Origin of the sequence: Ruminococcus albus AD2013 (assembly GCF_000526775.1) — a bacterium.
Taxonomy (GTDB): domain Bacteria; phylum Bacillota; class Clostridia; order Oscillospirales; family Ruminococcaceae; genus Hominimerdicola; species Hominimerdicola alba_A.
This window is the reverse complement of the sequence record NZ_JAGS01000001.1, coordinates 1960830-2016775: the sequence shown is the minus strand read 5'-3', so window position 1 is coordinate 2016775 and position 55946 is coordinate 1960830. Positions and strand designations below refer to the sequence as shown.

Below are 55946 nucleotides of genomic sequence, written 5' to 3'. Positions count from 1 at the left end.
TCTCCATATCCATGCCCCCTGTCGTTCTCAGCTTATCTTGCGCTGAGGTAGTTCACACCTGTGTTTATCAGCAGTTCAAGTTCCGCTACTGCGTAATCGCTCCTGTCAGATGGAAGAAGCTCGCCCTTGACGAATTTCTTGCACATTTCCAGCAGCGCATGGGCGTAGGTCAGATAATGCATCTTGAAGTTATCCACCCTGCGCACCGTACCGTCTTTAAGCCCCTTTTCGTAAGCCCTTACCAGTACGGGATAAAAGTTTATTATCGAACTCTCATACTTCTGCAAGTCTTCCTTGGCTATCTGCTCGCGTACTATATATGTATCGAACTCTCCCAACAGCCGCATGAAATCGCTGTGAGCCTCATACAGCACCAGATACATACGCATAAGGTCGTTTATCTGCTTGATGCCGGGCTGCTGCATGAATTCTTTGGTATCAAATACCCCTGCAAAAAGCTCATTGACCTCGTCCCAGAGATATGTCATCGCTTCCGTCACCATACGGGGTTTTGTGCCGAAATAACGGTAGAGAGTAGCCACTCCCACGCCGCTTGCGTCAGCGATATCTGTCATCTTTATCTCCTCGATGCCTTGTTTGAGAAAAAGCTGTGCGGCAGTGAGGACTGCACGGTCGGTTCGCTGGACTTTTAAATTTTTTCTTGAAAAATCGGAACAAATCTCATTAACCACTTGACAAACCTCCTCAAATGTGATAGACTTACTATCAACTGATAGATAGTCTATCATATAAACCGACATTTGTCAAGAGATCTATGAAAATATTAAAATTTACGACACAATTTTCTGCAACAGACACAATCGTGAAACGTTTAAGTTCGGTAAATCGGCAATAATATTTATGCCGAGCCGCACACTGCAAAATGGAGGTACAGCTATGGAAAGATCAAAAGTGATATTCGGCAATCAGATGTCAGAGTCAGTTTACAGAAAGGCAGTCAAAGGCAAGGAGAAGTTCATTAAAAAGTACGGCAGTGATATGGACAGGGTTTACCATCTCACCGCCGCACCCGCTCACGCCATAGGTGAGCCCCTCGGCGTGCGGGAGCTTAAAATATCCGGAAAGACAGGAGTTACATTCAATGATAAGAGCCTTGTCATCGGAAATATCCGCATGGGCTTCGGTCACTACCGTATCTCCATGGCGATAGCCTCCGCTGCCCGTTCAATGGGCTATGACCCTTATTGGTTCGACCTCTGTTCTTTCGGCGATACTACCTGCGGCAAGGTCATAGCAGGGCAGAATCAGCTGTATTCTCTGGGCTCACGCATTTCTCAGAAGTCCGTACTGTTCAATAAACTTTTCTGGGAACCCCTGAACAGCGAGGGCTTCCGTCAGCTGACCTACAATTGTTCCGACCAGAAGACGGCTGAACTTATGACACCTGTATTCCGCGACCTGCCCAAGGATATACCCTATGTTGCCACCCACGTATGGCCATCGCAGGCGGCGATACACGCAGGTCTCACCCATGTGGTGAACGCTGTTCCCGATAACTGGCCTATGGCACTGCATCTTTCCGAGGGTGCAGTCCATACAGTCCAGACTCCCTCGGCGTATCTGGGATACCGCGCACTCCGCGGCATGGACAAGCATCGTATACTCAAGCCCATGCCCGAGGATTCCGTAGTATATACAGGTCATTATATCGACCACGAACTCGTCAGCAATATCGAATACGACTGCGCAAAGCGCATCGAAAGGGCGCAGAAAGGCAAAGCTGTACGCTGGCTGATGTCCGTGGGCGGCGCAGGTGCACAAAAGGAGATATTCGTATCCATGATAAGGAGAATGCTTCCCTATATCAAAAAGGCAAAGGCTGCACTTTTCATAAATGTGGGCGACCATAAAAATGTGTGGGAACAGCTGAAGACCGAGATGCCCCATATGATGCCCTATGTTACCGAGCATTTCAACGATTTCACCGAGACTTCCGAGTTTGCAGGACAGGCGATTGACGGAGAGGTGTTCGGCATACACGCTTTCTGCCATGAGGATATCTTCGCGGCGGTCTACTCCACAAATCTGCTTATGCGCTGTTCCGATGTGCTTATCACCAAGCCCAGCGAACTGGCTTTCTATCCCATACCCAAGCTGATGATTAAGCGCGTGGGCGGTCACGAAGCGTGGGGCGCTGTGCGTGCGGCAGAAGTCGGTGACGGCACCTACGAATGTTCCACCCCCGCGGAGACCTGCGGCATGATGAAGCTTATCCAGCATAACGGTGATATCATCGAAAAAATGTGTGAAAATATCATCACTGCAAAAAAAGCAGGCATATATGACGGTGCGTATAAGGTGGTAGAACTGGCAGTATCTGGAAAAATAATATAATTATTAACAGTTTATGTTAATACGATGTGAATAAATCACAAATAAACATCAAAACACCTCGCCATTTACAGCTTTCGACTTGATTTTTTTCGTTCGGTATGTTAAAATAATGAAGTAAAATGAAGTGCATGGAGAATGCTGCCGCGCATGAACTCTTTTGGCAGCTGAAACAGTGAGGAAGATATGATCGAAAATGATAACAGAAACGTTCCCGAGGAGGAGCGTGCTGTTAATGGAGCGGAAACAGCCATAGATTATTATGATCTGTCAAGGTATGAACTTTCTCCCGAGGAAAAAGCCCGTGAGGAGATGATAAGACAGCGCATCAGGGACAGACGCCGCGCGGCCGAGCGCAGACGTATAAAGCGCAACCGCACACTGGTACTGATAGTAGCTGTAGTTCTGGTATTCATACTTTGCAGGGGCTGCTACGCATCCTACCGCAAAAAGCGGGATGAAAAGCAGGCAAAAGCCAAAGCGTCGCAAAGCAAAGTCGTGAAGCCGACAGTTCAGGAGATCGATACCGACAGTTCCGAAGAGGAAAAACCGCAGGCAGGACACAAGATACAGCAGGTCGATGGTCTTACATATGTTGACGGCATACTTATCGTCAACAAGACCTATCCTTTGCCGAAGGATTACGCACCCGGCATAAGTACAGCAGCTCAGGCGGCATTTGATGATATGACGGCGGCGGCTTTCAATGATGGGCTGTACCTCTACGTCAATTCGGGATTCCGCAGTTACGATGAGCAGTATGCGCTGTATTACAGCTATGCTCTTGACAGGGGAATAGCCGAGGCTGACAGAGTATCCTCCCGACCCGGATATTCCGAGCATCAGTCGGGACTGTGCTTCGATGTCAATTCGACGGACTTCTCATTCAGTGATACCGCCGAAGCAAGATGGCTGGCGGCACACTGTGCGGATTACGGTTTCATTATACGTTTTCCAAAGGGGAAAGAGGCTATAACGGGGTATGAGTATGAGTCATGGCACATCAGGTACGTAGGCGTTGATATAGCAAAAGAGATCACATCAAAGGGTCTGTGTCTGGAGGAATACTTAGGTGTAACATCAAGTTATGATGATGCGCCCGACGGTGTTTCACAGCAGCAGCTTGCCGAAGAAATGGGCGTCACAGTCGATGGTCCCGGCGGCAGTACCGATACTGATGCTGAAAGCGAAAACGGCACTTACTACGATGAAGGCTATGAAAGTCAGGTACAATGACAGCTTTTCGCCCCTGCTTTGAAAGCGGGGGCGATTTTTATACAAATGGCAGGGTTACGTTATGAAAAAAAGGTTTACATTCAAAAGTTCATATTATTTGTCCATTGCTGTATTTGGCGCAGCAGCAATGGTGCTTTTGCCTGTCATGACGGCAGTGTTGTTCGATTCAACTACTGTTGGGCTGATAACGCTTATATCTGCAATGCTGATATACATAATATCGCTGCACCTTGCGGCGTGTGTTCCCTGCGTCATAAGTGCTGATGATGACGCTCTGCGGGTGGCTGTATGCTGGAAAAAGTATGTTTTTCCCTATAAGGATATCGAAAAAGCAGAGGTCAGCTACGAGTTTATTGATACTCTCATGCTGATGGAAGTACCTTATTATCTTGAGACCCTTAAGATAACCGCAAGATCAGGGGAATACAGCTTTAAAAGCAAGACCCGCACCGGGAAACAGGAAGACGGCAGACCTTTCCCGTTTGAGAACGGTAAGTTCCATGAGATAAGGAGCTATATCGCACCACGCATAAAGGGCGGAAAATAATTATTATGCCGTTAACAATGATCGGTCACGAAAAATACACATTCCGGGATTATCATATTTTTAGGAAATTGTCCGCACAATGCGGACCTCTGAAAAGGAGCTGACAACTGATGGCAAAGATACTGGCAGTAGACGATGAGGCGAAGATACGTACCATCATCAAGGAGTACGCTGAGTTCGAGGGCTATGAAGTAGCCGAGGCAGCAGACGGCATGGAAGCTGTGGAAATGGTGAAGAACGATGATTTCGATATCATAATAATGGATATCATGATGCCCAGACTTGACGGATATTCCGCCTGCAAGGAGATACAGAAGATCAAGAAGATACCTGTGATAATGCTCTCCGCAAGGGGCGAGGAGTATGATAAGCTCTTCGGATTCGAGATAGGCATAGACGACTATATGGTCAAGCCTTTTTCGCCCAAGGAACTCATGGCGAGAGTCAGAGCGGTACTCAACCGCGCAAAGGCATCCCACACTACCGAGGATATCATCAAGTATCAGGGACTCGAGATAAACTTCACCGCAAGGGAAGTCAAGATAGATGGCGAAAAGGTCTCCATGACCCCCAAGGAGTACGATCTCCTTTTCTATCTAGTGAGAAATATGAATATCGCCCTTTCAAGAGAAAAGCTTCTTGAGGAAGTCTGGGGCTTCGATTTCTACGGCGATGACAGAACCATAGATACTCACATAAAAATGCTGAGAAACTCTCTCGGACCATACCGCAACCTTATCGTTACCCTGAGAGGAATGGGGTATAAGTTTGAAAAGATCCAGTAAAAAGTCCAAAGGTCTCGGGAAAACTGTAAGGGATATCCGCAAGGGCAAGCGCAGTATGCAGACCTTTGTCTGGATATACTTCGTGCTGTTTGCCATAGTGATACTTGTGGTGCTCTGGTTGGGGCAGTACGTTTTTTTGTACAATTATTATAAGTCCGCGAAAGTCAGCAGCATAAGCCGCGAGGCGAACCGTATCATACAGGCATACGGCACTGAGGAACAGGGTCATATCAACAGGACTGTCGCTTATGAGAACAGTATGTGCATTGTCATAACCGACGTGGACGGCAACCCGCTGACCTCCGAGAATAATCTGGGCTCCTATTCAAAGCTCTACGATGATATCGAGAATAATTATTCCATGTATATTTTCGAGCTTAAAAGTGCTCTTGAAAAGGCTTCGGACAACTGTTATACCGTCACCTTTGATAATGATGATCTCAATGTCAAGGAAATGATATACTGTGCCGAGATCTATACCGATGATTCTCCAGATCAGGCTTACTTGTTCATCGAATCCACCATCGAACCGATAGATTCCACGGTGAAGATAATCAGGGAACAGCTTATGTTCATATCCATAATCCTCTTTGAACTGGCGATAATCGTGGGTACATTGGCAGCCATGAGGCTCACCCGACCCATAGTCAGCATCACCAAGACCGCCAAGCGTTTCGGTGAAGGCGATTTTGATGTTGAATTCAAGGGCAAGGGTTACAGAGAAACCGAAAAACTGGCAGAAGTCCTTAATGATGCCAAAAATGAGATTCGCAAGGTAAGTGATCTCAGAAAAGACCTGATAGCCAATATCTCCCACGATCTCCGCACGCCTCTTACCATGGTCAAAGCCTACGCTGAGATGATACGCGACCTTTCGGGTGATAATCCAGTAAAAAGGGCTGAACACATACAGGTAATAATCGATGAAGCCGACAGGCTCTCGAATCTTGTGAATAATCTGCTGGAGCTTTCAAAGCTGGAAAGCGGAAATATGGAGCTCAATCGCCGTAAGTTCTCCATAGTCGATAAAATAAACGACTGCATGACCAGATATCAGCTGGTCATCGAACAGAACGGCTACGATATGAAGTATGAACCCGATGAGGACAGGCAGATAGATGCCGATCCCGATAAACTCGATCAGGTGATATACAACTTCATAAACAACGCTATAAACTATACAGGTGACCATAAGGTCATACGCATCAAGCAGATAAACTCTGAAAAATCTGTCCGCATTGAAGTATCCGATAACGGAAAAGGTATTGCAAAAGACCTTTTGCCAAAGGTATTCGACAGGTATTACCGCGATGCTAAAGTCAAGCGTGATGTGGTAGGCACAGGTCTCGGACTTGCGATATGCAAGGAGATACTGAAATGCCACGATTTCCCCTTCGGTGTCCGCTCGGAAGAGGGCAAGGGCACTACATTCTGGTTTGAGATACCTATATGACCTTTTGTAATATCATAAACCCGAAAGAACAGCTGATCCTGTGTCAGCTGTTCTTTTTTTGCCTGAAAATACAAAAGAAAAGAGCCGCACATTTGTGCAGCCCTTTCCCGGAAGTAAAGAATATGAAAAATGATTAGAAGAATGCTTTGTCAGAACCCTCCGAAAAAACTGAAAGGGTCGTAGTAGTAATTGTCATAGTCGTTGTAATCGTTGTAGTAATCGCTGCTGCGGCGGGTGTCGTTATTTTCGGTGACAGCCGTTTCGCCGGTGGCTTCGTCAAGTACAACGTCTATATTTATCTTTCGGTTGCTGCGGTAAACTGTCAGTGTTACCGTGTCGCCGGGTTTATGCTTGTTCTTGACATCGTTCAGCTGAACAATGCCGTTTATTATAGTATCATCTATTGCGATGATGATGTCATTCTCTTTAAGACCCGCAGCCTGTGCACCGCTGCCCTCGGTTACAGTCTTTACCAGGAATCCCTGAGGTATCCCGTAGTAGGTGGAGTAAGCGGATTTAACATCAGCGCCTGTTATACCGAGGCTGGGTCTGCCTGTTACATAGCCGTAGCTCATAAGGTCGCTGACTATAGGCAGAGCATCATCTATGGGTATCGCAAATCCGAGACCTTCAACTTCCGCCGATGCTACCTTAGCCGAGGTTATCCCGACTACCTGCCCGTAAGCATTTATCAGTGCACCGCCCGAGTTTCCTCCGTTTATCGAAGCATCGGTCTGGAAGACTTTCATGGTGATATCTTCAACGGTTATCGTCCTGTCCTTAGCCGAGATTATTCCCGAAGTAGCAGTGTTCGCCAGATCAAGTCCAAGAGGATTTCCTATAACTATCGCAAGCTCGCCCACCTGCACATCGGCAGATTTTCCTATCTCAGCTTTCACAAGATCGTTCTTTTCGATCTTCAGCACTGCCAGATCGGTCTGTGTATCCTTACCGACATTCTCTGCAGTGTAAGTCAGCTCATCCTGATTCTCATTGCCGTTCCCGTAATAAGGGGGGAGCACTACTGATATGGACTGTGCGTCCTTTATTACGTGTGCATTGGTGATGATATATCCGTCTTCGCTGAGTACTATGCCCGAACCCGTAGCTATGCCCTGATTAGTGATACAGCTTATGCCCACCACCGAGGGAGTCATCTTGCTGATGATGTCGGGTATCTTCATAGCGTCGTCAGGCGCCGCCAGCTGTTCCAGCGTAGGAAGATTGCTCCTGTTGACAGAAGCAGCAGAAGGATCGATATGCTCAGTGTCTGCAACTTCTTTGCCGACAGCGTCATTTCTGTCCGCGGGGAAAATACGGTCTCTGTCCGTGACTATCCTGTAGCCCACTATTGAAGTAACAGCTATCGCGCCAACACCCAGTATCGCCGCAAATGCGGTGAGTATCTTCTTGGCCGTCGAGCTTTTCTTTCCCATGGGTTCATAGGAGTACTCGTGCGCTATACCCTGCGGAACAAAGTTCGGCTTATCGCCTAAGCTTTCACGGTTCACATAGGGCTGCTGTACCGAGGGTGTTCTGTTTTCATCATAAGGCGGATATCCGCCGCCGTTATATCCGTTCAATCAAACGCCCTCCTTGACAAACCGATCGTTCTGTAATATAATGTATTACAGATTCGCTGTACGTCTTCTGACAATATTCATTATACCCGCAAATGTGATAGTTAAATGACAATCATAAAAAACTTTACAAAATAATTTCGTAATGTCAAAACAGCGGAATTACGCAGGCGCTATTCACAAGAAAATTAGAATTTACAATTTTTTTACATAATATCCCGCCTGGCACTTGACAACAGCCCCTCTATATGTTATAATGTTTGTACCTCTTTATGAGGTCTATTTTTTTGCGCCGTAAAAAAACGGAGGCAGAAAATCATAAGTTACCTCAGAATGCCGTAAGGTGCGGCATTTGCGCTTAAATGCGCATGAGGGAGGCAAAGACGTACCCCGACTGTTCTTTGAGGGGTATAAATTTCGTCAGGAGGTGCCGAAATGAGAGTTAAGATCACACTCGCGTGCACAGAGTGCAAGCAGAGAAACTACAACACCAAGAAGAACAAGAAGAATGACCCTGACAGACTTGAGATGAATAAGTACTGCAAGTTCTGCAAGAAGCACACTCTTCACAAAGAGACTAAGTGATTCTGAAAGGAGTTAGCTATGGCTAAGGACACTAAGGACACTAAGTCTAAAAAGAAGGACGCGAAAGAGGAAAAGAGCAAGGGCGGACTCAGAAAGTATTTCAAAGAGCTTCGCGCTGAGCTGAAAAAGGTCGTATGGCCCACAAGACAGCAGGTAGTTAACAATACCGGCGTTGTACTTGTAGTAATGTCAGTAGTAGGTCTGTTCCTTTTCGCAGTCGATACCGGACTGAGCTATGCTATAAGCAAGCTGATCGGTCTGGGTGCAGGCTAAATGCCTGTGACGGTATGAACGACATCAATATGGAGGTTTAAACATGGCAGAAGAAGCAAAGTGGTATGTAGTACACACCTATTCCGGCTATGAGAATAAGGTAGCCCAGAATATTGAAAAGGTCGTTGAAAACCGTAAGCTCCACGATCTTATCCCCGAAGTGAGGATCCCTATGGAGACCGTCACCGAGATAAAGGGCGAAAAGACCGTTGAAGCAGAAAAGAAGCTGTTCCCCAGCTATGTGCTGGTGAAGATGGTCCTTACAGATGACAGCTGGTATATAGTAAGGAATACCAGAGGCGTTACAGGATTTGTAGGTCCCGGAAGCAAGCCTGTGCCCCTTTCCGACAGGGAAGTAGAAGCACTCGGCGTTGATACGGGCACGCAGACAGTCAGAACGGATATCGCAGTCGGTGACGATGTTACCATGGTCGGCGGTTCCTTCGACGGCATGAGCGGTACAGTATCCGCTCTTGACCTTGAAAATGCTGCGGCAGATGTAACAGTGTCTATGTTCGGCAGAGAAACATCCGTAACACTGCCCCTCACTCAGCTGAGGAAAGAGGACTGATACGAACAGTTCGGGGTGAGATGCCCCAAATGTAAGCATGAGGAAGTTAAGCTTCCGGAAACGTGGGAGAGCCGAAAGGCTCGCCTTACCACTTAATTATGGAGGTGCAATATAATGGCACAGAAGGTAGTAGGCTATATCAAGCTTCAGATCCCCGCAGGAAAGGCAACTCCTGCTCCCCCTGTTGGTCCTGCACTGGGTCAGCACGGCGTTAACATTATGGCATTCACAAAGGATTTCAACGAGAGAACCAAGAACGATATCGGTCTGATCATCCCTGTTGTAATCACTGTATATGCTGACAGATCATTCACATTCATCACCAAGACTCCTCCTGCAGCAGTTCTGATCAAGAAGGCTTGCAAGATCGAGTCCGGTTCCGGCGTTCCTAACAAGACCAAGGTTGCAACTATCACCAAGGATCAGGTTAGACAGATCGCTGAGCAGAAGATGCCCGACCTCAACGCAGCTAACATCGACACTGCTATGAGCATGATCGCAGGTACCTGCAGATCTATGGGCGTTGTAGTTGAGGACTGAGGGGAGGAATAAAGAATGAAGCACGGAAAGAAGTATGTTGACGCTGCTAAGGTAGTTGACAGAGCTAAGCAGTACGATGCAGTTGAGGCTCTTGAGCTGGCTGCTAACAATGCAAAGGCTAAGTTCGATGAGACCATCGAGCTCCACATCCGTCTGGGTGTTGACTCCAGACACGCTGATCAGCAGGTTAGAGGCGCTGTTGTTCTCCCTAACGGTACAGGTAAGAAGGTTAGAGTTCTGGTATTCTGCAAGGAAGACAAGATCGAGGCTGCTAAGGCAGCTGGCGCTGAGTATGCAGGCGGCATGGAGTTCGTTGATAAGATCACCAAGGAAAACTGGATGGATTTCGACGTAGTTATCGCTTCTCCCGATATGATGGGCGTTGTTGGTAGACTCGGTAAGGTCCTCGGTCCCCGTGGTCTGATGCCTAACCCCAAGGCTGGTACTGTTACTCCCGATGTTGCAAAGGCTGTAACTGATGCTAAGGCTGGTAAGATCGAGTACAGACTCGACAAGACCAACATCATCCACTGCCCCATCGGCAAGGCTTCCTTCGGCGTAGAGAAGCTGGAGCAGAACTTCAATACTCTCGTTGATGCAGTAGTTAAGGCTAAGCCTGCAGCTGCAAAGGGTCAGTATCTGAAGAGCATCACTGTTGCTTCCACTATGGGCGTTGGTATCAGAGTAAATACCGCTAAGTACGGCAACTAATATTGTTCGTTATGCGTGTATCCGTCACAAGCGGGTACACGCTTTTTTTTTGAAAAAAATTTTTCAAAAAAAGTGAGTGGTTTTTGTTTTACCGCCGTATATGTATATGAAAGATCTTTCAGAACGAAGAAAAGGAGGATACCTAATGAAAAATTTAACAGAACTTCTGAAGGACATCCCCCTTGAAGAAATGACGGGAGGTCTTGATATGAGTACCATAGCAGAAAATAAGACAGAAACAAATGTGAAGAACAGTAAAGCGAAAATAAAAAATAAAGCGTCGGCAGCCGTGGCAATAGCAGCTTGTGCAGTTGTGGCTGTGGCAGGTGCCATCCATTACAGAGGAAACGATATCCAGAAACACGGTGCATCAAATGATAGTGCTGTCACCACCGATGCGCAGGATTCAGCTAATGAGGAGCCTGTTCACGAAGACAGTCCTGAAAAAGAATTGAACTACGAGTTAGCCAAGCTTTTCTTTGATGACATGGAAATGGATATGACCCAGATGGGCGACAATCTGCGCATCATGAGCACCAAGGTCGGTGATGTTACCGAGGGCTTTGAAAATTATGATATCTGGATTCCCGGCGTATTGGTAGAGGGAACCAAATATAACATACTCGTTGCCCTGCAGACCAAGGACGGCAGTAATCTGCCGAAAGATCTGGAGTATATAGATTTTAAAGGTGATTACAATATTGACGGCTACCATGTGTCGGGTGGCTCTGAAGGCACGTCTATGCATATCTTTGGCGATAAAGCAGTAGGTATGTTTACTATTGATCTTAATGCCACTGTTTGTGCTTATGGCGAAGGATTCGATCCCTATGAAGATTATCCCGAAGCATCAGAAGTTCTTAATGCTGATAGCAAAGTACATTATGAAATAAGATATTTATTTATGGATGATTACGATGAGCCGCTTGAAGGTTTTTTCACAGCTGAATTAAAGCTGGGTGATGTATTCGGTTCTCAGCCCGTTAACGAAGAAAAACAGTCAAATGAAGCCAATGCTAAACTTTTCTATGATATCCACGGCTTTGATTACGAACTTGCCAAAAATAATGTTTTTCCAATGGAAAGCAAAGTCGGTGAGATAAAAGAAGGCTTTGAAGGTCTTGATATCAGCCTGTGTGATGTACGTATGTGCAGTTCTACGAACAGTTCCGTGTTTGATATTGTTATCAAAAACAAGGACGGCAGTGATTTTGCAGAAGGTATATCCGATCCCAATAATATTTTGAACGGTTCGTCACTTGAGATGTTTGTAGGAGATGAATCTGTCAAACTTGACACGTCGCATATTGTAAGTGTAAGCAAGGATACAGCTATATATACGATATACGTAGATTGGACAAGCCTTGATGAAGATGCCGTTGATGAAGATTCCAACATTATCATAAGGCTCAGTGATTTGTCCTCGACCAAAGATGATAATACCGAGATAAAATATGATGGTCTGTTTGAAGCAATCCTTAATCCTGAAACCTTTGAAGAACTGGATATAGGATTCCCCGAACTTGGATGTATGCCTGATGAGCCGATAAGCGGCTTATGGGATATCAACGAGAATTTAGGTGCTAAGGAGCCACAATATTTGAAATACAATGTCGGAGAGGTATATTTTTCAAATTGTGAGATAATGGTAGAATTGTTTGGCGGCGAGGATCTTGATAAATTCCTTGACGAGCTGCATACAGCTTGGTCGCTGCAGGCAACTATGATAGATCGCAGGAAGAGGAATGTTGATACTAGCGAGGAGCTTATGTCCGACCGTGATCTTGACTTTATAAAACTTGAATATGAAGACGGTACCATAGAGATACCAAATTACAGAAATGTTGATTTCATGAGAACTGAAGGATCAGATAAAAACGGCAAAACTATAGAAGGCTATATTATGGATTTCGATTGCCTTGACGGTCCCTTCGACGCGCGTAAGGTCAAGGCTATCCGTATAGGTTCGGCTGTTATCCCTGTAAAATAATTGACCTAAAATACTAAAAGAAAGGCGGTGACCCCATGACCGATGAAGAGATACTGGCTCTGATGCAGCAGAATGATACATCAGCACTTGATGCGCTGATGGAAAGATATAAAACACTGGTGAGCTTTATAATCTCACAGTCGGTCAGGGGCAGCGCTGATATCGAGGAAGCTGTGCAGGACACATTCTTCAAGGTGTGGCGCAACAGGTCATCGATAGATACTGAACGCAGAAGCCTGAAAGGCTACATAAGCATGGTGGCAAAAAGCTGTGCCGAGGACAAACGCCGCAGTACAGCTCGTCATGCAAATACCGACGATATCTCCGAAAAGGAGAATGATCTCGGCATAGATATCGACTACGAGGATGAAGCCGCCAAAAAGGAGAATATGCGCATCATCGCCGAAACCATACGCGAGATGCCATCTCCCGACCGTGAGATCTTCATCGACAGATACTACTTTCGTCTCGCCGTCAAGGATATCGCAGATATGCACGGCTTAAAACCCAAAAAAGTTGAAAATATCCTAGCCCGCCGCAAGAAAAAACTGGGCAAGGAACTCCTGAAAAAAGGAATAATTCTCTCTTAAAAATAGTAAAAGACACTTTCGCACCAAACGAAAGTGTCTTTTCATCTCTATGTCTATGATATTTAGCAAGTATCGTTAGCAGGAAGTCTGTCTCCCGCCTAAGAAATCACTTGTGGTATTTTGACCCCTTGGCTATCTGAAAACCTCTGTAGACCTGTTCCAGAAGAAGTATCCTTGCCAGCTGATGGGGAAATGTCATCTTCGACATTGAAAGCTTCATGTCCGCCCTCTGCTTTACCGACGGTGCAATTCCGAAGGACGAACCTATGATGAAATTCAGCGTGGAATAGCCCCGTGTGCCGCAGTCTGTCATAGCCGCGGACAGTTCTTCGCTGGTCAGCTGTTTGCCCTCGATGCACATGGCGATGTTGTAGGCACCATTGGCGCTCAGGTACTTCTCCATCGAAGCAGCTTCGTTTTCAAGGGCAGTCTGTATCTCCTTTGCCGATGGTTCATCGGATAAACGATACTCGTTCAGTTCAACTATCTCTATCTTGCAGAAAGCACCCAGACGTTTCACGTATTCTGCCGCCGCATCACGCCAGTACTTCTCTTTCAGCTTGCCCACAGTTATAAGATTAACTCTCAGCATTAAAAGATCACCGCCCTTCCCGTGCCCTCGGGCTTTGCCGCAGTCAGGAGATAGTCTTCTCCCCGTACATAGCCGCAAAGCGCCTTGACAGCGCTGTTTTCCGCCAACTCAGGTGTGTTGTTGTGCTGACTTATGTGCCCAAGCACAAAGCTGTAAACTCCCGCTTTTACCAGCTTTTCAAGCTCTCTGCCGCAGTCGCCGTTTGAAAGATGTCCGCGCTCGGAAGCTATGCGCTGTTTCAGCTCCTCGGGATATGGACCGTATTTCAGCATTTTCGGGTCGTAGTTGGATTCCAGCAAGACAAGCCTGCACTTTTTCAGCTGTTCGTGAATATCATCGGTCACAACGCCAAGGTCGGTGCATACCGCACATTCAGCCCCGCCGGGGACAGTTATCCGATAACCACAGCTGACGGGAGTATCGTGTGGCGTTTCAAAAGCCGTCACCCCGAAACCGCAGATATCCGCTGTTTCACTGCCAAGTTCTTCCAGTCTGCATTCTTCCCAGACCTTGTCTTTCTCCGCCAGTATCTCAAGATTGCCCGCAAGGGAATAAACAGGCACTTTTAGCTTCTTTGTCAGAACTTTCAGCCCTGCGATATGGTCGGTGTGAGTATGCGTAACAAGCACCGCCCGCACTGCCGAGGTTCCTATCCCCGCATTTTCAAGAGCCGTGCATATCTTCTTGCAGCTGACACCCGCGTCAACGAGTATCCCCGACTTTTCGTCGCCTATGTAAGTGCAGTTTCCACTGCTCGATGAGAACAGGGGATACATCCTAGCCATCAAATTCCTCCTCCAGATACTTTGCCACGCCGTCTTCGGTGTTCGCCCCGATCACCTTGTCGCTTGTCTTCAAAAGTTCCTCCGCCGCGTTGCTGACGGATATACATTCGTCAGATGCCGAAAACATGGGCAGGTCGTTCAGGTTATCTCCGAAAGCGGTTATCTTTTCAAAACCATACTTTTCACGAAGGTACCTGACCCCCGATTCCTTTGAAGCTGATGCGCTGAATACCTCAAGATACCATTCGTCACCGTAAATATCGTGATAAAACGCTGTTTTCAGCGAGGGTATATTTGACAGCGCTTCCTGCATGGGCTGAAGCTTATCGAAACTGTCCAGAAAACAGAAGTATATCACATCACCGTCAAGCTCTGCGGGCTTTTCGGTGTGAATGAACGCCTTGCCGTACTTCCGAACACGCTCCTCGTAAAAATCCACCATAGCCTGATTTGTGAGCTCGCGGTACGCCGTTGACATCACGCTGCCGTTCATCAGGTATATAAAAGGGGAGAGCCCGAGTTTTTCACAAAGCCCGACGATACGCTCCACATCGTCCTGCGGCAGCTTGTTTATCACTTCGTAGTCCTTTGACACGGGGTCGTATATCAGCACCCCATTCATGAGTATCAGCGGCAGTTTTAGGTCAAGCCCTGCAAGTATCCGTCCCGCCGAACTGTAAGTCCGCGCTGTTGCGACAGTGAAGTTCATTCCTTTGGCAATAAGCCTGTTCAGGGCGTTTTTAGTGTACTCTGTGACCTCTGCGTTCCTGTCAAGAAGTGTTCCGTCAAGATCTGAGATAAATAACTGCATGGCTTCTCCTTTCGGCCGAATTGCTTGTAATCAAGATGTTTCTGATACTTTTATTGTTGACGTCTGCCTGTTTAAAATAAATTGATTAAATTTATAAAATATATACAAAATCACTTGCATTTCACACGATAATATGTTATACTTATAAAAATTTTATTAAGGAGGTATTTCTATGAAATACGTATGTGACATTTGCGGCTATATCTACGACCCTGCTGAGGGCGCACCCGATAACGGAGTGCCTGCAGGTACTAAGTGGGAAGATGTTCCCGATGATTTCGTATGTCCTCTCTGCGGAGTGAGCAAGGACAATTTCAGCCCCGAGGGATAATACCGATAACATCAATAAAGCCCCTCTGCCGCATGGCGGAGGGACTTGTTTTTATCAGCTGGTCATTTCAACGTGCTCATTATCAGGCACGATCACGCGGGTGATATCAGCGCCAAGCTCACGAAGCTTTTTGTCGATGTGCTCGTATCCGCGCTCGATGTAATGGATATTGTCGATCTCTGTCAGACCGTCAGCCGCCAGACCTGCGATTACCAATGCGGCACCTGCTCTGAGGTCGGTAGCCTGTACGGGAGCACCCTTCAATGTGGGAACACCCTGTATTATCGCAACTTTTCCGCCCTCAACGGATACATCGGCACCCATCTTGCGAAGTTCGGCAACATATCTGAATCTGTTGTTGAATATCTCCTCGGTCACCTTGCTGGTACCCTGTGCCATAGTCAGCAGTGTTGAGAACTGAGGCTGCATATCGGTAGGGAAACCGGGGTGAGGCTGAGTTTTTACAGTGGTATTCATGATAGGACCGTCCACCCATACGTGAACGCTCTCGTCGTTCTCTTCAACGCAAACGCCGCACTTGCGAAGTTTAGCGGTGATGGATTCAAGATGCTTGGGGATAACGTTAGCGATAACAACATCGCCTTTTGTAGCAGCCGCAGCCACCATATAAGTACCCGCTTCTATCTGGTCTGGGATAGTAGCGTAGGTCGTGCCGTGCAGATACTCAACGCCCCTGATCTTGATGACATCGGTGCCTGCGCCCCTGATATCAGCGCCCATGGAGTTGAGGAAATTAGCCACATCAACGATATGGGGCTCCTTGGCAGCATTCTCGATGATAGTCTGTCCCTTGGCCTTGACAGCCGCAAAGATGGCGTTCATAGTAGCGCCGACGGTAACAAAATCAAAGTAGATCTGGTTTCCGACAAGCTTGTCCGCCTTGACATAGTTAGCTCCTCTTACTACCTCATCGGTAGCGCCCAGAGCCTTGAAAGCCTTTAAATGCTGATCTATCGGTCTGTCGCCCAGATAGCAACCGCCTGGCATGGGAACGAAAGCCTCATGGAATCTTCCCAGTAAAGTGCCCAGAAAATAACTGGACGCTCTCATCGTTTCCGCCAGCTTGTAGGGGACTTTTGTGGTGTTGATGGTGCTTGTGTCGATATAAATGACACCCTCTTTTTCCATCTTCACAACTGCGCCCATGCTTTTGAGGATATCAAGACATTTAGTGATATCGCTTATAGCGGGAACGTTTTCAAGCGTACAGGGTTCATCGCATAAAATAGTAGCGGCAACCAGCGCAACTGCGGCATTTTTAGCACCGCTGATGTACACTGTGCCTTTAAGGGGGTTACCGCCCCTGATAAAGAACTTCTCCAAAATAATACACTCCTTGAGAGCCGGTAGATTGTATCTTTCTTGCCGCCCGCCGACTCCTGCAATTTTTTTAACAGCGCAATAACGCGAATGCCGACATATTGCCGACTAAAAAAATCAATACCAAGTCCTTACCGACAGCACGATACGGAGCGGCGTGCGTCCTTAATAAAAGAAAACGCCCGTGCTCTACTGTGAGAGGTGATGCCGTTCAGACAAAGCTAAAAAGCGCATTAAGCTTTTTAGACTTTCTTATTGTACCACACAATTCTCAAAAAATCAATAGGTGGTGAACCCTTTTTTTGAAAATTCGAGAAAATTTTTGTAAATTACACAAAATATCCCTATAAATATGAATTTTTCAGCTATCTATCAAGATATAAAAACAATTGTTTTGCTTGAAAACCAGTCCCGTTTTATGGACTGCTAACTCTTTATATGTGCGTTTTGTGCGTACTTGAGTACAAATTTACTCCCTGAATATCAGTACAGAAATATGTACAGCAAATTGACATCTTTTTTTGAACGACTCTTTCAGGCAGCGTTGTACGTGAATTTTACTGTATGAGCGAAATAATAAAAAATTCTATTTTGTAATAATAATTACTAAATTAATTTTTCTCCATTCGGTTTTCGGTAATTATTGCCAGAATGATGCATAAGGATATGACAAGTCGGCTTTCAAACGGATGTTCGCGACTTAACAAAATAGTCTCAAATAATTGTACTACCTGCACAATCCTACATACTGCATTTTATGCAAACATATGTTTTATAATTTAATTCAGACATATTTCTGCAAGAGTTGTACAAAAACGTACAACTTTTCGACCAAAATCACTGATAGTGAGAGGGCACTTCACCCCTGAAGTTCCTTCACGAATATCTCTTCCATTGTACGCACGATGGCAGGCAGCCGCCGATTATTACTACGGGATATGAGGCGGCGTGTTATACTGTATGATGGAAGAGAGACCGAACACACACCCAAAACATCAGAATAACCAATAAATCAAGCCGTTTTTACGCATTATTAAGCGCACTCGCACTTGCATTTATTATAAAAGTATGCTATAATTAATTGTTAATATGAAGAATTGTACCCTTTTACGGCGAGGAGGAAGCATTTTGAGGATAATGGGCATCGATCCCGGCTATGGTATAGTCGGCTACGGCGTGGTCGAATACAGCCACGGGCACTTTACTCCTATAAAGGCAGGCACCATAAAGACCCCCTCTGATATGGAGTTTCTCAAACGTTTAAGGGTGATCTATCTGGATATGCAGGGGCTTATCGAACATTACCGCCCCGATGAGATCGCGGTGGAAAAGCTGTTCTTCAACACAAATATCACTACGGGCATAGATGTTGCACAGGCAAGGGGAGTAACCCTGCTTCCTGCAGTTATGCAGAATCTTCCCGTGTATGAGTATACGCCATTGCAGGTCAAAAGCTCCATAGTCGGGTACGGCTATGCCGAGAAAAAACAGGTGCAGGAGATGGTGCGCTCAATGCTCCATTTAGCGCAGATAATCAAGCCCGATGATGCCGCAGATGCTATGGCGATAGCCATAACTCACGGTCTTTCGCTGAATACACGAAGGGTCATGGAAAAGTTTGACAAAGCGGCAAAGTGAGGTGCGCTCATGGAAAAGGATATCGGTATATGCGATGAGTGCGGAAGCAAGTACCTGCTCTCGGCATCAAAAATGAAAGGGCTCTGTCCCGAGTGTTCGCATATCCTGTACGGCTATGAGAACTGTTCCCACGTTTTCAAAGACGGCAGATGCGAAAAATGCCTGTGGGACGGCAGTGAGAGCGCATTTATAAAAAACATCAAGGAGAATGAACGATGATATATTCCGTAAGAGGAAAACTTATACATACCGAAAGCGAACTTGCGGTGGTGGAATGCGGCGGCGTGGGCTACGCCTGCAAAACTACATTCTACACCCTGCAGAAGATAGCAGGGGAGAGCGAGGTAACGCTGTACACCTACCTTGCGGTCAGGGAAAATGACGTTGACCTTTTCGGCTTTTCGTCGCAGGAGGAACTTCGCTGTTTCAAAATGCTGATAACCGTATCGGGAGTAGGTCCGAAAGCGGCGCTTTCGATACTTTCATCGAATACACCCTCGCAGTTTGCGCTTACTGTTGCCACGGGGGATTTCAAGTCCCTTACAAAAAGCAAGGGCATAGGCGCCAAGACAGCCCAGAGGATAGTGCTTGAACTGAAAGACAAGATAGCCAAGGAGAATACGATTTCCGTCCGCGGCGGTGAGACTATCGCATCGGCGGTACCCCAGGGCGGTGCCCTTGACGAAGCTATAACAGCGCTTGTAGTGCTGGGCTACTCCGAGGGTGAAGCCGCACAGGCACTTGCAGGGGCTGAACCTACTGCGACAGTTGAAGAACTGATAAAGACAGCACTTGTAAGATTGGCAAGGTTCTGAGCAATTCATAATTCATAATTGCGCGGCTGAGATGGCGCAGGTCGTTTTTTACTGCCGCAAGGTTTCGGGAGGTGATATCATGGACGAGAATTTTGAGAAATGTCAAAAGGAAGTCATAAAGGAATTTATCAGAAGACACTGGAAATTGATACGTATAATTATGGTGATGCTGTTATTGTTCTTTAGAATTTCTCCCAAATTGGACAAGATCACAAAGCCTAAAGATACCCCTGTTGCGGTGACAGTTGAATTAAGCGGAAAAGAAGACGGCGGGTATCAAGGGTATTCGTTCTATCTTGATGACAAACAGCCAATGATGGGGCTTATCGAAGGCGGGATCACATATAGAACTATCCCGATCGAACAGGAAGATTATGATTCCATGATGAATGTAGGATACGGTAAATATTCGGATCGCGACGTAACTGTCGATGGAACTGCTGTGACATATTATAAGATCACGCTGACCGATGCTTCGGGCAAAGAAAAGTACGTCAACGGAAAGGCTGCGCCGGCTTTATTGAGTTCGCTGTACTACAAGATCGGCGTTCTGAGAGACAGGTATATCAATTAGCCTAAAGTTAAAAAAGAAAGTGAACTGATGATAAAAGACAGCACTTGTAAGATTGGCAAGGTTTTGAGCAATTCATAATTGCGCGGCTGAGATGGCGCAGTTCGTTTTTTACTGCTGCAAGGTTTCGGAAGGTGATATTTATGAGAACTATGAGTAGGCTCACAAAGGAAGATGTAAAAGAAATTATTAAGCGTTTTTTCGCAAGAAATAAGCCGATTATCCTGACGGTGTTTATAATGCTTTCACTGATACTTTTAGGGATGATGCTGAATTATGCAATTACTCTCAGCACACCTGCTGCCGTTACATTGGAATACAAAAAAAGCGGAGACGACGTTTTTAAAGGGTATTCGATATATCTCGATGACGATCAGCCTACGATGGGTATTCTCAAAGACGGCGAGATCTGTAAAACTATCCCCATTGAGCGTGAGGAGTATAATACCATCATGGCTATAGATTACAAAAACGGTCTCAGAACTCAAGTTGATCTATGCGGAGCGCTCGGTAACGCCCCTGTAAAGGTAACGGTGAAAGATCATATGGGCAGAGAAACAGTTACCGATGATTACATACTTTCATTGGAAATGAAACTTAGCGATCTGATCAAAAAGTATGGTAAAAATTGATGACAGAGTTTAAAAGGGAAGTGAACTGATGATAGAAGAATCCGATTTCGATTATGAACGCCTGGTTTCTCCTAAGGAGACCGAGCAGGAAACTACGGACGATTTTGAGATAAGTCTCCGACCTCTCACTCTTGCCGAGTATATCGGTCAGGAAAAGGTCAAGGAGAACATGAAAATATATATAGATGCGGCAAAGCGCCGCGGCGACAGCTTAGACCATGTGCTGTTATACGGCCCTCCCGGTCTTGGCAAGACCACCCTTGCGAATATCATAGCCCACGAGATGGGTGTGAATATCCGCACGACGTCGGGACCTGCCATTGAAAAGCCCGGCGACCTGGCGGCACTTCTCACCAACCTTGAAAAGGGAGATGTGCTTTTCATCGACGAGATACACCGTCTTTCGCGTCAGGTGGAGGAGATACTCTACCCCGCCATGGAGGACTATGCTCTCGATATAATCATGGGCAAGGGACCCGCGGCAAGGTCTATCAGGATAGAGATTGAAAAGTTCACGCTGATAGGCGCCACGACCCGCTCGGGACAGCTTTCGGCGCCGCTGAGAGACCGTTTCGGTATGCTGATGCACATGGAGATGTACTCGGTGGAAGAACTTGCGGATATCGTAAAGCGTTCCGCAACAATACTGGGTGTTGCCTGCGATGATGACGGTGCAACCGAGATAGCCGCCCGCGCAAGGTGTACCCCACGAATAGCAAACCGCTATCTGAAGCGTGTGCGCGATTTTGCTGAAGTAATCGGCAACGGACGTATAACGCAGGATATCGCAAAGATAGCACTGAACCGCATGGAAGTCGATAAGCTGGGGCTTGACAGCCTTGACAGGCGTTTGCTTGAAATGATAATCAAGGGGTACAACGGAGGTCCTGTGGGGCTTTCGACCTTAGCGGCAGCGATAGGCGAAGAAGCAGTCACTCTTGAAGATGTATGCGAGCCTTATCTGATGCAGCTGGGATTTCTGGCAAAGACCCCCCGCGGGCGCTGTGCGACTCAGCTGGCATATGACCATCTGGGGATACTGAAAAACGGGCAGACGCATTTTTAATTCATAATTCACAATTCATAATTCATAATTGTTGGCATGACGGTAAAGTAGCAGGGCTTAGGATAGAATGCCAAGGAGAAGAGCTTTGGGTCAAGCCTTTCGCGAAAGGCTTGCGGGATGTTTGCACAGTCTACTTTGTTGACTGTTGGCAGAGCCCTCATTCACCAAGGCGCAAAACCAAAATGCATAGCAAACAATAAGAGAAAAAAGCGCGGGCAATATCCAATTCCGAGCGTGAGCAATCCTATAACATACGCACAAACTAAGTGCGGATAATATTGCCCGCGCCCGAAATCGGACAGCGAAGCGAATCCGATTTCTCGACCCGAGGGTGCTGCCGACGCAGTCGCAGCTGAGGGGCGTCCTGTCAACCGCAGTTAAAATACTTACGCTGATACCATTGTGTATAGCGGGAGATACTTAATTCGCTGATGTGAGGAGGGTGCGCGGTGGAGATAGTTTCTGTATGTGCGGAAAACGCCGAGGACTTCGGCAGGGTGATATGCGATGCTTGGGGCGAAACTTACCGCGGTTTGATACCAGATGAGATACTCGATGGGCGCAGGGCTGAACGGTGGACAGAAAGAGCAAGGCTCTCTCCCGAAAATAAGTTTATAGCCTATGCAGAAGGCGAAGCCGCAGGCGCGGTAGGCTTTCTGCCGCGGGCAAGGGATTTCTGCACCTGTGAGGAAGGCGGCGAGATAGTTGCACTGTATGTGCTGAAAAAATTTCAGCGCAAAGGTGTCGGCAAGGCGCTTATGGAAAGGGCTTTCAATGAAATGACAGCGCGGAGGGTCACGCTTTTTGTGCTGAAAGGCAATGTGAATGCGATAGATTTCTACAAGCATATGGGCTTTGAGTTCACGGGAAAAGTGCTGGACGAAAACGGCATGACAGAACTTGAAATGCTGAAATCGTTTTGAGATATCTGAAAGGAGCAAAAATGCCTTCCGCTCAACTAAAAAAAACAAAAAAACTTGTGCGCATACCCGTGGCTATTATCATCGGCGGACAGGGAGTGTGAAAGTTTCATTACCATGAGAGGTAAAACATATTATACAGCAAAGAAAGTCACGGGGGCGGCATGGGCTGTACTGCTTTTTCCGCTGATGTGGCATATAGTATCGTCGTACATGATGGCAAACAGTGTGAATGATGTTGATCCTGAAAACTACGGGTGGATACTTCTGGCAGGCAAAGCTGTTGCGCTGAGCGCGGCGGGAGTAAGCTTCATACTGGCGGTCATCGGCGGTGTGCTTTCAGGAATGTCGGTGAAAAGGAAAGACATCGGCGCAGGAAAGCTTTTGGCGGCTGACATCGTACTTGCCTTGATAACAGGTGCGGTGATAGGCGTTATGATATGGTACATAATGTTTTTCAAAACTATCGGCGTACTGTGAAACAGTACACTTAAAATGCAAATAACGGGAGAAATTCCCGATCATATATTTGGAAGAATAAATTATTTATAAGGAGAAAAGAGTAAGATGGGCAGATTATTTGGTACAGACGGCGCAAGAGGTGTAGCTATAACAGAGCTTACAGTGGAGAGGGCTACACAGATAGGTAAAGCGGCGGCTCTGGTACTGGCAAAGGACTGCGGTCACAGACCCAAGATAATAATAGGCAAGGATACCCGTATATCGGGCGATATACTGGAAGCGGCGCTCTGCGCGGGCATATGCTCGGTGGGTGCGGATGCTGTACTGCTGGGGGTAGTTCCTACTCCTGCGGTGGCTATGCTGGTAAAAAAATACAATGCTGATGCGGGAGTGATGATATCCGCTTCACATAACTCAGTGGAATTCAACGGTATAAAGCTGTTCTCGGGCGAGGGCTTCAAGCTTCCCGACGATGTTGAGAACGAGATAGAGGCGCTTATACTCGATACTCCCGAGGAGATGGAGAAAAATCTCAGCGAGGGCGTAAATGTAGGCAGAATGAAAGTCTGCGGTGATGCAGTGAACGATTATATCGCCCATGTTAAGAGCACCGTTGATGTTGACTTCAAGGGCATAAAGGTATGTCTTGACTGTGCAAACGGTTCTTCCAGCGTATGCGCACAGAAGATATTTGAGGGTCTTGGCGCTGAGGTAGTAATGACCAACGACAAGCCCGACGGCACTAACATCAATGAAAAGTGCGGTTCAACACACATGGAGGGTCTGAAAAAGGCTGTTGTGGAGAATGGCTGCGATGTAGGTCTTGCATTTGACGGCGATGCTGACAGATGTCTTGCAGTAGACGAAAACGGAGAGCTTATCGACGGCGACAAGCTGCTGGCTATATTCTCGAAGTTCATGAAAGGCGAGGGCACTCTGAAAAACGACTGCTGTGTTGTTACAGTAATGTCGAATCTGGGATTTTTCAAATTCGCTGAAAAAGAGGGCGTAGTTACTGCTACTACAAAGGTCGGTGACAGATATGTTCTTGAAGAGATGCAGAAGAACGGTCACAACATAGGCGGTGAGCAATCGGGACACATCATACTTCTCGACCATGCCAACACAGGCGACGGCGAGATGACAGGTGCTATGTTCTTACAGATAATGGCAAAAACAGGCAAAAAGGCAAGCGAGCTGGCATCAGTTATGGAATGTTATCCCCAGGTGCTTGTGAATGTCAAGATAACTGCCGACAAGAAAGGCAAGTGGGATACTGTACCCGAGATAACCGACGCAATAAAGATGTACGGAGAAAAACTTGGCGGCGACGGACGCATACTCGTAAGAGAATCGGGTACCGAGCCACTGGTAAGAGTTATGATAGAGGGCAAGGAAGAAGCTGTTATAACCGAGTACGCTAACAGCATTGCTGCGCTTGTAGAGAGAATGTAAAGTTTTTCGCCTTTACGAAGCGGCTTTGTTGTGGGCGGGCGGGTGGGGCTTTCCTTGTGTTAAAGAAAAGATACCCCCGCAGTTCTGCGGCGATCTAAGGAGCGTGGACCTATGGAGCTTACCTATGAAAAATTCCTGCGGATATTTGAGAATGCCGATAAGATAAATGTGGACGAGACCACGTTCTATTTTGACGATGATCCCGAAGAACAGGAGCATTATCTCGGCTGGATAGGCGGTCAGGATAAGCCCTACTGGGTCGGCTACTGCGATATTACCGACGGATGCGAGTATTCTTCTGCCGAGGAAATGTTCACGGCGAAGATCTATGACGGCAGATCACTGAAAGAACGCTGGGAACACGCTGTAATATGCAATATCGGCGGCATAGATGCCGAAACATGGCTGAGTTACTGCGGCGATAAGTTTTAGGGTGATAAGATGAGATTTGATTACTGCCCCTTCTGCGGGGAAAAGACCATACTCAAAAAGATAGGTGACGAGGGCGATATACCCTACTGCGAAAAGTGCAGCCGTCCCCTGTTTGATATGTTTTCCACCTGTGTGCTGAACGTGGTGGTCAATGAATATAACGAGGTACTGCTCATAAGGCAGAGCTACGGCGATACATCGAGGTATGTGGGCGTTGCGGGCTTTATGAAAGTGGGGGAGACCCCCGAAGAAGCAGGCGCAAGAGAAGTTCTTGAAGAAACGGGGCTTGCTCCTGAAAGCGTGACCTACATAGACAGCGCATTTTACGAGGGCAGAGATCAGCTGATGCTGGGATTTCTTGCAAGAGTAAAAAAGGCTGATACCAATATCTCCGGGGAACTGCTTGAAGCTAAGTGGTTCACCTTTGACGAAGCTGTAAATACCGTCCGTGAGGGCAGTATAATACAGAGGTTCATCAAAAGCGCGGGAGAGAAGATGAAGAAATGATTGGATACTTTATTGAATTATCGTCGATGGGCAGCACTATCTGTTATGTAAGCATAAGAATGTGGCTGTTCATCATTCTGCTGATCATCCTGCCTTTATATATTATTGCGCTGATAATGGCGGAATACAAGAAGCGCAGACCATCGGCACCCAAAAACGAAAAACACAAAAATGACAAAGAACTCACATCTCTTGAAGATGTCAGCAAGTATTTCGATATAGATATCACCGAAACGGATACCCACTTTCTTGTGGGAGTAAAGCGCAGGTCTGATGGTGAGGAAATGTGGGATAGTTTTGATTACGGCGGGGATATGTGGTTCCAAAGAGGGATAGGCGGCACTTTTCCTCATTACATGGAACGGCTTTACGGGTTCGAGGTCGGTTTTGAAGATCATAAATATACACTGAAAAAGGACACTTATAAAAAATCAAGCCTCGACGAAAAAGACCCCGACACGAACGATGTACGCTTCTGGATAGAGCTGTTCATTTTCGAGAACAGGCGTTGGTTCAGATATTCCGACTGGAAGCCCCATGAAAGAGGCACAGAAAACTGATATTCACAGACAGCGCTGAAAAGGAGATGGGATAGTATGATAATGTTATATCTGATGCTTGGTATGGCACCTGTGTGTATCATCTATATGATAGTTTCATCGTCAAAGCGGTACTCGGTGACGGAAAGTGCAAAGATGGCAGGGGGTGTGGTGTTCAGACACAAAGACCCTGCACTGTTGAGTAAAGTCTGGTATAGTCTGGTATGGATACTGATAACGGGTGCGAACCTGCTTCTGAACATGAAAAGGCTCGGATACGGCAGAGGGTACGGAAGCTATTCTTCGCAAAGACAGGTCATCTTTTACGGGATAGCACTGGTGATCTATGTAATGATCTTCATATTCTCGATACAGCAGTATCTGAAGTATAACGAGTTCAGACTATGTCCGCACTGTTTCTACCTTGGCGGTACAAAATACGACAGGAAACATTATACCTATTCCCTCGACGGCGAAGAAGTGGTATTCACATCAGGTCGTACTGAAAAGCGTATAACAGTACCCGAAAAGAAGAGAAAAGAAGTACTTAGCATTCTTGGAAAGTATTATACTAAAAGTGAGAATGGATAGATAGTATGAAAATATTGATATATATCATGCCGTTGCTTTTGATCGTTTATCTCATCTGTATTACAGTAGATATATCGAAAAGAAGCAAAGGAATGAAAGATGCTGAAATTGCAGGCGGTGTGTCGTTCAGGCATAAGTATCCCGAATTTGTGAAAGCACTGTGGATATCAATTTTAGGAATACCGCTAACAGGAACTGTTGTTTTTATGGAATTATATGGACGTGATGTTGCTGACTTGACACTTAAAAATATAGGGATGATATCATCCTTAGGTACATTGACGGGATTCTATGTTATTGGTTTGATAGACTGGCTGATAGTTTATTTCAAGTATAACGAGTTCAGGCTTTGCAATGACTGTTTCTATCTTGGCGGACAGAAATACGATCGTAAAAAGTACAGCTATGCCCTTGAAGATGATAATGTGATATTCAGTGCAAAGCGCGGGCAGGATTTAAAAATAGCAGTTCCCGAAGACAAGAGAAAAGAAGTACTTAGCATTCTGGAAAAGTACTATACCAAAAGTTAGATCGGCTGACACAAACATCTTTTTGTAAAGCCGAAAAAGGAGCAAGTTTATGATAGTGCTGGTATTGCTGTTTATATTTATAGCAGGTGTCGAGTTCATCGGACTGGTAGTTTCATCACTCAGGCGGACATCGGTAACCAAGGCAAGCAGTAATTTGGGAATCGTGGTCTTCTTTCACAAGGATCCTGAACTATATAAAGCTGCTAAGCTGAATTTCGGCATAACAATGTTTACCTGTGCTGTATTTTTTATGAACAGTATGTTCAGATGGGACGATTTCGTAGTTGAAAATGCAGGAATGCTGTATATTCCTGTGCTGATACTGGAGATAGCAGATCTGTTTTATACGCTGGATCAGTATAACAAGTTTGATGAGTTCAGGCTGTGTGAAGATAAGTTCTACCTTGGCGGTGTGAAGTACGATCTGAGAAAGTACATCTATGCTATTATCGATGATACATTGATATTCAGAAATGATCGCCACAATGACATCAGGATAAAGATACCCCCTGCCAGGATCCCCGAAGCAGAGGCTATACTGGAAAGGTATTACCACAGAATGTTGACGCGGAGGTAATGAATGATATGGAAGAAGTAGTAAGTTTGTTATTTGATCTGCTGTACATACTGCTTATTCTGCCGATGCTGATACAGCCAATCGTGCTGTTTGTATCATCGTCAAAGCGGTTCAGGGGAATGAAAGCTACAATGAATGAAGATGGCGTGGCTTTTGATTGTAAAGACCCCGATCTTGTAAAGGGAGTGAAGCAGAATCTCGCTTTTTTACTGATAACGATCGTCATATTTGTGATGAACAGTATCTTTAGATGGGAGGATTTTTTAGCAAGATACGGAGCATTATTTTATACTGTCGTGCTGGTGCCGACAGTCGTGAATTTCCTGTTCGCAAGGGAACTGAATAACAGGTATGAGGGATTCATGCTTTGTGAAGACTGCTTCTATCTTGGCGGTATGAAATACGATCTGAAGAAGTTCATCTATACTGTTGACGGTGATACATTGATATTCAGAGGCAATCGCACAAATAAAAAGATAAAGGTGCCCGAAGACAAGCTTCCGGAGATCGTGGATATACTGGAAAGGTACTACCACGGAGATACATTGTCGCTCCCACAGTCTGTACTTCCTGTCGACACGCAGAATGACGATAAGCAGGTACTTATCGAGGTCGAAGATGATTTCGTCATAGATATCACCGAACGTGAAACTGTCTATGTGATAAAAGTCACCAGAAGATCAGACGGCAAAGACATGGCGCTGACCATGGCGATATGCGAATTTGCGAAGTACATGGAATGGTGGTATGACACCAAGGCAGAATACGCCGAGGGCGGTGCTGCGGTGGAGAAAAAATGTGATATAGACGAGATGCGGCTGCGCATGAGAATGTATCTGTTCGAGCACAGGAATGTCTTTTTAAATTGAACGGAGGAAAGCAAATGATCTACACTGACATGACGAGAAAAGCCATGGGCATAATGTTTGAAGCCCACAAGGATCAGATGGACAAGAGCGGTGTGCCCTACGTCTTCCACCCGTGGCACGTTGCCGAACAGATGGTGACGGAGGAAAGCTGCTGCGCGGCACTTCTTCATGACGTTATCGAAGATACCGATGTCACAGCCGCTGACCTGCTGAAAGCGGGTATAAGTGAGGAAGTCATCAAAGCGGTGGAGATGCTTACCCACGATGATGATGAACCCTATCTCGAATATGTAGCGAGGATAAAGAATGATCCCATAGCGCGGGCTGTAAAGCTTGCAGACCTCACACATAACAGCGATACCACAAGATTTAACAGACCCATGACTGATAAGGACAGGGCAAGGCTTGAAAAGTATAAAAAGGCTGTATCTATATTAAATAATTAGAAAAAATAGAGAACGGAAGATAACATATGTATATGTACATTTTTATAGCTCTGGTCATCTTTATGATAATAGCCATGATAAGAGCATGGTCAAAGAATATGAAAACTGTCCGCTCGGCGGAAAACAAGGCAAGGCTGAGGATCTTCTCTAAGAAGTCGCTTATAATGTCTACCATCTGGCTGGCGATAACATTATTCAGCATTATCGTGAATACAGTAAAGCTTTTTAACGCTATCGCTCAGCAGGATAATTATATTGCAGATCATACTTATATGAGAAAAACTGCATGGGGCAGTGAGATAAAGGAAACCGTAACATCGACTCCTTTTGATGACGTAGTAAAAGATCTCAGGCTCAGTTTGGTATTTTTCGCTTTGATGCTGTTGTTATATATTCTGTACAACCTCAGTACAAACAGCTCCTATATCACCGAAAAGGGTATTTTTCACGGTGTACGCAATTACAGACCCGATGAAATAAAATATATCATGGAGGATGATATGGAAAAACCTGTACTTATATACAGGAGGACCAATAAAGAGTTTATTGTCAGGAAAGTATCTGATACCAAGCGCTGTCGTGAGATAATTACGGAATATTATAAAAACGCAAAGTATTATTCAGAGCATCAAGGGCTTAAATACGGCAGCGAAGAATGATAAGACGATAACTGACGAATGACAGACTTCGGTCACGGAGGTGTTTATGGGACTTAAATTGTTCGTGGACGACACAAGAGATTTTCCGAAAGGCTATGAGTGTGTGCGAAGTTATGATGACTGCATAATGTATTTCAGGCTGTTCGGGGATTTTGACCATGTGAGCCTTGACTATCATCTCGGTGAAGAACACACAGGGCTTGACATACTGAAATGGATGAAAGAAAACGGCAAAGAACCTAAGCATATCAATATCCACAGCAACCATATCGTCGGTATGAGAGAGATGAAAAAGTACGCCGAGGAGAATTTCAAAAACTCGGTTATAACTATGAATACGCTTTACAAATAATAGTATCGCTTGCGGCGATACCGTGAACTCTGCCGAAAACGGCGATAATATAAAGGAAGAATTCAAATGAGGATTGCAGAAAACTGGAAAGATTACAGGATACTGGATACAACAGACGGTGACAAGCTGGAGAGCTGGGGCGGCAAGGTGCTTGTAAGACCCGACCCACAGATAATCTGGAAAAGCCCGAAGCGCACCGATATGTGGGATAAGGCAGACGCAGTATATCACCGTTCTTCAAAGGGCGGCGGCGAGTGGGAGTACCGCAGAAAACTCCCAGAAAGCTGGAACATAAAGTACAGAGACCTGACCTTTGTCATAAGACCCACAGGCTTCAAGCACACGGGACTTTTCCCCGAGCAGGCTGTTAACTGGGATTTTATGGCAGATAAGATAAAGAACGCAGGACGTCCCGTAAAGGTGCTGAACCTGTTTGCATACACAGGTGGTGCGACCCTTGCCTGTGCGGCGGCGGGAGCAAGTGTATCCCACGTTGATGCTTCAAAGGGCATGGTACAGTGGGCAAGAGATAATGCGGCGGCATCAGGACTTTCGGACAAGCCGATACGCTGGCTTGTGGACGATTGCGAGAAGTTCGTAAAGCGTGAGATAAGGCGTGGGAACTTCTATGACGGTATCGTTATGGACCCGCCCAGCTACGGCAGAGGTCCCGGGGGCGAGGTATGGAAGCTTGAAGACTGCATATACGACCTTGTAAAGACCTGTGCGGGAGTACTGAGCGACAAGCCGCTGTTCTTCCTGCTGAACAGCTATACCACGGGACTTTCACCCTCGGTTATGGCGTACATACTTAACGATGTGCTGACCACCCAGCGGGGCGGAAGTGTGACCGCGGACGAGATAGGGCTTCCTGTTGAGGCTACCAAAGGTGTACTGCCCTGCGGTTCAACAGCGATATGGGCAATCTAATTCATAATTCATAATTGTTGGCAGGACAACAAGGTAGCTGTACTTAGGATAGAATGCCAAGGAAACAAAGCGCGCGGTCAAGCCTCGCGCTAGCAGGCTTGCGGGAGTTTGAGGGCAGAGCCCTCAATCACCAAGGCGCAAAACCAAAATGCAAAGCGAACTATAAGAGCAAAGCAAACGTCCGCCCAAACGGCGCGGGCAATATCAAATTTTTGAGCGTGAGCAAAACTTGGACATACGCACAAACTAAGTCCGTATAATATTGCCCGCGCCCGTCGTCAAACAGCGACAGCGTCTTTGACGACTCGACCCGTAAGGGGCGAAAAGTTACCGCAGTACGTAAAAAAACCAAGGAGAACAGAAATGGACAGAATTATCGGTATAAAAGCTGACAAATTCACAGCGGCGGTCGCCAAGGTGATACGGGCTTATGAAGACGTTTCGATGTCCGAGATAAAGCGGCGCATAGCTGATGGTGATTATATCTATTCGGGTGATCTTTACAGGGCGGCTGAGATAAAGAAAGTTCTTAAAATAAATGATGAGCTGACAAAGGCGGGCATAAACTGCGTGATGTATGAGCGCGGAAACGAAACGGATGTGGAATATCTCAATAACAGGCTTGCCTCTTACAAGCAGACCGAGGAATGGACAGAGTACGTCATGGATATGGAAGCACAGGCGGAAGAAAATTCATAATTCATAATTCACAATTCATAATTGTTGACAGGGCAACAGGTGCGCTGGGTTTGAGGATAGAATGTCAAGGTGCGAAAAGTCAACCTCAGTACATTTGCAGGAAGAAAAAGATAATGATAAAGCGTTTATCGCTTTTTCAAATAAATTTCAGGAGGTCACAAAAATGGACGTAAAGGACATAACAAAGGCAGTAAGCGGAGACAGTATCGCTAAGGCGGTAGACAAGGCAGTTGACGCTGTGGCAGACAAGATACCTGTTTCCAAGTCAGTCAAGGACGATGTTAAGAAAGAGGTCAAGAAGGTAGCTACAAAAGAGAATATCGAGAAAGTAGCAACCAAGGAGAACATCGAAAAGGTAAAGGACGTTGCCGGCAAAGTCATCGATAAGGTGAAGGGCGACAAGTAAATAATGTCCGAGGGCGGCGGGACGGTATAATTTATATCCGCCCCGCGGGTGTGCCCGATAATATGAGTAAGGATAATATCTATGAGCGAAAATTTCATCGAGATCAAAGATCTTCGGTTTTCATATATAAATGACCTTGAAGAACCTCCCGTAAAGACAGAGGTGCTCAAAGGTGTCACACTGAATATAAAAAAAGGCGAATTTCTGGCGGTGCTGGGTCATAACGGTTCCGGCAAATCGACCCTTGCAAAGTGCATAAACGCCATAAACCTCCCCGAGGCGGGCGGAGTATTTGTTGACGGTATGGATACACTGGACGAGGACAATCTTCTGCCCATAAGACAGCGTGTTGGAATGGTTTTCCAGAATCCCGATAACCAGATAGTCGCCACCATAGTTGAGGAAGACGTAGCTTTCGCACTGGAGAATATGGGTGTTGAACCCTCTGAGATAAGGCGTAGAGTTGACGAAGCCCTGAAAACGGTGGGTATGTATGAGTACCGTCTGCACGCCCCACACAAGCTTTCAGGCGGACAGAAGCAGAGAGTGGCTATCGCAGGCATAATCGCCATGCGCCCCGACTGCATACTACTTGACGAACCCACAGCTATGCTTGACCCTAAAGGACGCGAGGAAGTCATGAAGACGATAAAGCTTCTGAATTCACAAGGCGTGACGATAGTTCTCATAACCCACTACATGGAAGAAGCCGCACAGGCTGACCGCGTTGTGGTCATCGACGGCGGCGAGGTCGTTATGGACGATGTGCCGCGCAAGATATTCTCGCAGGTGGAGAAGATGAAAGAACTCGGTCTTGATGTTCCGCAGGTGACTGAACTTGCATGGGAACTGCAGAAAGCAGGGTTCGATATATCCACCGAGATAATAGATGAAGATGAATGTGTTAAGAAACTGGCAGAGCTGTTTGGAAAGTGACGGACGGTATGACATTAAGAGAAAAACTTCTTGAAGAAAAACGTGTTGGTCACAAGGGCGGTATCTATCACAAGATGCAGGTGGACTTTGCTTACAATTCCAACCACATCGAGGGAAGCAGGCTCACTCACGACCAGACGCGGTATATCTACGAAACAAAAACGGTGGGTACAGACGGGGCGAAAGATGCGGTCAGGGTCAATGATATCATCGAAACAGTGAATCATTTCAGGTGCTTTGACCATATACTTGATACCCTTGATGAACCCTTGACAGAGGGATATATCAAAGACCTGCATCGCAGGCTGAAAAGCGGAGTTATGGACAGGTACGCCGTGATAGGCGAGTACAAGCAGGAAGCAAACGATGTCGGCGGAATGCTGACAGCTTCACCCGATGAGGTGGGGGGGAAAATGCATGAACTTCTTGCAGGATACGGCACTGAGATGACTTTATACGATGTGGCGCGGTTTCACATGATGTATGAGAAGATACACCCGTTTTGTGATGGAAACGGTAGGACGGGCAGGCTGATAATATTCAAGCAGTGTCTTGAAAATGACATAATACCCTTCTTTATAAATGACGACGATAAGATGTTCTATTACATGGGGCTGAAAGAGTGGCAGACAAGCGGCAGTGATGAAAGGCTGATAAACGTTTTTCTGGCGGCGCAGGATTACACCAAGGCTGTAATGGAGCACTTCGGGATAGAGTATGACAGAACTTTTATAGAATACAAGGATATCATAAATAAGGCAAAATGATGTTAGGAGGTTCCAAAAATGAATGATGAGATATTTGGCAGCCTTGAATATAACGATATGCAGAACTTCTGCGGCAAAGTAAAAACTTCCGTCCTCGGCAGTGAGGAAGAAGTGGATATAATGATACAGGCAGAGGAAGAATCCGACGAAATCGCCGAAAGTCAGCGTGAAGCATTCAGGCTGTTTTCGGAGAATGAGGATAAACTCAAAGATGAGATCATGGAGGGGCTGTTATCCTACTACAATGACGAGCTGAAATATTCCTACGGCGATGATGAGATGTGGCAGGATATCGATACCACCGAGGATATGAAAGCTCAGCTTGAATGGAACTGGATACAGATACCCGGCGATTATATCACAGATGATGCACCTGTGCTTTATCTGATATTTCACTGTAAATGGGAAGATGATGACCCCGACCCGCAGGGAATGGCTGTGGAGATAACCGAGGGCAGCATAACAAACATCGGGACGGCTGAGATAGCTTTTTAAGAGGTAAGAAAAATGTATGTAGTAGGTTCGGCGGTATTGGCAGTATTGCTGGTATTTCTTGAAAAAACAAAAGTACTTAAACTGCATAAGACTTCGGCGGCGATCATAGCTATGCTACTGACAGCGGCGGTAGCAGGACTGTATTTTACAGAGGGCGCAAGACTGCTGGGTGCTATGGGCGTTAAGATAATCGGCGCGGGCAGTGAACTGACAGGGGCTGCAAAGGCGTATGGCAACACATCAAAAGCGGCGATAGTGATAAAGATAATTCTGATGATAGTCTGCGCATTCCCATCGGCGACAGGTCTGATATATATGACGAAGGTGTTGGTCAGCAGGGCGGCAGTGCGTGATGAATTTGAAGAGGAAAATGCTTACGAGGTAAGGCGTGCCAAGGCTTTCGCAAACCGCGGCATAGCGGCATCACTCCTTATGATAGTCATGACAGTCCTGATGGTGATACTTGCTTTTCCGCATCTTGACGAACTTATGGGTACGATGATACTTCTGAACCCCGTGATACTGCTGATATTCTCGCTTTTGACCTTCGGTATCGCGCTGATAGCACTGGTAGGATATTTCCTGGCGATAAACGGAGTTCTGTTCATGATAGTCAGCGGACTTGGTGCGGCGGCTATATTGCTGTATTTCTTTTCGATTGTAATGGGATTTTTTGCATCGGGGTCCGCTTCCAGAAGCAATTCTCTGCCAAGAGGACGCTGGATATTATACGTTCTGCTGAGTCTTATGGCAGGCTGGAACATCTTAGCGTTTATCAGCCTTAAAAAAGAGATGGCAGAGAAAGCAGGATAAAAGAGTCAGGTTTGGAGAAAGTAAAATGGCAGTGATTAAAACCGAAAAACTCACCTATGTTTACGGTGAGGGCACGCCCTTCCGCAAGGTGGCAGTCGATAACGTCGATCTTGAGATAGAAAAGGGCGACTTTGCAGGGATAATAGGCCACACAGGCTCGGGAAAGTCCACGCTGATACAGCATTTCAACGGACTTCTCAAACCCACGAGCGGTGCGGTATATATAGATGGCGAAAAACTCTGGGACGACAAGGCTAAGCTTCGTCCTGTGAGATTCAAGGTGGGGCTGGTGTTCCAGTACCCCGAGTATCAGCTGTTTGAGGAAACAGTGGCTAAGGATATAGCTTTCGGTCCCAAGAACATGGGTCTTGATAAGGACGAGATAGCCCGCCGCGTGAAAGAGAGCGCGGAGATGGTAGGTCTTTCGGCAAAAGCTTTGGAAAAATCCCCCTTTGAGCTATCGGGAGGACAGCGCAGGCGTGCGGCGATAGCGGGCGTTATGGCAATGGAACCCGAGGTGCTGATACTGGACGAGCCCGCATCGGGACTTGACCCCAAGGGCAGAGAACAGATACTGGGCATGATAAAGGATTATCACAGGCAGAAAGGCAACACCGTACTGCTTGTATCCCATTCCATGGAGGATATAGCCAAGAATGTGGATAAGATACTTGTTATGAACGACGCGAAGCTGTTCTGCTATGATGAAACGGTTAAGGTATTCCACCGTGCGGAGGAACTTGAAGCCATGGGGCTTGCAGTACCCCAGATAACAAGGGTGTTCAACAGGCTCAAAGCCATGGGGATAGACCTTGGAGAAGATGTATACACAGTCGGGTTCGGCAGAGACCTTCTGCTGAACAGGCTTGGGAAGAGGGTTTAGGATTGATAAAGGATATTACGATAGGACAGTACTTCCCGGGTAAGTCGGTGCTGCACCGCATGGACTCCAGGGTGAAGATACTGCTGACGGCGGTGTTCATAGTCATGCTGTTTATGGCGAAAAGCATACAGGCGCTTTCGGTGGGGATACTGTTCACGGTGGTCACGTTCATAATATCGCGGATACCGCTTAAAATGATGGGCAAGAGCCTGAAGCCCATAGTCCCCATAGTTATATTCACGGCGGTGCTGAATTTATTTTTCATACGCACAGGGGATGTCCTATGGGAATGGAAAATAATCAAGCTTACACAGGACGGCGTTGACACTTCACTGTTCATGGTGATAAGGATAATCTGCCTGATATGCGGAAGTTCACTGCTTACCTATACGACTTCACCGATAGAGCTTACAGACGCTATCGAGAAGCTTCTGGGACCTCTTAAAAAGATAAAAGTCCCCGTGCATGAACTGGCTATGATGATGACGATAGCTTTGCGTTTCATACCCACCCTTATCGAAGAAACGGACAAGATAATCAATGCCCAGAAAGCCCGCGGTGCGGATATGGAAACAGGGGGTCTGATGCAGAAGACCAAGGCTTTGATACCCATACTTATACCGCTGTTCGTGGCAAGTTTCAGGCACGCCGAGGAACTGGCACTGGCTATGGAATGCAGATGCTATCACGGCGGCGAGGGCAGGACAAGAATGAAACAGCTGAAAATGACCATAACAGACCTCTGGGGCAGTCTGTACTGCATGGTATTTTTAGCAGGGGTCATTGCGGTGAATATTCTTACGAAATAGAAGTTTTCAGCATATCATCATATGCTGTGGATATGGTTTACAGAAAAATGTGCAAAAATTCTGGAAGACAATAGTATGTTTGAGGAGAGTTTATAATGGAAGATATCTATTTCCCCGAACTGGGAATGAGCGAGAAGGAACTTATGAAGAAACTTCCGTTCACGAAAGCTACTAACGGCGCTACAGGCAAGACACTGGATTTTTCATGGTACGGAAAGATACCAAAGGGCTGGAGAATTGCATTCGGCAGAGATATGCTGAATGAGATGGCGGCCGAATATAAGAACTTCACAAGGCACGACAGAAAGGAATGGCGTGTCACGGGAGTTATGGAAAAGTACGGCGAGCTTCGCATATACACGGGCATGACTACTCCGCGTATGGATGATATACTGGAGAAGTATACATCACTCAGCCATAAAAGGTGTCTTGAGTGCGGCAAACCCTGTGTACAGCGCGGCGACGGCTGGATTTACACCATGTGCGAGGACTGCTACGAGGAGATGGTGGAAAGACTTGGTCACGGCGCAGGTATAAGAACGCCTTTTGACTGATAACAGAATAGAAGGGAGATGTCTGTATGGGCGGATTCATATCCGATATGGATCAGGATCACAAGATAATGATACTGGAGAAAAGAGTAAGCAGACTTGAAAACAAACTGAACGGAGGAAACGGTATGTCAAAAATACTTGAAACACTGATAGGACAGGACGTTACACTGAATTTTGCATATGAAGAACTCAAATGCAGGGTGCTTGACTGCGATGAGGACTGGATAAAACTGCTGGTATACGGCAAGAAGAAAGATATGACGATGATACGCCCTGTATACGAGATAACAAAAGTAACACTTGACAAAGACGGGATATAAGTTTATAATATGAGATACTTTAAAATGACGCTGGCTTATGACGGCAGCAGCTATCACGGCTGGCAGAGACAGTCAAATGCGCTGGCTGTGCAGGAGGTAGTGGAGGACGCTATCTTTAAGCTGACAGGCGAAAGGGTAGTCGTGCAGGGCTGTTCGCGTACCGATGCGGGAGTCCATGCAAGGGAATATGTCCTTTCTTTTGGACTCGAACTGCCGATAAACTGCCACGGCATACAGCTGGGGCTGAATTCATGGCTGCCCGATGATATAAGCGTCATAGGGTGCGAGGAAGCCGATGAGGGCTTTCACGCAAGATATATGTGCAAAGGCAAGGAGTACGAGTATATCGTACATAACAGCAGGATAAAAGACCCTTTCATGCGCAATACTGCTTTCAGGAACACTTATCCCATAGATGAGGTGCTTCTTGACAGGGCGGCAAAGGATTTTGTCGGCGAGCATGATTTCAAGGCATTCTGTTCTACAGCCTGCGACAAAGAGATAACTGTAAGGAAGATATATCGGTTCGATGTCAGGCGTGAGGGTGACAAGGTCATATTCACCGTGGCAGGAAACGGATTTTTATACAATATGGTCAGGATAATGGTGGGAACTCTGCTTTTCATAAACGAGGGCAAGATAGCCGCTGACGCTATCCCGCGTATACTGGAGTCAAAAGACAGGAAAAAAGCAGGCAAGACAGTACCGCCACAGGGATTGTACCTGAACAAAGTTTATTATGATGAGGTATCGGTAGATTGAGCAATAGGAATAAAAACAGAAAAGGCAGAAGAAGGATCCGTCGCCCCGAGGACATCATCAGGGAAATAGATGAGATGGCTGAACTCGCCGACTTCGAGGAAAAGCCCGCGGAGAAGGAAGCGGAAGAAATCGCAGAAGCCGTGGAAACTGCTGAGGATATAACAGCGGACGAGGTCGAAGATATCGGGGAAACTGCGGAAGATACTGCGGAGGAAGACGCGGAAGAAACGGTCGAAGAAACAGCCGAAGGAACAGCGGAGGACGCAGAAGAAACAGCCGAAGAAATATCAGAGGACGCAGAAGAAACTGATGAAGCATCTGCTGAGGAAATTTCGGAAGGATCCGAAGATGATCCTTTTGCAGCACCAGTGCAGGAATTCTTAGAGAAAGCAGTCGAAGAACCTGCCGAGGAACCTGAGGAAGAAGATATCCCCGAGAGAAGACCCGTGAGGGAGAAGCCGCGCAAGAAGAAGCACAAGCAGTCCTCGCAGAAGAAGCGTTCCTCACCGCCGAGAGATGAAGCGGAGCTTGCAAGAAAAAGCATAAAGCATACCCGCACAGGGGGCATACCCGATGAGGAACCCCGCAGACGCAGGAGAAAGCCCGGACACGTGGCACCCTCTCCCGAAGAGATACGCGATGCAAGACACCGTGAAAAGAAAAAGCGTCAGATAAGGACCATTGCGGCTGTGCTGATAGTAGCTGTATTCGCAGGCGGGGCATACCTTATGAGAGGCAGGTGGGTGCCTAAGCTTGAAAGCGTTCTGTACCGCCCTAAAGAGACGATAGTCAACGACGGCGAAGTAAAGAAGGGAAATTTCCCCCTCAGCTTTGACGACGGTGCGGTCAGCAGTATAAGCAATACAGGAAGCTACCTGCTATGTCTTGATAAGAATCAGCTGAAATTCTATGATTCTGACGGCGAGGAGAGCAATTCATTCAGCCATAACTATGCAGACCCTGTTATGAGAACATCTGACAAGAGGGTACTGCTTTACGATAAGGGCGGAAGCTCACTGATGGTAGTGGGCAGAAAGAGCGAAATGTTCACGAAGTCCGTTAAGAACAGGCTTATAATGGCTGAGCTCGCTCCAAACGATAATGTTGCTGTGGTGACTTCCGATGAGAAGTACGCGGGAATACTGACAGTATATGACGGCAACGGCAGAGAGATATACAAGTGGTCAAGCAGTTCGGCAGTGCTTAGCGTTACATTTGACGAGAGCGGCAGCGGCTGTTTTGTCACTACCTATTCAAGCAAGGGCGGTATGCTGAATTCTGTGGTCAGGTATCTGGTATTCGATTCGGAAGACCCCGAGATGGTCAGCGAACCTCTGCCTGTGCTGGCTTTGCAGGCAATGAAAAACGAGAGCGGTGACATCTGGGTAGCAGGTGACACGGCATTCTACAGGCTTGACAGCAGGGGAAAGATACTTACCACATACAAATACGAGGGCATGATATCGGATTTTGCTATGAGCAGCAGCTGTGCCGCGGTGGTTCTTGACGGTATCAGGCGAAGTTCTTCCGAACTGCTGATATTTGACAGCAGTACCGAGAACGATCAGCCCGACAAAAGGGTGAAGGAATCCGACGGAACGCCCGAAAGGCTGAAAATAAGCGGCAGCAAGATAGTTCTGCTTAAAGAGAACAGCATAGACTGTTATGACAGATTCGGAAATCTTGATGCGACAGCTGAATGCAGTTCGGATTACAGTGATTTTGTTTACTTCGATGACAGCGTATACTTCTGCGATTACCGCGAGGTGAACAAGATATCCTTTGCCACATAACAGGAGGATCATCATGGCTTTTATACTTGATGCATCTGTGTTCCTGATACTTGTGGTGACCTGCATAGTGGGTTATGCCAGAGGTTTTCGCAGGAGCATCATAGGCATGATAGCTGCCGTTATCGCCACGGTATCGGCTGCGGCTTTTTCCAATGCGCTGGCTGAGCCTGTGTATAACAGGTATATGCGGGATAACGTAAAGGCTCATGTGATGAAGGCGATAGAAGATGCCGACCCGAAGCAGTTCGTCATGGATAAACTGAACGAGCGCGGTTACGGAAAATATTTCACTGAAAGTGAGATAGGCGAAGTAATGGAAAAGGGCGGCGACCTCAATGATAATGTCAGCGAGCTGATGACCGATAAAGGCTTCGGGCATGATGATATCGATGGACTTAATGAGGAGATCGACACTTATCTTGACAGCGAGCTTCAAACAAAGATCAGCAGGCAGATGGATAAAGCAGGGCTTTCGCGTTTCAGCGAGAGCATCAGGATATCCTCCGAGGATATGCGCGAATGTGTCAAAAGGATATCTACCCAAAGCAAGGAAGACGCGGCGGATTATATCGTTGAAAAGGCGGTAAGCCCCATAATGACAGGTGTGATACGCTGTCTGATATTTGTTTTAAGCTATCTGGTGATGATACTTCTGATAAAGCTGATAGTAGCGGTATCGGGCTTGCTTGATAATATCAAGGATATCAAGGCGGCTGACCGTTTTGCAGGTCTGGCGCTGGGTACTATACTGGGACTGCTTTACTGTTCCGTTATAGCCTGGGGTCTGAACTTATTCTGTCGGGCAACAAAGGACAGCCTGACAGTTATCAATGCGGGAATAGCTGAGGAGACTTATCTGTTCAGATATTTCTTTGACTTTTTCCACGGCTGATATGTAGTCGGTATTATGAATAGGATATTTACAGCCTTGCATTATGCGGGGCGGAAAGGAGATAAGTATGATAAAGTGTTCAAGGTGCGGCAAAAGGCCTGCGGTGGTGTTCGTATCATCTGCGAACCCCAATGACCCTACCAAGGCAATGAAGAATGAGGGTCTGTGCCTTAGCTGTGCGAGAGAACTGAAGATACCTCAGGTGGAGGACTACATCAAGAAGATGGGTATTTCCGATGAGGAGATCGAGGCAATGAACAACACATTTGATGAGCTGGACGACGGCGTGGATTTCGAGCCCGGCGGAAGCGGCACTATGCCGGATATACTGTCGAACCTCTTCGGCGGCATAAAGAATATGGCTGACAGTCTTGAAAAGAACCTGACAGGCGGCGAGGGCTTCGGCAGTATGATGTCCGAAGCACCCAAGAAAAAATCTCCCGAGCAGGCAGAAAAAGAGCCCAGAGGGAAGAACGGCAAGAAGCTGAAATTCTTAAATAACTACTGCACCAACCTTACCAAGAAAGCCCGTGACGGCGAGCTTGATAATATCATCGGCAGGGACAGGGAGATATCGAGAGTCGAGCATATACTTTCAAGACGTCAGAAGAACAATCCCTGCCTGATAGGTGAACCCGGTGTAGGTAAGACAGCCATCGCCGAGGGTATCGCCCAGAAGATAGTTTCGGGTGATGTGCCTTTCCATCTGCGTGACAAGGAGATATATCTTCTCGACCTGACTTCACTGGTCGCAGGCACACAGTTCCGCGGACAGTTCGAGAGCCGCTGCAAGGGTCTTGTTGAGGAAGTCAAGGCAGAGGGCAACATCATACTGTTCATCGACGAAGTGCATACTCTTGTAGGCACAGGCGATTCCGAGGGCAGCATGAATGCGGCTAATATACTCAAACCCAGCCTTTCAAGAGGTGAGATACAGGTCATCGGTGCAACTACTTTTTCGGAGTACCGCAAGTACATCGAAAAGGATTCCGCACTTGAAAGACGTTTCCAGCCCGTTACAGTAGGCGAGCCTACCGTTGAGGACACCGTAAGTGTTCTCGAGGGCATAAGCAAGTACTACGAGGAGTATCACAGGGTACACGTTTCAAAGGAGACCCTGAGAAAGTGCGCAATACTTTCCGAGAGATATATCAACGACAGATTTCTCCCCGACAAGGCTATCGACCTGCTGGACGAAGCCTGCGCCTGCACAAGCATACGCACTCCCGAGATAGCTGAATATATAAATGCCAAGGAAGAGCTTGAAAAGCACACTTCGCTTATCGATGCCTACGAGCAGAAAGACGAGCCCGACTTTGAGATAATCGCAAAGGAGAAGAGCGAGATAAGCCGTCTGCAAAAGCAGATAGAAGACCTTGATCAGAAACTGGGCGAGGTATATGTTACCGACGAGGATATCTCCAAAGTCATCGAACTGTGGACGGGTATACCCGCCAATAAGATAGCCGAGAGCGAATTCGAGAAGATACGCAATCTCAAAGACGAGATGTCCAAGAGGGTCATCGGTCAGGACGAAGCTGTTGACAAGGTGGCTAAGGCTATCAAGAGGACCAGAGTACAGCTCGATAAGCGCCGCAGACCTGCATCTTTCATCTTCGTAGGTCCCACAGGCGTAGGAAAGACCGAGCTTGTAAAGGTGCTTGGCGAATCTCTCTTTGATGCCACAGAACCCCTTATCAGGATAGATATGTCGGAGTATATGGAGAAGTACAGCGTATCCAAGCTCATCGGCTCGCCTCCCGGATATGTTGGCTATGACGAGGCAGGTCAGCTGACGGAGAAGGTAAGGCGCAGACCTTACAGCGTGGTGCTTTTCGATGAGATCGAAAAGGCTCACCCCGATGTTATGAATATACTCCTCCAGATACTTGACGAGGGCAAGATAAACGATTCACAGGGCAGGAGCGTTTCCTTTGAGAATACTGTCATCGTTATGACCTCCAACGCAGGTGCCGCTGACAAGGATACAGGTGTGGGCTTCAACAAGACCGACACCGAGATAGCCGAAAACAAGGCTATGAAGGCTCTGAGAGAGTTCCTGAAACCCGAGTTCCTCGGTCGTGTTGACGAGATAGTTATGTTCAATTCACTGACAAAGGAGAACTACGAGAAGATAGCTGCGCTTATGCTGGACGAGATGAGAGCACCGCTTTCGGAAAAGGCTATAAAGCTGGAGTATACCGACGATGCGCTTAAACTTATCGCGGAGAAGAGCCACGGCAAAAAGCTGGGTGCGAGAGATATCCGCCGCGTGATAAGGGCAGAAGTCGAGGACAAGATAGCAGAAGTCATCGTTGAGAACGGCGAGGGCTGTATAGGTCTTGTAAAGGTCGGCGCAGACGGCGACAAGCTTGTTGTTACTACCGATAAGAACAGCGTTGATCTGGCTAAGGCTTAAATTAGACTGAAATAGAAATCACCCCGCGGGAGAGAGATCTTCTGCGGGATTTTTTTTGCGCGGAACGAAGCTGTAAATAGATTCTGTGAGCGGAGAAAAAATTATGAAAAATAAGATGGGTTTAAGGTTAAATTTAGTTGGGAGTGTTATGATATAGACAAGATAAAGAAATAGTACAAAAGCTTATGATATTTTCACCCTCTCCTATAAATAGATTTACCGCAGAACAGTCCACGATATGAGTCGTGGACTGTTTTGTTTATGTGGATATATACAGTTGAGTAGCTGTGTATATACAGTCAGAGGTTTTGCAGTACAGTTGGATGATGGAAAATAGTGCATATTGCTGATAAGCGTGTTGAAAAATCCACAGTGTTTTGTGCCTTCTTACAAAGAAAGTCCCGACCTGTTGACAAATCTGTGCAAACTGTGTATACTGTATACATACAGTTCAAACTTAGTGAACAGTGAATACAGTTTTACACGAAAAAATATATAGACCCATGTGTAAAACTGTGAACGAAAGACAGGACACAGCAAAACAGAATGAAAAACAGGAAAGGAGCGGACACTATGACAAAGATAAGAAAGATATTCGAGAGCAGCCCGAAAAACAGAGAAGCAGAGGGCGCAGAATTTGTAGCACTGGGGCTTATTTGGATGCTGATGGACGGCATGATGCCCATTGGGATCGTATTTATGGCGATAGGCATCGGTGATATGGCAAGGGGCAGGAAAGAGAAAAAGAACAGAGGATAGTCTTCGGTAAAATCAAAAAACAGAACGATACAGGGAGAGAGAAAAATGAAAAGTACAGATAAGATACTGGATTCCATATGGAGCGTAATACTTGTAGATGTTATGATTGCTTTGGCGCTGTTTTCGCAGGGTCGGACAGCGGGAGGCGTGATATTCACGGTGGGTGCGGCTATGATAACGCTTATAGCGGCGGTGCTTGGCAGAAAAAGACAGAATAACGGCTGAGTGCTGAAAAGTATACCAAACGAAAGATAGGAAACAGCAAAACGGAAAAGAGGACAACATGGATATAGAGATAGATGCGCAGAGCCGTCTGACGATAACAGAACAGATAGTCGGGCAGATAGAAAGGCTTATTTCAGAGGGGGAACTTAAAGAGGACGATGTGCTCCCCGCAGTAAAGGATATGGCTGACAGATTACAGATAAGCCGTATGACTACTGCAAAAGCATATGCTCTGCTTTGTGAGAAAGGTCTTGCAGAACAGAGTGACGGACGATTTTCGATCAGGGTAAAAAAGTGATGCGGGTATACCCGAGTATGACAGGGGTGGACTGATGAACATATTTATTGATAACAAAAGCGGTGCGCCGATCTATGACCAGATATTCAATCAGATAAAAAGTCAGATAATCAGCGGGGCGCTGAAAGAGGACGAGGCTTTGCCCTCGATACGAAATCTTGCGAAGGACTTGAAGATAAGCGTGGTAACGACAAAACGCGCTTACGACGAGCTGGAGCGAGAGGGATTTATTTACACGATAGCCGCCAAGGGCTGTTTCGTTGCGCCCAAAAATGTTGAACTTATAAGAGAAGCCAATCTCAGAAAAATAGAAGAACTGATGGCTGAGATAGGAAAGCTCGGGGCAAGCTGCGGGCTTTCAAAGAAAGAACTTATTGAGATGTTTGAGTACATCACTGAGGAGGAGTAACAAATGGAGAATGCTATAGAGATCAGGGGTCTTGTTAAGGAATACAAGGATTTTAAGCTGGATAATGTTGACCTTACTCTTCCCGGGGGATGCATACTGGGTCTGATAGGTGAGAACGGTGCGGGCAAATCCACGTTGATAAAATGTCTGCTGGGTATAATACACAAAAACGAGGGAAGTATCACTATCCTCGGCAGAGATGCCGATAAGGAACTGGCAGATATCAAGGAAGATGTGGGCGTAGTTCTTGATGATGTGGGCATACCCGATACTTTCAAGTACAAGCAGATAAATTCGGTGATGAAATGTACTTACAGAAACTGGGACGAAGCTGTGTTCGAGGGATATATGGAAAAGTTCGGACTGCCGAAGGACAAGAAGTTCAAAGATTTCTCCCGCGGCATGAAGATGAAGATGGGCATAGCCATAGCACTTTCGCACAATGCAAAACTTCTGGTGCTGGACGAAGCTACAAACGGTCTTGACCCTGTTATAAGGGACGAGGTAACGGATATCTTCTACGAGTTCACGAGAGATGAAGATCATTCGATACTGATATCCTCGCACATCGTAAGCGACCTTGAAAAGCTTTGTGATTACATATCCTTCATACACAAGGGCAGGGTACTGCTTAACGAGGAAAAGGACATACTCCTTGAGGAGTATGGTATACTCAGCTGTACCGAGGAAACCCTGAGAGAACTTGACCCCCATGCGATAAGGGGCAAGAAATCGGGAAAATACGGTGTTCAGGCACTGGTAAAGCGTGACGGAGTACCTGCGGGAATGGATATCAGCCCTGTGACTATCGAAGAACTGTTCGTGTTCATGATCAAGGAGATAGCCTGATGAAAGGTCTGCTGGTAAAGGATATGCTGTATATCCGACAAAACTCGGGAATATTTGCATTATCTTTATTCCTGACGGTAATTTGTGCTGTTACTACGGCGATCACGGGAAAGGTACCTGTGGGGATAGGTGTTGAGGCAACGGTATTTATAGGCAGTCTTCCTATGATGTTCATAGCGGACGACCGCCGCACGGGATATGAAAAAATACTGGCATATTCCCCAATATCAAAGGATGATATTGTTAAGGCGAGATATCTGCTGATGTTGGCATTGAGTCTGGCTGGCGGCTTGATATTATCGCTTGTACTGGGTATAGGTGCTTTTATAGGTTCTGCACCTATGGGGAAAGTTTTGGTTGCGGCATTGTTGTTTATGACAACTATGCTGCTATTCTCGGCGTTATTCCTGCCGCTGGTATATTACTTCAAAAAATCAAACGCTGTAATGCTGATAGCGATGACAGTGAGCGGCAGCATAGGTATGGGTTCGGTGATACTGTTCAAAAAGCAGTTTGATGTATCAGCAGGTGCGGCGGCTGTGATGTTCGTGACAGCTTTGGTGATAACGGCAGTATCCTGTGTGATATCGGTAAGGATATTCAGAAAAACAGATATATGACAGAAATAAAAAGATGGTGATGATAAGATGAAAGGTCTGCTTGTAAAGGAAAGGTACAGTTTATTTAACACCTGCAAAGTGTTTTTGCTGATACCATTAGTTTTAAATATTGTACTGATGATAGCTGTCATGGTGAAAAGGCAGGAGATATCGGGTTTCCCTGTGGGACTTATATTTGTGATGATGGGAATAATGCCTGCATCGGTAATAAATCAGGAGATGCGGAGCAACTGGCACGTCGGTGTGCTGACTATGCCCTACACCCGCACACAGATAGTCAGCGCGAAGTATGTAATAACACTGATAATAGTACTGCTGACACTGCTGATGAATGCGGCTTTCCTGGGAGTATGTCTTGCATTCAGCAGCGGTCTCAGTGCTCATAGCATTACGGAGATAGCAAAGATACTTTTCAGTGGTATCGGCATGGGGCTTTTGCCTACGATAATAATAATGCCCCTGACCTTTAAGTTTTACGGCAACGGCAATGGTGTAAGACTTATTATGAGTGCGTTGTTCGGCGGATTCATAGGCGGCTCGAATGTGATGATAATGGAAAATGCACAGCACGGCGGGTTATTCGGGAACGGCTTTATCTTCATGTGTGTTACGATAGTTCTGTTCTTTATATCATGGGGGGTATCCATACTCCTTTTCAGGAAGAGGGATGTGTGATATGACAGGTAATAATAAGATAAAGGGACTGCTTCTCAACGAATGGTACACTATGGGAAAGATGTTCATAGCTGTATGTGTTATGGTGATAGCAAGCCTGTTCGGCAGTTTATGTATGGCAGCCGCTACGGGTGAAGCGGTTATCGGTTTTTCAACGGTCACAGGCGGTATAGGTGTTATGCTTTTATCCTCGGCTTTCTCCTATGACAACTGGAAGAGTATAGGTTCATTCAAGAAGTCGATGCCCTATTCTGACAGTGAGGTCGTACTTGTGAGGTTCCTGCCGCCTGTTATGCTAATAGCTGTGGAAGCTTTCTGTACTCCGATACTGCTTACTATAGGCGGTCTGATACATGGTGATCTCAGCGAGGGCTTTGCAGGTCAGGCGGCATTTGTGACTGTTGTAAATGTACTTTATACGGCAATACCCGTGATGATATTCTACCCGCTGTTTTTTAAGTATGGCTATCAGAAAGTGCAGATGATCTATGGCCTTTTTGGCGGTCTGGCAGTCACAGGTTCGATCCCGCTATCGATGATGGGGATGGTCAGAAGTTCGGATGATGAAAATATGGCGGATAAGTCTATGCTTATCAATATGCCTGTGCCTGTATGCGTTATCATTATCGCGGTAGTTGCGGCTCTGATAGTTGTGGCTTACAAAGTATCCGTGGCAGGATATTCAAAGAGAGATGACTGATGGAGTTTACCGTAAAACGAAATATGGTCAACACTTTATTTGCTTGTATAACGAGTGATTAAGTATTCTTCCGGCGGTTGTTACAGCCAGACAAAAAGACTGTTGCGTGTGTGCAGCAGTCTTTTTGCTTTGGAAAAAATATATGGTTGGTGCATTAAGGAAACACCGCGCAACCACCGGCTAACGCCATTGCACGCCATCTGATGCGCTATGGTTGTGCGGTGTTTCCTTAAATAAGCTTTGTACGCATATAGGTAAGAAGTTTTTTCTCGCGGCGGGATACCTGCACCTGTGTCATGCCGAGTATGCCTGCGGCTTTGGTCTGGGTAAGACCTTTGAAGTAGCGCAGGTCTATCAGCTTTCGGTCTTCGTCGGAGAGTTCGGCGAGGACTTGTCTGAGGGCGAGTTTATCGGTGATATCCTCATCGGGCGGGTCAACGGGGAGGTCTGTCTGGGAATCGCCGTCCTCATCGCCCATGGTAAGGCTTAGGGCGGGCTGAGAGGAATTAAGGGCGGCGATGATATCCTCGGGGTCGGCGGTAAGGAGTTCGGAAAGCTCGGTGACGGTGGGTTCTCTGCCTTTTTCGTTGGTGAAGTTCCTTGTGGTGCGGGTTATCTTCAGGGAGAGTTCTTTCAGGCTTCGGGAGACTTTCACTGTGCCGCCGTCACGGAAAAGCCGCTTTATCTCTCCGAGGATAACGGGTACGGCATAGGTGGAGAACTTTACTCCGCGGCTGTCGTCGAAGGCTTTGGACGCTTTTACCAGTCCCACACATCCTGCGCTGTATAAGTCGTCGTATTCGATACCTCTGGCGCGGAAACGGTTGGCGCAGAGGTGTACAAGCCCCAGGTTGTCCTCGGGGAGGTAGCTGTCTTCACGGCTCATAGGCGCTTTTTACCCTGCACGGTGCGTTCGAGGATAACTGTGGTGCCTTTGCCCGGCTTGCTTTTGACTTTGACCTTTTCCATGAAAGTTTCCATGATGGTAAAGCCGAGACCAGCGCGGTCTTCCTCGGGGGAGGTGGTATACAGGGGCGTCATTGCCTGTGCAACATCGGGTATGCCGCAGCCTTTGTCCTGAATTTTTATGCTTATGCGGGAATCCTTGAAGATGCGCACCTGCATCATGACTTCGCCCGCTGTATCGCGGTAGCCGTGTACTATGGCATTTGTGACAGCTTCGGAAACTGCTGTTTTTATATCCGAAAGCTCTGCGATATTCGGGTCAAGGACGGAGAGAAATCCGCTGACTGCAAGGCGGGCAAAGCGCTCGTTTTCAGAGAGTGCGGGGAATGTGAGGTTCATTTCGTTAAGTGGTCTGAGGGGCGGTCTGCTCAATTATCTCAGCCTCCTTTTCTTTGTATATATCTTTTGGGATAATGCCGCGGGGGTCATCGGTGATGGGGGCAAGTTTGTCCACCCCTGCAAGGCGAAGGACTTTTTTTATGTAGGCAGGGGGGCGGGCTACTATGACATCGCCCCCCTGTTCGTTCATTATCCTGTATCTGCCCATAATGAGCCCTATGCCCGAGCTGTCCATGAATGTGACGGACGAAAAGTCAATGACAAGGCGGCGGGGGCGTTTTTCGGCTAATTCGCGGTCGATATCGGTGCGCATGAGCCTTGCGGTATGGTGGTCGAGGTCGCCTGAAAGCTTGGCAAGGGTCACACCGTCTGTGGTCGAAATATTTATCAATTTAACTGTCCTCCTTTATTTTTCAGCCGCGGTGGGGGCTGTCGGTATCATCATGATAGCACGGCGGGGGCGGGAAATTTGTCAAAATGGGGGAGTGTCACAGAAAAGGCATTCGGCATAATATGACATCGGAGGGGCTGAGAAGTTCCCCCATGAGAAAGTGAGGAGATATAAATGGAGAATAACGAGAAGGATATCCTGGAGAGGATATTTGAAGACGGCGGTGTTCCTGAGGGGGCGAGCTGTGCCGTAAACGGAGGCGCTTTGCCGAAGACACTGGCATTCGCCATGGCGTATGTGCCTTTTCAGCCGTGGGAGAAGCCTTATGAAGATGATACCTCCCTTAGCCGCGGGACGGTATTTCCCTGTCTTGACAAACCATTTATCGGAGAGGAGGCTGTGAAGAATGCCCGTACTGAATGACAAGCAGAAGCTGATGCGACGTATACAGCAGAGCTGTTTTGCGCTGGCAGAGGCAAATCTCTACCTTGACAGCCACCCCACCTGCAAGATGGGGCTGGAATATTTCAGGAAGCACAAGGCTGAAAAAGAGAAGCTGGAAAAAGAATACAACGAGAGATACGGTCCTTTGACAGCGGTGCAGTCCGATGGGACAAAGAAGTGGGAATGGGTCATGATGCCTTTTCCATGGGAGAGAGGTGAGAACTGATGTGGATGTATGAAAAGAAATTGCAGTACCCCGTAAATATAAAAAATCCCGACCCTGCGCTGGCTAAGGTGATCTTGAGCCAGTTGGGTGGCGCCGATGGAGAACTCGGTGCATCGCTGAGGTATCTGAATCAGAGATATTCGGCACCCAGCAGGGAAGTTCAGGCAATGCTGACGGATATCGGCACGGAAGAACTGGCTCATATGGAGATGATAAGTGCAATACTCTATCAGCTGACCAGAGGGCTTTCGATGAAGGAGATAAAGGAGAGCGGGTTTGACACTTATTTTGTGGATCACACCACAGGCATATACCCTGTTGCGGCATCGGGAGTGCCTTTCTCGGCGGATTATTTCCAGAGCAAGGGCGATCCGATAACCGATCTTAATGAAGATATGGCGGCTGAACAGAAAGCGAGAACGACCTATGACAATATCCTGCGGCTGACAGATGACCCCGATGTGCGAGATCCTATAAAGTTCCTGAGAGAGAGGGAGATAGTACACTATCAGAGGTTTGGAGAATGTCTGAGGATAGTTACGGATATGCTGGACAGCAAGAATTTCTATGCATTCAATCCTGCGTTTGATAAGTGATAGATAAAGTAGTACAGAGGATAGAATGCCAAGGAAACAAAGCGCGCGGTCAAGCCTCGCGCTAGCAGGCTTGCGGAGAGCTCGAGAGGCAGAGCCTCTCGGTCAAGGCGCAAAAGCGACGTGAAAATAGTGCTGTAAATAGCACAGCAAACTCCCGACCAAAAAGGCGCGGCAATAAAAGCATCGAGCGTGGACAAAACAAACGTCCACGCTCTTTCTATGTGCGGAGATATTGCCGCGCCCGAAATCAACGGCGATAGCTCGTTGATTTCTCGACCCGCAAGGGGCGACCTGATACCGCAGTAACCGGGACAAGAGTGCCGCACTGTTGAAGTCCATATAACAGATAATTGGATTTTAATTTGTGGGCGGAGGTTTGTAGGGCTGGTCAATGGTTTGATTTGGGAACATTGGTTTATGAGTTTTCGCCCCTCTCTTCGTTCGGGTCGAGCCGTCAAAGACGCTGTCGCTGTTTGACGGCGGGCGCGGCAATAATATACGGACATAGTTTGAGCGTGTGCATTAGTTTTGCACACGCTCGATTTTTTGATTATTGCCGCGCCTTTTGGGGCGGTAGATAGTCTGCTATTACTTTTTGAGTTGCCGCGTCGCTTTTGTGCATTGACCGAGAGGCTCTGCCTCTCGTGCTCTCCGCAAGCCTTTCGCGAAAAGCTTGAGCCAAAGCTCTCCTCCTTGGCATTCTTATCCTCTGTACTGCTTTATCCTTTGCTGTTTACGCTCGTGATTGAAATCTCGAAACATATTAAACAAATTTTATTAATAACTATTGCATATTTTGTTGTGATGTGCTATAATGGATTAAAGGTACTTAATAAGGACAGCGTTAACCCACCTGTCCGCTGTGCCTGATGATAAAAACGTAAAGACTAAAGAAATATGAGGTGACAAAAATGTCTGTTAATCCCGACCTTTTTATACACGAATCCGACCGTACAGCACTCAATGCCCTTAAAGCTATACCCGGTTTTACTCCGCTGCTCAAAGGGTTCATGAAAATATGGAACGAAAAACAGTTCAAGCTGATGAATATGTCTACACTGGTGAGGATAAGCGAAAAGCAGATGCCCGAGTATTATGATATGCTCAAACCCATTTGCAAACGTCTGGGGATAAAAGTACCCGAGCTTTTCATGACCACCGACCCTTATCCTAATGCCTATACTTCGGGCGAAAATGACCCTTTCATAGTAATGACCACAGGTCTGGTGGCTTCTCTGCCCCATGAACTTATACCCTCGGTGCTTGCGCATGAGTGCGGACACATAGCTTGTCATCATGTGCTGTATTCCACCATGGGCAGAATGATACTCGGCGGGTCGGCAGGACTGCTGGGGCTTTCGCCGATGATAACCGCACCTTTGCAGATGGCTTTCTATTACTGGATGAGATGCAGTGAATTCTCGGCGGACAGGGCAGCTGCGGTCTGCGGAGGTTCAAGCAAAAGTGTTGTTGAAGTCTGCATGAGGCTTGCAGGCTGTGAAAAGGATTCGCCTGTACAGGCAAACCCCGAAGCTTTTCTTGAACAGGCAAGGGAGTACCGCGATCTTGTCAGCGGTTCGGCTTTCAACAAGACGCTTGAATTCATGATGTTCTCCACAAGGCGGCACCCTCTTAACGCTGTGCGTGCTTACGAGTGCAACGAGTGGTGCAAGTCCAATGAATTCAAGAGTATCGTGCAGTATCTCGATGAGGAAGAAAATGGCAATTCCGTCCACGGAAGTGTACCGATAAACGAAAATATAAATACTTACATAAAAAAGGACGCAGTGGAGACCGCCAATGCCCTTAAAGCATCGGGATTTACCAATGTTGCGATAGTGCGCTCCACCGAGCAGAGATCGGGTATGCCTGTCAACGGCATAATCTCCATAACTGCCAACGGCAAAACGGATATCAAGAAAGGCGAATGGCTGCCTGCTGACACTGCATGGCTGATAACGGCTTATATGCCCCTTTCAGCCGATGAAGAAAAAGCCGCCCACCCCGGTGAAGCTTGCGTGCCTTATTCAAGCGTGGGTTACAGCGGTAGAGATTACCGCGTGGTTATAGATGAACTCAGGGCGCTGGGATTTACGAATATATCTGTCAGCGAACAGCCCGATATCAAGGTGAAATTCCTTATCAGGGAATACAGCATAGCGCATATCTCCATCGACCATGTTGACAGGTTCGACAAGAACACATGGTTCAAACTGAGTGCGCCTGTTTCCATAAGGTATCACGTAATGGCACAGGGCTGATAGAGGGAGGTTTACAGAATGGGACTTTTTGACAATATCGGTTCGCCCGCACCGCAGAACGTACAGCAGAGTTCGGGCAATAAAACGGTAGATGTGGTATTCACAAAACTGCCCGATAATTTTGCGGAGTTCACCGCACTGCCACAGGCGGCGATGGACGACCCTTTCAAGACAGCGGCACTGACTGTGCTTGCTTTGTGTTTCTACCCGCAGGATAAGGACACTTGCATACAGATGCTGAATTTTCTGAAAGGACCTCAGCCCCTTTCGAACTATGAACAGCAGTTCCTTGCAGACAGATTCAGAGATGCTGATTATGTTCCGCGGAGTTATTTTGTGGGGGCTGTACCTGCTAACGACTACAAACCCGCACAGCCTTACACTGTAAAGGTCAGCGAGAATCCCTATTCCTATCAGGACAGCGGATACGCTAAGCTTTACCTGCAGTCGGGCGGGGCTGACAGCCCTCGTCCCATACAGCTCAGACTGGCAAAGGACGGCAATTGGTATCTGTGGGAACAGTTTCTGCTGGCGGGCATACGTCCGCCCGAATCAACGAACCCCTGGGCGTGATGTTTTAAAGCGGGATACGGGCACTTCCATTGGGGGAGGTGCCTGTTTTGCGGAAAATGATATCAAGGGGGAACGTCCTTGTTCGCGGGGGAGCGGGGACGGAAAATATTTCGGTAAGGGGGACGTCGGATGTATTATTTTGTGCTGGCTTTGCAGTATATCAGTATATTTGGTCTGCTGTTTGAGAGCGCATATATATTTAGGAACTGGAAAAGCAGGATACACGGATATCTGCTTCTGAACTGTGCGGCTACGATGGTCAACAATGCGGGAATGCTTCAGGTAATGCTTTCTGACAATTATGATGAGGCGATGACCGCACAGAAGCTTTCGTATGTGGGTACGGTATGGATACCCTTTTCACTGCTGATATTTCTGGTGGAATTATGCGGAGTGAGGACGAAGAAAAACACGATGCTGTTTCTGGGGGCATTCCATGCCCTGACCTATGTGGCGGTAATGACCAATGACTGGCATCATCTGTACTACCGCAATCTTGGATTTACAAAGGAAGGAGTACATCCGCACCTGACCTATGACCAGGGACCGTGGCATCATGTGTACACCATGTTTCTGATAAGCTATATAGTTTACGGTCTGCTGATACTTTTCATGACGATATATAAGGAGAAGAACAAGAAAAATCTGAAAAGGCTATGGTATATAGCGGCATCGATAGTGGTGGAGGTCATCTGCTACATAATTTATCTGACGGGAATGACCAATGGCTACAATATAACCGTGCTGGGATATTCACTGAGTACGGTGATAATGTACATAGCGATATTCAAGTACGATCTGCTGGACACTTTGGAACTGACAAGGGAGTACGTTGTGGACAAACTGTCCGAGGGACTTATCGCGGTGGATACCGAGGGCAGGGTCAGGTATTTCAACGAACCTGCGAAAACGCTGTATCCTCAGCTGGTGGAAAAGCCCGATGAAACTCTGGATATCATCGAACAGGCGATAGAGGACGAAGATGTTATAACCATTGACGACCGTATATACACCCCCTGCATTGAAGAACTGGAATATGAGGGCGAGAATTTCGGAAGCCTTTACAGGCTGATAGATGATACTGAGCATTACAACTATATGGAGCATCTGCGGGAGCAGAGCCAGCTGGCTGATAAGGCAAACCGCGCAAAATCAGCGTTTCTTGCAAATATGTCCCATGAGATAAGAACGCCTATAAATGCTGTGCTCGGTATGGACGAGATGATACTGCGCGAAAGCAAGGAACGTCAGATAATAGGGTATGCGGAGGATATCAGGAATGCGGGCAGGACACTGCTTTCGCTGATAAACGACATACTGGATTTCTCAAAGGTCGAGCAGGGCAAGATGGAGCTGATACCGACACAGTACGAGCTTGGTTCGGCTATAAACGACCTTGTGAATATGGTGCGTCCCAGAGCGGATAAAAAGGGTCTGCGGTTCGATGTGAGCGTGGACAGCGGGATACCGCATCTGCTGGTGGGTGATGAGATAAGAGTCAAACAGTGCGCACTTAATCTGCTGACCAATGCGGTGAAGTACACCGAAAAGGGCAGTGTGCATTTTGAAGTAGGATATGAGAAAGCAGGCAAGGACAGCATAAAGCTGAGATTCACGGTAAGCGACACGGGAATGGGCATAAAGCAGGAGGACATGGACAGGCTGTTTTCGCCCTTTTCGCGAATCGAAGAGGGCAGGAACCGTTCCATTGAGGGAACGGGGCTGGGTATGAGCATAACAAGACAGCTTCTCGACTTGATGGACAGCAGGCTGGAAGTCAGCAGTGTTTACGGCGAGGGCTCGGTGTTCTCATTTGAGATAGTGCAGAAAGTCACGAAATGGCAGGCTATCGGGGATTTCTCAAAGAGATTCTCAAGTGTCGGCAAGGGAGTGCATATTTACAGAGAGCTTTTCCATGCGCCTACGGCGAGAGTGCTCGTGGTTGATGACAATGCCATGAACCTGACGGTGTTCAAGGGTCTGCTCAAAAAGACTATGGTGGG

At 46.9% G+C, this 55946-nt stretch carries 71 protein-coding genes (2 of these 71 cut by a window edge); 61 read left to right on the top strand and 10 right to left on the bottom strand.

Annotated elements, in window-relative coordinates; translation table 11 throughout:
* On the bottom strand, positions 1-7 hold the start of the coding sequence (locus N773_RS0109005) for an MFS transporter (RefSeq protein WP_024857490.1). Its footprint begins 1382 nt before the window's first position; the window shows 7 of its 1389 coding nt (coding positions 1-7); it begins with the start codon at positions 5-7; its stop codon lies beyond the left edge, outside the window.
* Between the two features lie 25 nt (positions 8-32).
* Positions 33-692, bottom strand: a complete 660-nt coding sequence (locus N773_RS0109000) for a TetR/AcrR family transcriptional regulator (protein ID WP_024857489.1) — start codon at positions 690-692, stop codon at positions 33-35.
* 205 nt (positions 693-897) lie between these two features.
* Here N773_RS0109000 and N773_RS0108995 point away from each other — a divergent pair, with 205 nt between their 5' ends.
* The 5 genes from N773_RS0108995 to N773_RS0108975 all read left to right on the top strand — a co-directional run bounded on the left by N773_RS0108995 (position 898) and on the right by N773_RS0108975 (position 6373).
* Complete coding sequence (locus tag N773_RS0108995; protein WP_024857488.1) at positions 898-2355, top strand: DUF6937 domain-containing protein; 1458 nt, start codon at positions 898-900, stop codon at positions 2353-2355.
* Between the two features lie 183 nt (positions 2356-2538).
* Complete coding sequence (locus N773_RS0108990) at positions 2539-3588, top strand: M15 family metallopeptidase (protein ID WP_024857487.1); 1050 nt, start codon at positions 2539-2541, stop codon at positions 3586-3588.
* Positions 3589-3649: 61 nt separating this feature from the next.
* On the top strand, positions 3650-4135 hold the full coding sequence (locus N773_RS0108985; protein ID WP_024857486.1) for a hypothetical protein: 486 nt from the start codon (positions 3650-3652) through the stop codon (positions 4133-4135).
* A gap of 110 nt (positions 4136-4245) precedes the next feature.
* Positions 4246-4920, top strand: coding sequence for a response regulator (locus N773_RS0108980; RefSeq protein ID WP_024857485.1), 675 nt, complete (start codon positions 4246-4248; stop codon positions 4918-4920).
* Entirely contained in the window at positions 4904-6373 is a 1470-nt protein-coding gene (locus N773_RS0108975) for a sensor histidine kinase (protein WP_024857484.1), read from the top strand. The genes N773_RS0108980 and N773_RS0108975 overlap by 17 nt, the downstream gene beginning before the upstream one ends.
* 149 nt (positions 6374-6522) lie before the next feature.
* On the opposite strand, the gene N773_RS0108965 is transcribed toward N773_RS0108975, so the two are convergent.
* Positions 6523-7956 (bottom strand): S1C family serine protease, encoded by a 1434-nt coding sequence (locus N773_RS0108965; RefSeq protein ID WP_024857483.1) that lies wholly within the window; start codon positions 7954-7956, stop codon positions 6523-6525.
* 432 nt (positions 7957-8388) lie between these two features.
* Between N773_RS0108965 and rpmG the strand changes: the two genes are divergently transcribed.
* The 7 genes from rpmG (at position 8389) to N773_RS0108930 (ending at position 13213) form a co-directional block, all read left to right on the top strand.
* The gene (rpmG, locus tag N773_RS0108960; RefSeq protein WP_002848320.1) at positions 8389-8538 is read left to right on the top strand and encodes a 50S ribosomal protein L33; all 150 of its coding nucleotides are present in this window, start codon (positions 8389-8391) and stop codon (positions 8536-8538) included.
* 18 nt (positions 8539-8556) lie between these two features.
* The gene (gene secE, locus N773_RS0108955) at positions 8557-8811 is read left to right on the top strand and encodes a preprotein translocase subunit SecE (RefSeq protein ID WP_024857482.1); all 255 of its coding nucleotides are present in this window, start codon (positions 8557-8559) and stop codon (positions 8809-8811) included.
* Between the two features lie 43 nt (positions 8812-8854).
* Entirely contained in the window at positions 8855-9382 is a 528-nt protein-coding gene (gene nusG / locus N773_RS0108950; RefSeq protein WP_024857481.1) for a transcription termination/antitermination protein NusG, read from the top strand.
* Between the two features lie 114 nt (positions 9383-9496).
* Positions 9497-9922 carry a 50S ribosomal protein L11 gene (gene rplK / locus N773_RS0108945; protein WP_024857480.1) on the top strand — a complete coding sequence of 142 codons (426 nt, stop codon included), beginning with the start codon at positions 9497-9499 and terminating at the stop codon, positions 9920-9922.
* Between the two features lie 15 nt (positions 9923-9937).
* On the top strand, positions 9938-10633 hold the full coding sequence (gene rplA / locus N773_RS0108940; RefSeq protein ID WP_024857479.1) for a 50S ribosomal protein L1: 696 nt from the start codon (positions 9938-9940) through the stop codon (positions 10631-10633).
* Between the two features lie 145 nt (positions 10634-10778).
* Positions 10779-12623, top strand: a complete 1845-nt coding sequence (locus tag N773_RS0108935; protein ID WP_024857478.1) for a hypothetical protein — start codon at positions 10779-10781, stop codon at positions 12621-12623.
* A gap of 35 nt (positions 12624-12658) precedes the next feature.
* The gene (locus tag N773_RS0108930; RefSeq protein ID WP_024857477.1) at positions 12659-13213 is read left to right on the top strand and encodes an RNA polymerase sigma factor; all 555 of its coding nucleotides are present in this window, start codon (positions 12659-12661) and stop codon (positions 13211-13213) included.
* A gap of 106 nt (positions 13214-13319) precedes the next feature.
* On the opposite strand, the gene rlmH is transcribed toward N773_RS0108930, so the two are convergent.
* Genes rlmH through N773_RS0108915 form a run of 3 tightly spaced genes read right to left on the bottom strand, consistent with a single transcriptional unit; the run spans position 13320 to position 15401 of the window.
* Positions 13320-13805 (bottom strand): 23S rRNA (pseudouridine(1915)-N(3))-methyltransferase RlmH, encoded by a 486-nt coding sequence (gene rlmH / locus N773_RS0108925; protein ID WP_024857476.1) that lies wholly within the window; start codon positions 13803-13805, stop codon positions 13320-13322.
* Positions 13805-14590, bottom strand: coding sequence for an MBL fold metallo-hydrolase (locus tag N773_RS0108920; RefSeq protein ID WP_024857475.1), 786 nt, complete (start codon positions 14588-14590; stop codon positions 13805-13807). Before N773_RS0108920 ends, rlmH begins: the two co-directional genes overlap by 1 nt.
* Positions 14583-15401 carry an HAD family hydrolase gene (locus tag N773_RS0108915; RefSeq protein WP_024857474.1) on the bottom strand — a complete coding sequence of 273 codons (819 nt, stop codon included), beginning with the start codon at positions 15399-15401 and terminating at the stop codon, positions 14583-14585. The genes N773_RS0108920 and N773_RS0108915 overlap by 8 nt, the downstream gene beginning before the upstream one ends.
* A gap of 172 nt (positions 15402-15573) precedes the next feature.
* Here N773_RS0108915 and rd point away from each other — a divergent pair, with 172 nt between their 5' ends.
* On the top strand, positions 15574-15732 hold the full coding sequence (gene rd, locus N773_RS21830; RefSeq protein ID WP_024857473.1) for a rubredoxin: 159 nt from the start codon (positions 15574-15576) through the stop codon (positions 15730-15732).
* Positions 15733-15786: 54 nt separating this feature from the next.
* On the opposite strand, the gene N773_RS0108905 is transcribed toward rd, so the two are convergent.
* On the bottom strand, positions 15787-17076 hold the full coding sequence (locus tag N773_RS0108905) for a UDP-N-acetylglucosamine 1-carboxyvinyltransferase (RefSeq protein WP_024857472.1): 1290 nt from the start codon (positions 17074-17076) through the stop codon (positions 15787-15789).
* Positions 17077-18210: 1134 nt separating this feature from the next.
* On the opposite strand from N773_RS0108905, the gene ruvC reads away from it, so the two are divergent.
* The 42 genes from ruvC to N773_RS0108695 all read left to right on the top strand — a co-directional run bounded on the left by ruvC (position 18211) and on the right by N773_RS0108695 (position 48147).
* Positions 18211-18711: a crossover junction endodeoxyribonuclease RuvC gene (gene ruvC, locus N773_RS0108900; RefSeq protein WP_431602479.1), complete on the top strand. Its 501-nt coding sequence runs from the start codon at positions 18211-18213 to the stop codon at positions 18709-18711.
* Positions 18712-18720: 9 nt separating this feature from the next.
* On the top strand, positions 18721-18930 hold the full coding sequence (locus N773_RS0108895) for a hypothetical protein (RefSeq protein WP_024857470.1): 210 nt from the start codon (positions 18721-18723) through the stop codon (positions 18928-18930).
* On the top strand, positions 18927-19526 hold the full coding sequence (gene ruvA, locus N773_RS0108890) for a Holliday junction branch migration protein RuvA (RefSeq protein WP_024857469.1): 600 nt from the start codon (positions 18927-18929) through the stop codon (positions 19524-19526). Before N773_RS0108895 ends, ruvA begins: the two co-directional genes overlap by 4 nt.
* Before the next feature lie 79 nt (positions 19527-19605).
* Positions 19606-20100: a hypothetical protein gene (locus N773_RS0108885; protein ID WP_024857468.1), complete on the top strand. Its 495-nt coding sequence runs from the start codon at positions 19606-19608 to the stop codon at positions 20098-20100.
* 140 nt (positions 20101-20240) lie between these two features.
* Positions 20241-20729 (top strand): hypothetical protein, encoded by a 489-nt coding sequence (locus tag N773_RS0108880; protein ID WP_024857467.1) that lies wholly within the window; start codon positions 20241-20243, stop codon positions 20727-20729.
* Positions 20730-20757: 28 nt separating this feature from the next.
* Positions 20758-21795 carry a Holliday junction branch migration DNA helicase RuvB gene (ruvB, locus tag N773_RS0108875; protein WP_024857466.1) on the top strand — a complete coding sequence of 346 codons (1038 nt, stop codon included), beginning with the start codon at positions 20758-20760 and terminating at the stop codon, positions 21793-21795.
* A gap of 449 nt (positions 21796-22244) precedes the next feature.
* Positions 22245-22718 (top strand): GNAT family N-acetyltransferase, encoded by a 474-nt coding sequence (locus tag N773_RS0108870; protein WP_024857465.1) that lies wholly within the window; start codon positions 22245-22247, stop codon positions 22716-22718.
* A 114-nt stretch (positions 22719-22832) separates the two neighbouring features.
* Positions 22833-23195, top strand: coding sequence for a hypothetical protein (locus N773_RS0108865; protein WP_024857464.1), 363 nt, complete (start codon positions 22833-22835; stop codon positions 23193-23195).
* A gap of 87 nt (positions 23196-23282) precedes the next feature.
* Positions 23283-24632, top strand: coding sequence for a phosphoglucosamine mutase (gene glmM / locus N773_RS0108860; RefSeq protein ID WP_024857463.1), 1350 nt, complete (start codon positions 23283-23285; stop codon positions 24630-24632).
* A gap of 111 nt (positions 24633-24743) precedes the next feature.
* Entirely contained in the window at positions 24744-25064 is a 321-nt protein-coding gene (locus N773_RS0108855) for a hypothetical protein (protein WP_024857462.1), read from the top strand.
* A gap of 9 nt (positions 25065-25073) precedes the next feature.
* Positions 25074-25571, top strand: coding sequence for an NAD(+) diphosphatase (locus tag N773_RS0108850; RefSeq protein ID WP_024857461.1), 498 nt, complete (start codon positions 25074-25076; stop codon positions 25569-25571).
* A gap of 26 nt (positions 25572-25597) precedes the next feature.
* Positions 25598-26131: a hypothetical protein gene (locus N773_RS0108845; RefSeq protein ID WP_196231623.1), complete on the top strand. Its 534-nt coding sequence runs from the start codon at positions 25598-25600 to the stop codon at positions 26129-26131.
* 36 nt (positions 26132-26167) lie between these two features.
* Positions 26168-26701: a hypothetical protein gene (locus N773_RS0108840; protein ID WP_024857459.1), complete on the top strand. Its 534-nt coding sequence runs from the start codon at positions 26168-26170 to the stop codon at positions 26699-26701.
* A gap of 92 nt (positions 26702-26793) precedes the next feature.
* Positions 26794-27231, top strand: coding sequence for a hypothetical protein (locus N773_RS0108835; RefSeq protein WP_196231622.1), 438 nt, complete (start codon positions 26794-26796; stop codon positions 27229-27231).
* A gap of 49 nt (positions 27232-27280) precedes the next feature.
* Positions 27281-27808 carry a hypothetical protein gene (locus tag N773_RS0108830; RefSeq protein WP_024857457.1) on the top strand — a complete coding sequence of 176 codons (528 nt, stop codon included), beginning with the start codon at positions 27281-27283 and terminating at the stop codon, positions 27806-27808.
* An 8-nt stretch (positions 27809-27816) separates the two neighbouring features.
* Positions 27817-28677: a hypothetical protein gene (locus tag N773_RS22895; RefSeq protein ID WP_242840371.1), complete on the top strand. Its 861-nt coding sequence runs from the start codon at positions 27817-27819 to the stop codon at positions 28675-28677.
* Between the two features lie 14 nt (positions 28678-28691).
* A complete protein-coding gene (locus N773_RS0108820; protein ID WP_024857455.1) occupies positions 28692-29123 on the top strand; it encodes an HD domain-containing protein in 432 nt (143 codons plus the stop codon).
* 32 nt (positions 29124-29155) lie between these two features.
* Entirely contained in the window at positions 29156-29782 is a 627-nt protein-coding gene (locus N773_RS0108815) for a hypothetical protein (RefSeq protein ID WP_196231621.1), read from the top strand.
* Between the two features lie 46 nt (positions 29783-29828).
* Positions 29829-30134, top strand: coding sequence for a cyclic-phosphate processing receiver domain-containing protein (locus N773_RS0108810; protein WP_024857453.1), 306 nt, complete (start codon positions 29829-29831; stop codon positions 30132-30134).
* 66 nt (positions 30135-30200) lie between these two features.
* Positions 30201-31064, top strand: a complete 864-nt coding sequence (locus tag N773_RS0108805; RefSeq protein WP_024857452.1) for a class I SAM-dependent methyltransferase — start codon at positions 30201-30203, stop codon at positions 31062-31064.
* Between the two features lie 363 nt (positions 31065-31427).
* Positions 31428-31763, top strand: a complete 336-nt coding sequence (locus tag N773_RS0108800; protein WP_024857451.1) for a hypothetical protein — start codon at positions 31428-31430, stop codon at positions 31761-31763.
* 163 nt (positions 31764-31926) lie between these two features.
* The gene (locus tag N773_RS0108795; protein ID WP_024857450.1) at positions 31927-32169 is read left to right on the top strand and encodes a hypothetical protein; all 243 of its coding nucleotides are present in this window, start codon (positions 31927-31929) and stop codon (positions 32167-32169) included.
* A gap of 81 nt (positions 32170-32250) precedes the next feature.
* Positions 32251-33105 (top strand): energy-coupling factor transporter ATPase, encoded by an 855-nt coding sequence (locus N773_RS0108790; RefSeq protein ID WP_024857449.1) that lies wholly within the window; start codon positions 32251-32253, stop codon positions 33103-33105.
* Between the two features lie 8 nt (positions 33106-33113).
* Positions 33114-33872, top strand: a complete 759-nt coding sequence (locus tag N773_RS0108785; RefSeq protein ID WP_024857448.1) for a Fic family protein — start codon at positions 33114-33116, stop codon at positions 33870-33872.
* 18 nt (positions 33873-33890) lie between these two features.
* Positions 33891-34367: a DUF6985 domain-containing protein gene (locus tag N773_RS0108780; RefSeq protein WP_024857447.1), complete on the top strand. Its 477-nt coding sequence runs from the start codon at positions 33891-33893 to the stop codon at positions 34365-34367.
* A 12-nt stretch (positions 34368-34379) separates the two neighbouring features.
* Positions 34380-35180, top strand: a complete 801-nt coding sequence (locus N773_RS0108775; RefSeq protein ID WP_024857446.1) for a hypothetical protein — start codon at positions 34380-34382, stop codon at positions 35178-35180.
* Positions 35181-35205: 25 nt separating this feature from the next.
* On the top strand, positions 35206-36063 hold the full coding sequence (locus tag N773_RS0108770) for an energy-coupling factor transporter ATPase (RefSeq protein ID WP_024857445.1): 858 nt from the start codon (positions 35206-35208) through the stop codon (positions 36061-36063).
* A gap of 2 nt (positions 36064-36065) precedes the next feature.
* On the top strand, positions 36066-36872 hold the full coding sequence (locus tag N773_RS0108765; protein WP_024857444.1) for an energy-coupling factor transporter transmembrane component T family protein: 807 nt from the start codon (positions 36066-36068) through the stop codon (positions 36870-36872).
* Between the two features lie 95 nt (positions 36873-36967).
* Positions 36968-37426: a hypothetical protein gene (locus N773_RS0108760; RefSeq protein ID WP_024857443.1), complete on the top strand. Its 459-nt coding sequence runs from the start codon at positions 36968-36970 to the stop codon at positions 37424-37426.
* Between the two features lie 26 nt (positions 37427-37452).
* Positions 37453-37746, top strand: a complete 294-nt coding sequence (locus N773_RS20035; RefSeq protein ID WP_024857442.1) for a hypothetical protein — start codon at positions 37453-37455, stop codon at positions 37744-37746.
* A 9-nt stretch (positions 37747-37755) separates the two neighbouring features.
* Positions 37756-38508, top strand: a complete 753-nt coding sequence (gene truA, locus N773_RS0108750) for a tRNA pseudouridine(38-40) synthase TruA (protein ID WP_024857441.1) — start codon at positions 37756-37758, stop codon at positions 38506-38508.
* Positions 38505-40301 carry a DUF5711 family protein gene (locus N773_RS0108745; RefSeq protein WP_024857440.1) on the top strand — a complete coding sequence of 599 codons (1797 nt, stop codon included), beginning with the start codon at positions 38505-38507 and terminating at the stop codon, positions 40299-40301. Before truA ends, N773_RS0108745 begins: the two co-directional genes overlap by 4 nt.
* Positions 40302-40314: 13 nt before the next feature.
* Entirely contained in the window at positions 40315-41193 is an 879-nt protein-coding gene (locus N773_RS0108740) for a CvpA family protein (RefSeq protein ID WP_024857439.1), read from the top strand.
* Positions 41194-41260: 67 nt separating this feature from the next.
* On the top strand, positions 41261-43612 hold the full coding sequence (locus tag N773_RS0108735) for an ATP-dependent Clp protease ATP-binding subunit (protein WP_196231620.1): 2352 nt from the start codon (positions 41261-41263) through the stop codon (positions 43610-43612).
* Positions 43613-44185: 573 nt separating this feature from the next.
* Positions 44186-44371 carry a hypothetical protein gene (locus tag N773_RS0108730; protein WP_024857437.1) on the top strand — a complete coding sequence of 62 codons (186 nt, stop codon included), beginning with the start codon at positions 44186-44188 and terminating at the stop codon, positions 44369-44371.
* 45 nt (positions 44372-44416) lie between these two features.
* Entirely contained in the window at positions 44417-44596 is a 180-nt protein-coding gene (locus N773_RS0108725) for a hypothetical protein (protein WP_024857436.1), read from the top strand.
* 58 nt (positions 44597-44654) lie between these two features.
* On the top strand, positions 44655-44894 hold the full coding sequence (locus N773_RS0108720; protein ID WP_024857435.1) for a GntR family transcriptional regulator: 240 nt from the start codon (positions 44655-44657) through the stop codon (positions 44892-44894).
* Between the two features lie 34 nt (positions 44895-44928).
* A complete protein-coding gene (locus N773_RS0108715) occupies positions 44929-45303 on the top strand; it encodes a GntR family transcriptional regulator (protein WP_013497635.1) in 375 nt (124 codons plus the stop codon).
* Between the two features lie 3 nt (positions 45304-45306).
* Positions 45307-46152 (top strand): ABC transporter ATP-binding protein, encoded by an 846-nt coding sequence (locus N773_RS0108710; RefSeq protein ID WP_024857434.1) that lies wholly within the window; start codon positions 45307-45309, stop codon positions 46150-46152.
* Positions 46152-46772 (top strand): ABC-2 transporter permease, encoded by a 621-nt coding sequence (locus N773_RS0108705; RefSeq protein WP_024857433.1) that lies wholly within the window; start codon positions 46152-46154, stop codon positions 46770-46772. Before N773_RS0108710 ends, N773_RS0108705 begins: the two co-directional genes overlap by 1 nt.
* Positions 46773-46799: 27 nt before the next feature.
* On the top strand, positions 46800-47447 hold the full coding sequence (locus N773_RS0108700) for an ABC-2 transporter permease (RefSeq protein ID WP_024857432.1): 648 nt from the start codon (positions 46800-46802) through the stop codon (positions 47445-47447).
* A gap of 1 nt (position 47448) precedes the next feature.
* On the top strand, positions 47449-48147 hold the full coding sequence (locus N773_RS0108695) for an ABC-2 transporter permease (RefSeq protein ID WP_196231619.1): 699 nt from the start codon (positions 47449-47451) through the stop codon (positions 48145-48147).
* 229 nt (positions 48148-48376) lie between these two features.
* Here the strand turns inward: N773_RS0108695 and N773_RS0108690 are convergent, their stop codons facing one another.
* From N773_RS0108690 to N773_RS0108680, 3 genes are read right to left on the bottom strand one after another with little or no spacing between them, the layout of a single operon-like run.
* Complete coding sequence (locus N773_RS0108690; RefSeq protein ID WP_024857430.1) at positions 48377-49033, bottom strand: sigma-70 family RNA polymerase sigma factor; 657 nt, start codon at positions 49031-49033, stop codon at positions 48377-48379.
* Complete coding sequence (gene spoIIAB, locus N773_RS0108685) at positions 49030-49452, bottom strand: anti-sigma F factor (protein WP_037285388.1); 423 nt, start codon at positions 49450-49452, stop codon at positions 49030-49032. Before spoIIAB ends, N773_RS0108690 begins: the two co-directional genes overlap by 4 nt.
* Positions 49453-49456: 4 nt before the next feature.
* Positions 49457-49843 carry an STAS domain-containing protein gene (locus N773_RS0108680; RefSeq protein WP_024857428.1) on the bottom strand — a complete coding sequence of 129 codons (387 nt, stop codon included), beginning with the start codon at positions 49841-49843 and terminating at the stop codon, positions 49457-49459.
* A gap of 174 nt (positions 49844-50017) precedes the next feature.
* Here N773_RS0108680 and N773_RS0108675 point away from each other — a divergent pair, with 174 nt between their 5' ends.
* The 6 genes from N773_RS0108675 to N773_RS0108645 all read left to right on the top strand — a co-directional run.
* On the top strand, positions 50018-50266 hold the full coding sequence (locus tag N773_RS0108675) for a spore coat associated protein CotJA (protein ID WP_024857427.1): 249 nt from the start codon (positions 50018-50020) through the stop codon (positions 50264-50266).
* A complete protein-coding gene (locus N773_RS0108670) occupies positions 50250-50513 on the top strand; it encodes a spore coat protein CotJB (protein ID WP_024857426.1) in 264 nt (87 codons plus the stop codon). The genes N773_RS0108675 and N773_RS0108670 overlap by 17 nt, the downstream gene beginning before the upstream one ends.
* On the top strand, positions 50513-51109 hold the full coding sequence (locus N773_RS0108665; protein ID WP_024857425.1) for a manganese catalase family protein: 597 nt from the start codon (positions 50513-50515) through the stop codon (positions 51107-51109). Before N773_RS0108670 ends, N773_RS0108665 begins: the two co-directional genes overlap by 1 nt.
* A 911-nt stretch (positions 51110-52020) precedes the next feature.
* The gene (locus N773_RS0108655) at positions 52021-53370 is read left to right on the top strand and encodes a M48 family metallopeptidase (protein ID WP_024857424.1); all 1350 of its coding nucleotides are present in this window, start codon (positions 52021-52023) and stop codon (positions 53368-53370) included.
* Positions 53371-53388: 18 nt separating this feature from the next.
* Entirely contained in the window at positions 53389-53943 is a 555-nt protein-coding gene (locus N773_RS0108650; protein WP_024857423.1) for a DUF6935 domain-containing protein, read from the top strand.
* A gap of 129 nt (positions 53944-54072) precedes the next feature.
* On the top strand, positions 54073-55946 hold the 5' portion of the coding sequence (locus N773_RS0108645) for a response regulator (protein WP_024857422.1). 1744 nt of this gene lie beyond the right edge of the window; 1874 of the gene's 3618 nt are visible here — the first part of the coding sequence; the start codon lies at positions 54073-54075; its stop codon lies beyond the right edge, outside the window.

Coding starts and splice junctions, on each gene's coding strand:
- N773_RS0108800 (WP_024857451.1), top strand. CDS start 31,428: ATGGACAGAATTATCGGTATAAAAGCTGACAAATTCACAGCGGCGGTC.
- N773_RS0108775 (WP_024857446.1), top strand. CDS start 34,380: ATGTATGTAGTAGGTTCGGCGGTATTGGCAGTATTGCTGGTATTTCTT.
- N773_RS0108675 (WP_024857427.1), top strand. CDS start 50,018: ATGGAGAATAACGAGAAGGATATCCTGGAGAGGATATTTGAAGACGGC.
- rplK (WP_024857480.1), top strand. CDS start 9,497: ATGGCACAGAAGGTAGTAGGCTATATCAAGCTTCAGATCCCCGCAGGA.
- N773_RS0108805 (WP_024857452.1), top strand. CDS start 30,201: ATGAGGATTGCAGAAAACTGGAAAGATTACAGGATACTGGATACAACA.
- N773_RS0108865 (WP_024857464.1), top strand. CDS start 22,833: ATGAGAGGTAAAACATATTATACAGCAAAGAAAGTCACGGGGGCGGCA.
- N773_RS0108650 (WP_024857423.1), top strand. CDS start 53,389: ATGGGACTTTTTGACAATATCGGTTCGCCCGCACCGCAGAACGTACAG.
- ruvB (WP_024857466.1), top strand. CDS start 20,758: ATGATAGAAGAATCCGATTTCGATTATGAACGCCTGGTTTCTCCTAAG.
- N773_RS0108780 (WP_024857447.1), top strand. CDS start 33,891: ATGAATGATGAGATATTTGGCAGCCTTGAATATAACGATATGCAGAAC.
- N773_RS0108915 (WP_024857474.1), bottom strand. CDS start 15,401: ATGCAGTTATTTATCTCAGATCTTGACGGAACACTTCTTGACAGGAAC.
- N773_RS0108830 (WP_024857457.1), top strand. CDS start 27,281: ATGATAGTGCTGGTATTGCTGTTTATATTTATAGCAGGTGTCGAGTTC.
- N773_RS0108665 (WP_024857425.1), top strand. CDS start 50,513: ATGTGGATGTATGAAAAGAAATTGCAGTACCCCGTAAATATAAAAAAT.
- N773_RS22895 (WP_242840371.1), top strand. CDS start 27,817: ATGGAAGAAGTAGTAAGTTTGTTATTTGATCTGCTGTACATACTGCTT.
- secE (WP_024857482.1), top strand. CDS start 8,557: ATGGCTAAGGACACTAAGGACACTAAGTCTAAAAAGAAGGACGCGAAA.
- N773_RS0108785 (WP_024857448.1), top strand. CDS start 33,114: ATGACATTAAGAGAAAAACTTCTTGAAGAAAAACGTGTTGGTCACAAG.
- N773_RS0108725 (WP_024857436.1), top strand. CDS start 44,417: ATGAAAAGTACAGATAAGATACTGGATTCCATATGGAGCGTAATACTT.
- N773_RS0108995 (WP_024857488.1), top strand. CDS start 898: ATGGAAAGATCAAAAGTGATATTCGGCAATCAGATGTCAGAGTCAGTT.
- N773_RS0108735 (WP_196231620.1), top strand. CDS start 41,261: ATGATAAAGTGTTCAAGGTGCGGCAAAAGGCCTGCGGTGGTGTTCGTA.
- spoIIAB (WP_037285388.1), bottom strand. CDS start 49,452: ATGAACCTCACATTCCCCGCACTCTCTGAAAACGAGCGCTTTGCCCGC.
- N773_RS0108850 (WP_024857461.1), top strand. CDS start 25,074: ATGAGATTTGATTACTGCCCCTTCTGCGGGGAAAAGACCATACTCAAA.
- N773_RS0108720 (WP_024857435.1), top strand. CDS start 44,655: ATGGATATAGAGATAGATGCGCAGAGCCGTCTGACGATAACAGAACAG.
- N773_RS0108930 (WP_024857477.1), top strand. CDS start 12,659: ATGACCGATGAAGAGATACTGGCTCTGATGCAGCAGAATGATACATCA.
- N773_RS0108670 (WP_024857426.1), top strand. CDS start 50,250: ATGCCCGTACTGAATGACAAGCAGAAGCTGATGCGACGTATACAGCAG.
- N773_RS0108695 (WP_196231619.1), top strand. CDS start 47,449: ATGACAGGTAATAATAAGATAAAGGGACTGCTTCTCAACGAATGGTAC.
- N773_RS0108790 (WP_024857449.1), top strand. CDS start 32,251: ATGAGCGAAAATTTCATCGAGATCAAAGATCTTCGGTTTTCATATATA.
- N773_RS0108920 (WP_024857475.1), bottom strand. CDS start 14,590: ATGGCTAGGATGTATCCCCTGTTCTCATCGAGCAGTGGAAACTGCACT.
- N773_RS0108730 (WP_024857437.1), top strand. CDS start 44,186: ATGACAAAGATAAGAAAGATATTCGAGAGCAGCCCGAAAAACAGAGAA.
- N773_RS0108885 (WP_024857468.1), top strand. CDS start 19,606: ATGGACGAGAATTTTGAGAAATGTCAAAAGGAAGTCATAAAGGAATTT.
- N773_RS0108855 (WP_024857462.1), top strand. CDS start 24,744: ATGGAGCTTACCTATGAAAAATTCCTGCGGATATTTGAGAATGCCGAT.
- N773_RS0108810 (WP_024857453.1), top strand. CDS start 29,829: ATGGGACTTAAATTGTTCGTGGACGACACAAGAGATTTTCCGAAAGGC.
- N773_RS0108880 (WP_024857467.1), top strand. CDS start 20,241: ATGAGAACTATGAGTAGGCTCACAAAGGAAGATGTAAAAGAAATTATT.
- ruvC (WP_431602479.1), top strand. CDS start 18,211: ATGGGCATCGATCCCGGCTATGGTATAGTCGGCTACGGCGTGGTCGAA.
- N773_RS0108705 (WP_024857433.1), top strand. CDS start 46,152: ATGAAAGGTCTGCTGGTAAAGGATATGCTGTATATCCGACAAAACTCG.
- N773_RS0108700 (WP_024857432.1), top strand. CDS start 46,800: ATGAAAGGTCTGCTTGTAAAGGAAAGGTACAGTTTATTTAACACCTGC.
- N773_RS0108795 (WP_024857450.1), top strand. CDS start 31,927: ATGGACGTAAAGGACATAACAAAGGCAGTAAGCGGAGACAGTATCGCT.
- N773_RS0108815 (WP_196231621.1), top strand. CDS start 29,156: ATGTACATTTTTATAGCTCTGGTCATCTTTATGATAATAGCCATGATA.
- N773_RS20035 (WP_024857442.1), top strand. CDS start 37,453: ATGGGCGGATTCATATCCGATATGGATCAGGATCACAAGATAATGATA.
- rpmG (WP_002848320.1), top strand. CDS start 8,389: ATGAGAGTTAAGATCACACTCGCGTGCACAGAGTGCAAGCAGAGAAAC.
- N773_RS0108820 (WP_024857455.1), top strand. CDS start 28,692: ATGATCTACACTGACATGACGAGAAAAGCCATGGGCATAATGTTTGAA.
- glmM (WP_024857463.1), top strand. CDS start 23,283: ATGGGCAGATTATTTGGTACAGACGGCGCAAGAGGTGTAGCTATAACA.
- nusG (WP_024857481.1), top strand. CDS start 8,855: ATGGCAGAAGAAGCAAAGTGGTATGTAGTACACACCTATTCCGGCTAT.
- ruvA (WP_024857469.1), top strand. CDS start 18,927: ATGATATATTCCGTAAGAGGAAAACTTATACATACCGAAAGCGAACTT.
- N773_RS0108740 (WP_024857439.1), top strand. CDS start 40,315: ATGGCTTTTATACTTGATGCATCTGTGTTCCTGATACTTGTGGTGACC.
- N773_RS0108935 (WP_024857478.1), top strand. CDS start 10,779: ATGAAAAATTTAACAGAACTTCTGAAGGACATCCCCCTTGAAGAAATG.
- N773_RS0108760 (WP_024857443.1), top strand. CDS start 36,968: ATGGAAGATATCTATTTCCCCGAACTGGGAATGAGCGAGAAGGAACTT.
- truA (WP_024857441.1), top strand. CDS start 37,756: ATGAGATACTTTAAAATGACGCTGGCTTATGACGGCAGCAGCTATCAC.
- N773_RS0108655 (WP_024857424.1), top strand. CDS start 52,021: ATGTCTGTTAATCCCGACCTTTTTATACACGAATCCGACCGTACAGCA.
- N773_RS0108710 (WP_024857434.1), top strand. CDS start 45,307: ATGGAGAATGCTATAGAGATCAGGGGTCTTGTTAAGGAATACAAGGAT.
- N773_RS0108990 (WP_024857487.1), top strand. CDS start 2,539: ATGATCGAAAATGATAACAGAAACGTTCCCGAGGAGGAGCGTGCTGTT.
- N773_RS0108715 (WP_013497635.1), top strand. CDS start 44,929: ATGAACATATTTATTGATAACAAAAGCGGTGCGCCGATCTATGACCAG.
- rplA (WP_024857479.1), top strand. CDS start 9,938: ATGAAGCACGGAAAGAAGTATGTTGACGCTGCTAAGGTAGTTGACAGA.
- N773_RS0108895 (WP_024857470.1), top strand. CDS start 18,721: ATGGAAAAGGATATCGGTATATGCGATGAGTGCGGAAGCAAGTACCTG.
- N773_RS0108845 (WP_196231623.1), top strand. CDS start 25,598: ATGGGCAGCACTATCTGTTATGTAAGCATAAGAATGTGGCTGTTCATC.
- N773_RS0108770 (WP_024857445.1), top strand. CDS start 35,206: ATGGCAGTGATTAAAACCGAAAAACTCACCTATGTTTACGGTGAGGGC.
- N773_RS0108980 (WP_024857485.1), top strand. CDS start 4,246: ATGGCAAAGATACTGGCAGTAGACGATGAGGCGAAGATACGTACCATC.
- N773_RS0108985 (WP_024857486.1), top strand. CDS start 3,650: ATGAAAAAAAGGTTTACATTCAAAAGTTCATATTATTTGTCCATTGCT.
- rd (WP_024857473.1), top strand. CDS start 15,574: ATGAAATACGTATGTGACATTTGCGGCTATATCTACGACCCTGCTGAG.
- N773_RS0108690 (WP_024857430.1), bottom strand. CDS start 49,033: ATGAGCCGTGAAGACAGCTACCTCCCCGAGGACAACCTGGGGCTTGTA.
- N773_RS0108835 (WP_196231622.1), top strand. CDS start 26,794: ATGAAAGATGCTGAAATTGCAGGCGGTGTGTCGTTCAGGCATAAGTAT.
- N773_RS0108840 (WP_024857459.1), top strand. CDS start 26,168: ATGATAATGTTATATCTGATGCTTGGTATGGCACCTGTGTGTATCATC.
- rlmH (WP_024857476.1), bottom strand. CDS start 13,805: ATGCTGAGAGTTAATCTTATAACTGTGGGCAAGCTGAAAGAGAAGTAC.